Annotated in this window: 48 protein-coding genes (2 of these 48 cut by a window edge); 23 read left to right on the top strand and 25 right to left on the bottom strand. The window is 60.5% G+C overall.

The window, feature by feature from the left end:
• The 3 genes from lptF to ACJ8QF_RS10750 all read left to right on the top strand — a co-directional run.
• Window positions 1-1,044, top strand: the 3' portion of a protein-coding gene (gene lptF / locus ACJ8QF_RS10760; RefSeq protein ID WP_131164934.1) for an LPS export ABC transporter permease LptF. The gene continues 27 nt to the left of window position 1, outside the view; the window shows 1,044 of its 1,071 coding nt (coding positions 28-1,071); the start codon falls outside the window, past its left edge; it ends in the stop codon at window positions 1,042-1,044.
• Entirely contained in the window at window positions 1,041-2,120 is a 1,080-nt protein-coding gene (lptG, locus tag ACJ8QF_RS10755; protein WP_131164935.1) for an LPS export ABC transporter permease LptG, read from the top strand. Before lptF ends, lptG begins: the two co-directional genes overlap by 4 nt.
• A 102-nt stretch (window positions 2,121-2,222) precedes the next feature.
• The gene (locus tag ACJ8QF_RS10750; RefSeq protein WP_131164936.1) at window positions 2,223-2,972 is read left to right on the top strand and encodes a glycosyltransferase family 2 protein; all 750 of its coding nucleotides are present in this window, start codon (window positions 2,223-2,225) and stop codon (window positions 2,970-2,972) included.
• Between the two features lie 67 nt (window positions 2,973-3,039).
• On the opposite strand, the gene ACJ8QF_RS10745 is transcribed toward ACJ8QF_RS10750, so the two are convergent.
• Complete coding sequence (locus ACJ8QF_RS10745; protein ID WP_131164937.1) at window positions 3,040-4,347, bottom strand: serine hydrolase domain-containing protein; 1,308 nt, start codon at window positions 4,345-4,347, stop codon at window positions 3,040-3,042.
• Window positions 4,348-4,454: 107 nt separating this feature from the next.
• Between ACJ8QF_RS10745 and ACJ8QF_RS10740 the strand changes: the two genes are divergently transcribed.
• Window positions 4,455-5,348, top strand: coding sequence for a LysR family transcriptional regulator (locus ACJ8QF_RS10740; RefSeq protein ID WP_131164938.1), 894 nt, complete (start codon window positions 4,455-4,457; stop codon window positions 5,346-5,348).
• A gap of 288 nt (window positions 5,349-5,636) precedes the next feature.
• Here ACJ8QF_RS10740 and ACJ8QF_RS10735 read toward each other — a convergent pair whose 3' ends face one another.
• Window positions 5,637-9,479 (bottom strand): hypothetical protein, encoded by a 3,843-nt coding sequence (locus ACJ8QF_RS10735; protein WP_131164939.1) that lies wholly within the window; start codon window positions 9,477-9,479, stop codon window positions 5,637-5,639.
• Window positions 9,480-9,855: 376 nt separating this feature from the next.
• Here ACJ8QF_RS10735 and ACJ8QF_RS10730 point away from each other — a divergent pair, with 376 nt between their 5' ends.
• Window positions 9,856-10,860: a LacI family DNA-binding transcriptional regulator gene (locus tag ACJ8QF_RS10730; RefSeq protein WP_004935582.1), complete on the top strand. Its 1,005-nt coding sequence runs from the start codon at window positions 9,856-9,858 to the stop codon at window positions 10,858-10,860.
• Window positions 10,861-10,866: 6 nt separating this feature from the next.
• Here ACJ8QF_RS10730 and araD read toward each other — a convergent pair whose 3' ends face one another.
• The 8 genes from araD to ACJ8QF_RS10690 all read right to left on the bottom strand — a co-directional run bounded on the left by araD (window position 10,867) and on the right by ACJ8QF_RS10690 (window position 19,794).
• On the bottom strand, window positions 10,867-11,559 hold the full coding sequence (gene araD / locus ACJ8QF_RS10725) for an L-ribulose-5-phosphate 4-epimerase (RefSeq protein WP_033632583.1): 693 nt from the start codon (window positions 11,557-11,559) through the stop codon (window positions 10,867-10,869).
• The gene (locus ACJ8QF_RS10720) at window positions 11,553-12,422 is read right to left on the bottom strand and encodes an L-ribulose-5-phosphate 3-epimerase (protein ID WP_442537509.1); all 870 of its coding nucleotides are present in this window, start codon (window positions 12,420-12,422) and stop codon (window positions 11,553-11,555) included. The genes araD and ACJ8QF_RS10720 overlap by 7 nt, the downstream gene beginning before the upstream one ends.
• A complete protein-coding gene (locus ACJ8QF_RS10715; protein ID WP_004935590.1) occupies window positions 12,409-13,896 on the bottom strand; it encodes an FGGY-family carbohydrate kinase in 1,488 nt (495 codons plus the stop codon). Before ACJ8QF_RS10715 ends, ACJ8QF_RS10720 begins: the two co-directional genes overlap by 14 nt.
• Before the next feature lie 8 nt (window positions 13,897-13,904).
• The gene (locus ACJ8QF_RS10710) at window positions 13,905-14,894 is read right to left on the bottom strand and encodes an ABC transporter permease (protein WP_015378500.1); all 990 of its coding nucleotides are present in this window, start codon (window positions 14,892-14,894) and stop codon (window positions 13,905-13,907) included.
• Entirely contained in the window at window positions 14,891-16,381 is a 1,491-nt protein-coding gene (locus ACJ8QF_RS10705; protein WP_085058782.1) for a sugar ABC transporter ATP-binding protein, read from the bottom strand. Before ACJ8QF_RS10705 ends, ACJ8QF_RS10710 begins: the two co-directional genes overlap by 4 nt.
• A gap of 53 nt (window positions 16,382-16,434) precedes the next feature.
• Window positions 16,435-17,352, bottom strand: coding sequence for an ABC transporter substrate-binding protein (locus ACJ8QF_RS10700; RefSeq protein ID WP_015378502.1), 918 nt, complete (start codon window positions 17,350-17,352; stop codon window positions 16,435-16,437).
• A 136-nt stretch (window positions 17,353-17,488) separates the two neighbouring features.
• On the bottom strand, window positions 17,489-18,556 hold the full coding sequence (locus tag ACJ8QF_RS10695; RefSeq protein WP_049189181.1) for a zinc-binding dehydrogenase: 1,068 nt from the start codon (window positions 18,554-18,556) through the stop codon (window positions 17,489-17,491).
• Window positions 18,557-18,840: 284 nt separating this feature from the next.
• Window positions 18,841-19,794, bottom strand: a complete 954-nt coding sequence (locus ACJ8QF_RS10690; protein WP_442537508.1) for a LysR family transcriptional regulator — start codon at window positions 19,792-19,794, stop codon at window positions 18,841-18,843.
• Between the two features lie 139 nt (window positions 19,795-19,933).
• On the opposite strand from ACJ8QF_RS10690, the gene ACJ8QF_RS10685 reads away from it, so the two are divergent.
• Together ACJ8QF_RS10685 and ACJ8QF_RS10680 are read left to right on the top strand one after the other, a co-directional pair.
• On the top strand, window positions 19,934-21,115 hold the full coding sequence (locus ACJ8QF_RS10685; protein ID WP_442537507.1) for a M20 aminoacylase family protein: 1,182 nt from the start codon (window positions 19,934-19,936) through the stop codon (window positions 21,113-21,115).
• Between the two features lie 22 nt (window positions 21,116-21,137).
• On the top strand, window positions 21,138-21,926 hold the full coding sequence (locus ACJ8QF_RS10680) for an ABC transporter substrate-binding protein (protein ID WP_021505905.1): 789 nt from the start codon (window positions 21,138-21,140) through the stop codon (window positions 21,924-21,926).
• Between the two features lie 158 nt (window positions 21,927-22,084).
• Here ACJ8QF_RS10680 and tmaR read toward each other — a convergent pair whose 3' ends face one another.
• The 3 genes from tmaR to ACJ8QF_RS10665 all read right to left on the bottom strand — a co-directional run bounded on the left by tmaR (window position 22,085) and on the right by ACJ8QF_RS10665 (window position 24,492).
• Window positions 22,085-22,402 carry a PTS system regulator TmaR gene (gene tmaR, locus ACJ8QF_RS10675; protein WP_004935612.1) on the bottom strand — a complete coding sequence of 106 codons (318 nt, stop codon included), beginning with the start codon at window positions 22,400-22,402 and terminating at the stop codon, window positions 22,085-22,087.
• A 160-nt stretch (window positions 22,403-22,562) separates the two neighbouring features.
• Window positions 22,563-23,630, bottom strand: a complete 1,068-nt coding sequence (locus tag ACJ8QF_RS10670) for an FUSC family protein (protein WP_442537506.1) — start codon at window positions 23,628-23,630, stop codon at window positions 22,563-22,565.
• 94 nt (window positions 23,631-23,724) lie between these two features.
• A complete protein-coding gene (locus ACJ8QF_RS10665; protein ID WP_442537505.1) occupies window positions 23,725-24,492 on the bottom strand; it encodes an N-acetylmuramoyl-L-alanine amidase in 768 nt (255 codons plus the stop codon).
• A gap of 176 nt (window positions 24,493-24,668) precedes the next feature.
• Between ACJ8QF_RS10665 and ACJ8QF_RS10660 the strand changes: the two genes are divergently transcribed.
• Window positions 24,669-25,415 carry a S24 family peptidase gene (locus ACJ8QF_RS10660; RefSeq protein WP_004935623.1) on the top strand — a complete coding sequence of 249 codons (747 nt, stop codon included), beginning with the start codon at window positions 24,669-24,671 and terminating at the stop codon, window positions 25,413-25,415.
• A 36-nt stretch (window positions 25,416-25,451) separates the two neighbouring features.
• On the opposite strand, the gene ACJ8QF_RS10655 is transcribed toward ACJ8QF_RS10660, so the two are convergent.
• Window positions 25,452-26,561: an SDR family oxidoreductase gene (locus ACJ8QF_RS10655; RefSeq protein ID WP_004935629.1), complete on the bottom strand. Its 1,110-nt coding sequence runs from the start codon at window positions 26,559-26,561 to the stop codon at window positions 25,452-25,454.
• A 258-nt stretch (window positions 26,562-26,819) separates the two neighbouring features.
• Between ACJ8QF_RS10655 and ACJ8QF_RS10650 the strand changes: the two genes are divergently transcribed.
• The 3 genes from ACJ8QF_RS10650 (at window position 26,820) to sbcB (ending at window position 28,787) form a co-directional block, all read left to right on the top strand.
• Complete coding sequence (locus tag ACJ8QF_RS10650; RefSeq protein WP_004935633.1) at window positions 26,820-27,026, top strand: hypothetical protein; 207 nt, start codon at window positions 26,820-26,822, stop codon at window positions 27,024-27,026.
• Window positions 27,027-27,080: 54 nt separating this feature from the next.
• The gene (locus ACJ8QF_RS10645) at window positions 27,081-27,269 is read left to right on the top strand and encodes a DNA polymerase III subunit theta (protein WP_004935635.1); all 189 of its coding nucleotides are present in this window, start codon (window positions 27,081-27,083) and stop codon (window positions 27,267-27,269) included.
• 90 nt (window positions 27,270-27,359) lie between these two features.
• Window positions 27,360-28,787 (top strand): exodeoxyribonuclease I, encoded by a 1,428-nt coding sequence (gene sbcB / locus ACJ8QF_RS10640; RefSeq protein WP_004935640.1) that lies wholly within the window; start codon window positions 27,360-27,362, stop codon window positions 28,785-28,787.
• A gap of 71 nt (window positions 28,788-28,858) precedes the next feature.
• Here sbcB and ACJ8QF_RS10635 read toward each other — a convergent pair whose 3' ends face one another.
• Together ACJ8QF_RS10635 and ACJ8QF_RS10630 are read right to left on the bottom strand one after the other, a co-directional pair.
• Window positions 28,859-30,226: an APC family permease gene (locus ACJ8QF_RS10635; RefSeq protein WP_004935642.1), complete on the bottom strand. Its 1,368-nt coding sequence runs from the start codon at window positions 30,224-30,226 to the stop codon at window positions 28,859-28,861.
• A gap of 535 nt (window positions 30,227-30,761) precedes the next feature.
• On the bottom strand, window positions 30,762-32,180 hold the full coding sequence (locus ACJ8QF_RS10630; protein ID WP_031300715.1) for a glutamine synthetase family protein: 1,419 nt from the start codon (window positions 32,178-32,180) through the stop codon (window positions 30,762-30,764).
• A gap of 395 nt (window positions 32,181-32,575) precedes the next feature.
• On the opposite strand from ACJ8QF_RS10630, the gene puuR reads away from it, so the two are divergent.
• The 5 genes from puuR to ACJ8QF_RS10605 all read left to right on the top strand — a co-directional run bounded on the left by puuR (window position 32,576) and on the right by ACJ8QF_RS10605 (window position 39,028).
• The gene (gene puuR / locus ACJ8QF_RS10625; protein WP_004935648.1) at window positions 32,576-33,133 is read left to right on the top strand and encodes an HTH-type transcriptional regulator PuuR; all 558 of its coding nucleotides are present in this window, start codon (window positions 32,576-32,578) and stop codon (window positions 33,131-33,133) included.
• Between the two features lie 157 nt (window positions 33,134-33,290).
• Window positions 33,291-34,802: a sugar ABC transporter ATP-binding protein gene (locus ACJ8QF_RS10620; protein WP_004935652.1), complete on the top strand. Its 1,512-nt coding sequence runs from the start codon at window positions 33,291-33,293 to the stop codon at window positions 34,800-34,802.
• On the top strand, window positions 34,799-35,794 hold the full coding sequence (locus ACJ8QF_RS10615; RefSeq protein ID WP_004935654.1) for an ABC transporter permease: 996 nt from the start codon (window positions 34,799-34,801) through the stop codon (window positions 35,792-35,794). The genes ACJ8QF_RS10620 and ACJ8QF_RS10615 overlap by 4 nt, the downstream gene beginning before the upstream one ends.
• A 242-nt stretch (window positions 35,795-36,036) precedes the next feature.
• Window positions 36,037-38,025 carry a ligand-gated channel protein gene (locus ACJ8QF_RS10610; RefSeq protein WP_004935657.1) on the top strand — a complete coding sequence of 663 codons (1,989 nt, stop codon included), beginning with the start codon at window positions 36,037-36,039 and terminating at the stop codon, window positions 38,023-38,025.
• 55 nt (window positions 38,026-38,080) lie between these two features.
• Window positions 38,081-39,028, top strand: a complete 948-nt coding sequence (locus ACJ8QF_RS10605; protein WP_004935660.1) for a siderophore ABC transporter substrate-binding protein — start codon at window positions 38,081-38,083, stop codon at window positions 39,026-39,028.
• A 33-nt stretch (window positions 39,029-39,061) separates the two neighbouring features.
• Here the strand turns inward: ACJ8QF_RS10605 and ACJ8QF_RS10600 are convergent, their stop codons facing one another.
• A complete protein-coding gene (locus tag ACJ8QF_RS10600; RefSeq protein ID WP_004935663.1) occupies window positions 39,062-39,850 on the bottom strand; it encodes an ABC transporter ATP-binding protein in 789 nt (262 codons plus the stop codon).
• Window positions 39,847-40,929: a FecCD family ABC transporter permease gene (locus tag ACJ8QF_RS10595; RefSeq protein ID WP_004935667.1), complete on the bottom strand. Its 1,083-nt coding sequence runs from the start codon at window positions 40,927-40,929 to the stop codon at window positions 39,847-39,849. Before ACJ8QF_RS10595 ends, ACJ8QF_RS10600 begins: the two co-directional genes overlap by 4 nt.
• Before the next feature lie 364 nt (window positions 40,930-41,293).
• Between ACJ8QF_RS10595 and ACJ8QF_RS10590 the strand changes: the two genes are divergently transcribed.
• The gene (locus tag ACJ8QF_RS10590) at window positions 41,294-42,394 is read left to right on the top strand and encodes a GGDEF domain-containing protein (RefSeq protein WP_004935670.1); all 1,101 of its coding nucleotides are present in this window, start codon (window positions 41,294-41,296) and stop codon (window positions 42,392-42,394) included.
• 46 nt (window positions 42,395-42,440) lie between these two features.
• Here ACJ8QF_RS10590 and ACJ8QF_RS10585 read toward each other — a convergent pair whose 3' ends face one another.
• The 3 genes from ACJ8QF_RS10585 to ACJ8QF_RS10575 all read right to left on the bottom strand — a co-directional run bounded on the left by ACJ8QF_RS10585 (window position 42,441) and on the right by ACJ8QF_RS10575 (window position 45,303).
• Complete coding sequence (locus tag ACJ8QF_RS10585; RefSeq protein WP_015378517.1) at window positions 42,441-43,919, bottom strand: amino acid permease; 1,479 nt, start codon at window positions 43,917-43,919, stop codon at window positions 42,441-42,443.
• Window positions 43,920-44,140: 221 nt separating this feature from the next.
• Window positions 44,141-45,007 carry a DNA-binding transcriptional regulator YeiE gene (gene yieE, locus ACJ8QF_RS10580; RefSeq protein WP_015378518.1) on the bottom strand — a complete coding sequence of 289 codons (867 nt, stop codon included), beginning with the start codon at window positions 45,005-45,007 and terminating at the stop codon, window positions 44,141-44,143.
• 98 nt (window positions 45,008-45,105) lie between these two features.
• Window positions 45,106-45,303, bottom strand: coding sequence for a hypothetical protein (locus tag ACJ8QF_RS10575; protein ID WP_004935692.1), 198 nt, complete (start codon window positions 45,301-45,303; stop codon window positions 45,106-45,108).
• A 191-nt stretch (window positions 45,304-45,494) separates the two neighbouring features.
• Between ACJ8QF_RS10575 and ACJ8QF_RS10570 the strand changes: the two genes are divergently transcribed.
• Together ACJ8QF_RS10570 and nfo are read left to right on the top strand one after the other, a co-directional pair.
• On the top strand, window positions 45,495-46,568 hold the full coding sequence (locus ACJ8QF_RS10570; protein ID WP_075685460.1) for a YeiH family putative sulfate export transporter: 1,074 nt from the start codon (window positions 45,495-45,497) through the stop codon (window positions 46,566-46,568).
• Between the two features lie 100 nt (window positions 46,569-46,668).
• On the top strand, window positions 46,669-47,508 hold the full coding sequence (nfo, locus tag ACJ8QF_RS10565; RefSeq protein ID WP_033632566.1) for a deoxyribonuclease IV: 840 nt from the start codon (window positions 46,669-46,671) through the stop codon (window positions 47,506-47,508).
• 60 nt (window positions 47,509-47,568) lie between these two features.
• On the opposite strand, the gene fruA is transcribed toward nfo, so the two are convergent.
• From fruA to fruB, 3 genes are read right to left on the bottom strand one after another with little or no spacing between them, the layout of a single operon-like run.
• Window positions 47,569-49,251, bottom strand: coding sequence for a PTS fructose transporter subunit IIBC (gene fruA / locus ACJ8QF_RS10560; protein ID WP_442518299.1), 1,683 nt, complete (start codon window positions 49,249-49,251; stop codon window positions 47,569-47,571).
• Between the two features lie 11 nt (window positions 49,252-49,262).
• Window positions 49,263-50,204, bottom strand: coding sequence for a 1-phosphofructokinase (gene fruK, locus ACJ8QF_RS10555; protein WP_004935702.1), 942 nt, complete (start codon window positions 50,202-50,204; stop codon window positions 49,263-49,265).
• Complete coding sequence (gene fruB / locus ACJ8QF_RS10550) at window positions 50,201-51,334, bottom strand: fused PTS fructose transporter subunit IIA/HPr protein (protein ID WP_004935705.1); 1,134 nt, start codon at window positions 51,332-51,334, stop codon at window positions 50,201-50,203. The genes fruK and fruB overlap by 4 nt, the downstream gene beginning before the upstream one ends.
• A 247-nt stretch (window positions 51,335-51,581) precedes the next feature.
• Between fruB and ACJ8QF_RS10545 the strand changes: the two genes are divergently transcribed.
• The 3 genes from ACJ8QF_RS10545 (at window position 51,582) to torA (ending at window position 55,885) form a co-directional block, all read left to right on the top strand.
• Complete coding sequence (locus ACJ8QF_RS10545; RefSeq protein WP_442537504.1) at window positions 51,582-52,004, top strand: nucleotide triphosphate diphosphatase NUDT15; 423 nt, start codon at window positions 51,582-51,584, stop codon at window positions 52,002-52,004.
• Between the two features lie 233 nt (window positions 52,005-52,237).
• Window positions 52,238-53,398, top strand: coding sequence for a NapC/NirT family cytochrome c (locus tag ACJ8QF_RS10540; protein ID WP_031300724.1), 1,161 nt, complete (start codon window positions 52,238-52,240; stop codon window positions 53,396-53,398).
• Between the two features lie 12 nt (window positions 53,399-53,410).
• Window positions 53,411-55,885: a trimethylamine-N-oxide reductase TorA gene (torA, locus tag ACJ8QF_RS10535; protein WP_154871036.1), complete on the top strand. Its 2,475-nt coding sequence runs from the start codon at window positions 53,411-53,413 to the stop codon at window positions 55,883-55,885.
• A 237-nt stretch (window positions 55,886-56,122) separates the two neighbouring features.
• Here the strand turns inward: torA and ACJ8QF_RS10530 are convergent, their stop codons facing one another.
• The gene (locus ACJ8QF_RS10530; RefSeq protein WP_015378527.1) at window positions 56,123-56,377 is read right to left on the bottom strand and encodes a YkgJ family cysteine cluster protein; all 255 of its coding nucleotides are present in this window, start codon (window positions 56,375-56,377) and stop codon (window positions 56,123-56,125) included.
• 238 nt (window positions 56,378-56,615) lie between these two features.
• Here ACJ8QF_RS10530 and ACJ8QF_RS10525 point away from each other — a divergent pair, with 238 nt between their 5' ends.
• Window positions 56,616-57,671 carry the 5' portion of a DUF4236 domain-containing protein gene (locus ACJ8QF_RS10525; protein WP_154871035.1) on the top strand. Its footprint extends 36 nt past the window's final position, so the window shows 1,056 of its 1,092 coding nt (coding positions 1-1,056); its start codon is at window positions 56,616-56,618; its stop codon lies beyond the right edge, outside the window.

The following is a 57,671-nucleotide window of genomic DNA, read 5'->3' as shown; positions in this document are numbered from 1 at the left end:
GTTGAGATCCGCCGCCTGGTGATGATGATCGCCGGGTTTCTGATCTTCATGTTCGCCAGCTACTCCGCTCAGCGCTACCTGACCGACGCCGCCAACGGCACGCTGGCGCTGCGGGTGGTGGCCGACGTGGTTTTCTATAAGTCGCTGATCGCGCTGGAGATGATATTGCCCGTCGCGCTGTATGTCTCGGTGGCGGTCGCGCTGAGCCAGATGTACAGCGATGCGGAGATCACCGCCATGCTGGCCGCCGGCGCCAGCCCGCTGCGGCTGTACAAGGCGGTGCTGATACTCGCCGTGCCGCTGGCGATAGCGGTCACGCTGCTGTCGCTGTATGGCAGACCCTGGGCGTACGCCAATATTTATCAGCTGCAGCAACAGTCGCAATCGGTGCTGGACGTGAGCCACCTGCAGGCCGACAAATTCAACGTCAGCGGCAACGGCCGCATGATCCTCGCCAGTCACGTCGACAAAACGGCCAACCACCTGACGGACGCCCTGATTTATGTACGCGGCGGCCATCACACCAACCTGTACCGTGCGCAGTCGGTGGAGGTGCTCGACGCCTCCCCCGCCAGCCCCGCCGTGCGGCTGAAAACCGGCACCGCCTATGTGCTGGATCGTGAGGGCGCCGACGACAACGGGCAGAATTACGACAACTTTGACATCGCGCTCAAACCGTTCGTGCCCAGCGCCGAGAGCCGGCACAAATCGGCCTCGCCGGCGGAACTGGCGCGCTCCGCAGATCCGGGCGACGCCGCCGAACTGCAATGGCGCGAGAGCCGCGGGCTGACCACCGTGCTGATGGTGCTGCTGGCGATCCCCTTTAGCCGCATCAAGCCGCGGCAGGGGCGCTACGCCGCGCTGCTGCCCCTCACGGTTCTGTTTACCGTGATTTTCTATGGCGGCAACATTTGTCGCACGCTGGTGGCCAACGGCTCTCTGCCGACGATCCCCGGCGTTTGGCTGGTGCCGATAGCGATGGCTGTCGGTATCGCCCTGCTGCTGGCGCGCGACCTCTCCCTGCTGCGGAAACCCTCCCGATGACCCTTTTTAGCCGCTATCTGATCCGCAACGTGTTCATCGGCTTCGCCGCCGCGACCGGGCTGCTCATCCCGCTGTTCACCACCTTTACGCTGATCAACGAGCTGGAGGACGTGACCCCGGGCGGCTACCGCTGGCAGCAGGCGCTGCTGGTGACCGTGATGACCCTGCCGCGCAGCCTGGTCGATCTGGGGCCGTTTATCGCGCTGCTCGGCGGCATCGTCGGGCTGGGGCAGCTCTCCAAAAGCCTGGAGCTGACGGCGATCCGTTCCGCCGGGATGTCGATATTCCGCATCGCGTTGGTGATGCTCGCCGCCGGGCTGCTGATGAACCTCTCGCTCGGCGCCCTCGATGAATGGGCCGCCTCGCCGCTGCAGCAACGCGCGCTGCAAATGAAGAATAACGCCCTGGCGCAGTCGAATAATAACGACGTTACCGTTAACCCGCTGTGGGCGCGGCGCGGCAACGAGTTTGTGACAGTGAAGACCGTCGATGAGAACGACCAGCCCCACGGCATTGAGATCTTCCGTTATCAAGCCAACCGCGCGCTGGAGTCTTACATTTACGCCGACAGCGCCAGCACCGCCGCCGACGGCAGCTGGCTGCTGCACAACGTGATGCAGAAAAGCTGGCAAGGCAGAAAGGAGACGATTGCGCGACAAGACAGCCTGCTCTGGCGCTCACTGTTCGCCGTGCCGAGCCTGAAAGAGCTAACCCTGCCGGCGGGCAGTTTCTCGCTCCAACAGCTGGATCGCTATATCGATTACCTGCAAGGCTCGGGGCAACCCAGCACCGAATACCGCCTGGCGCTGTGGAAAAAACTCGGCCAGCCCCTGCTGGTGCTGGCGATGATTTTGCTGGCCATCCCGTTTACCTTCACCGCCCCGCGCGCCCCCGGCATGGGCAGCCGGCTAGCGCTTGGCGTCATCATCGGGCTGCTGACCTACATCGCTTACCAGATCGTTCTCAATCTGGGGTTGCTGTTCGCCCTCAACGCGCCCTTCACCGCCCTCGCCCCGCCGCTTTTGCTCCTGGCGTTGGCGCTGGTGCTGGTTTATCGGTTTGACCGGCGGGGTTAAGCATTTTCTGAGGTTGATAAGGGATAAGAAGAGAATCGCAATTTCCATTCCAGAGAAAACATCACGCACTCACCTGCTCGCGATTTTTAAGGATGTTAGTTAATGGCAAAGATAGCTGTTTGTATACTGACTTTTAACTCCTCTCGTTTATTACACGAGGTGCTTTCTCCACTCATGGGCATTGCGGATGAGTGGATTGTGGTGGACTCCGGCAGTACGGATAAAACGCTGTCTATTTGCCAAAGCTTTGGAATAAGCCCTATTTATCATCGTTTCGAGACTCACGGACGGCAAATGAACTTTGCGATTTCTCAAGCTCATCATGACTGGGTGTTGTGCCTGGACAGCGACGAAATCCTTGATGCCGAAACCATAGCGTCCATTTTAAAATTCAAAGCGCAGGAAAACCCACCGCCACAGCAAGCCTTTAGAATCAAAAGGTATTGGTTTGTTCTCGGACAGCCAGTCAGAACGATTTATCCCATCTCCTCACCGGACTACCCCGTTCGGCTGTTCAATAGAACGCAGGTCAGGTTCAATGATGCTCCGGTAGATGATGCCGCTGAAGGCTATATTCACACGTCGGTCATTCCCGGCAATGTTAAGCACGATACCTTTTACTCTCTCCATGAAATATTCAACAAGCTCAATAGCTATACGACAAGGGTAGTAAAATACAGAAACATTAGGCCCTCGATATTTCGTGGCATCGTTAGCGCGATCGGCGCATTTTTTAAATGGTACATACTGAGCGGGGCATGGAAGGAAGGCAAAGTCGGCGCCGTCACTGGCTTTTATGCCGTGGCCTACAGTTTCCTGAAGTATTTTAAATCCTGGTATGGCAAAGATTGATAATGTTAAGGACAGAAACAGGGGCTGAATGGCAACCGCCATCCAGCCCCTGCTTACCCAGCCGACGTTAACGTAATTCCTTCGCTATCGCGCTAAACATCAGCGACGCCTCCAGCGGTTGCGCGCTGAAAGAAGGCTCCGCCTGCGGCCAGGTAGACCACTGGACAATCACCAGATTCTCCGCCTGATTGACCATGATCATCTGGCCGAAGATCCCCAGCGCCCACAGAGAATGTTTCAGGGAAGCCTGCGGAGCGGGTTCTACGTTGGTCGCATTCGCCGGCACTTCGTTGTTCCACCATTGGTAGCCGTAAATGCCCTTGGGGTGCGCCGCCGACACCGAGCCCGCCGCCCGCGTCCAGTTGGCCGACTGGGCTACCCAATCTTCCGGCAAGATCTGTTTGCCGTTCGGCAACGTTCCGTTATGCAGAATGAATTCGCCGAAGCGCCCCCAGTCTTCCAGCGTGGCGTTAAAGCCGTGCGCGCCCACGTCGTGCTGGCCTTTGGCATAAGCATGCCACACGCCATCGCTGGCCATGCCGTACGGCTGCCAGATGCTTTGCTCAAGATAGGCCGCCAGCGGCATGCCGGTGGCGCGCTCCAGTACGTCGCCCAGCAGCCACGCGCCGCCGGAGGAGTAAGACCAGTTCTGCCCGGCCGGGTGTGCGCGGCGTAAGCCGGCCACCAGCTTGCGCACGCAGGCGTAGGTACCGGGCTTGGCTTCACACTCTGTCAGCTGCGCGAAGTTCGATTTCGGGTTGGTGTAATCCTCATTCCACGCCACGCCGGAGGTATGGGTGATCAGCTGCCTGAGGGTCACACCGTCCCACGCGGTGCCTTTCAGATCGGGTTCGTATTGCGTGATGAGATCGTCGAGCGAGTGGATTTTGCCCTGTTTAATCGCCACGCCAACCAGCGTGGCAACCACGGATTTGCCCACCGAGCGCGACGTCCACAGGGTAGCGTCGGTATTACCCTGCCCCAGATATTTCCAGGCGATTTTGCCGTCTTTCAATACCAGCATGCCGCTGACGTTCTGGCGCTGCAGGTAATCCTGCAGGTGGTAGGTTTTGCCATTCACCCGATAGCTGGCGTCCGTTAACGGTTTAGCGGCAGCCGCCAGCGGCGCGGCGTTGCCGTGATGAAACACATCCCCGGCATAGTTGCGGTAGTCGTTACGAAAACCGATCACCCGGTCGCTCTGGCTCCAGGTGAGCATCTTGTGCGTGTCCGGCAGTTGCGCATCGAAAGGCGCGGGACAGGCGCTGAGTTCGGTGCCCGCACAGGCGGCCAGGGCGGCGGGCGCCAACAGGCCGCTGCAGAGACTGATGACAACGCCCGCCAGCAGGCTGCGGTTAAACACTTTGTTTTTCATATTTTTTCTCGCTTAGCTCAGGAAGGCGTTCAGCTTAAAAAAACGCGGCCTATAATAAAAAACGCCTGATGGGGGAAAATCCCCCGCAAAAACGACGGGAGAGCCGCGTGCCGAGCCTGATTTATTCCTTTGCCCAACTTGAAGCCTTCACCGCCGTGGCCGAGCACGGCAGCCTGGCGAAAGCCGCGCTCAAGCTGGGCAAAGACCGCACGACGCTGCGCGATTTGATTGATTTTCTCGAGGATGGCTTGGGCTATGCGCTGTTCCTGCGCGAGGGGCGCAGCCTGCACCTGACGCCGGAAGGCGAACAGCTGCAGCGCCAGGCGCACCTGCTGATGCGCCAGGTGAAAGCGTTTGAGGCGTTTGCCAAAGACGTGCCGAAGAGCGCGGCGCAGGAAATCTCGCTGGTCTACGATCCCTTCACGCCCCGTGCATTGCTGCAAGCGCTGATTGCCGCCATGACCCAACGCAACACGCGCCTGAGCCTGATTAACGCCTCGCGCGACGAAGCGGAAAGCCTGCTGGCAAGCGGCCAGGCCGATCTGGGCATCTGCCAGGCGCGCCATCGCAGCGTGGGCGACGCCATGGAGTGGCGCGCTTTAGGGGCGATAGAGATGGATTTCTACGCCGCCGAAACGCTTTTCCCCGGCGCGGAACAGCCGCTTTCGCTGCTGGAGCTCTCGCTCACGCCGCAGGTGATCATGCACCCGGATTCTGACGAACCGGTGGCGCGCCGTCTGCAAATTTCCGGGCATACCATATTTACCAACGAGCTGGAGATGCTGCGCGCCCTGCTCGAACAGGGCTGCGGCTGGGGATTCCTGCCGACGCATATGCATGCGGAACAGTGGAAAAACGTCAACACGCTGCGCACCGAAGTGGGCAGCCAGGGGATCAGCCAAACCATGGTGACCATCTGGAAGCCGGGCAATGACCGGCGAACGCTGATTGATGAGACGCTGGGGTTGTTGCCGGGGTTGTGGCGGGGAGTTGGGGGGTGAAAAGTCGCGGCTAGATTAGCGGTGTTGTTATCGGTAGTCGAGCGTAGGGTTCATCATCTGCGTTGTTTTTTCGATCATTCTTTGGCGTGGATTGCTGTTTTCACCCAATGAGCCCCTCACCGCCGTCGCTCCTACGCTGCTGGCGCTGGTTTGTTGCTTTGATTGGCGGTATTAGAGAGGCTGCTTTGAGCGAAAAGCGGACGTTATGCCTGCAATTGAGATGCGTGAAAATACTAGTGTCAAAGTGCCTTGAAGATCGGTGGCGATTCAGATCATTGCGGGTAACCATCACTCAAACCGCTGCTCACTTTCACGATCTTTCTGCTGTTCTCGAATTCTTTGACGCTCAATCATAGGTATCAATCTCTCATGTATCTTTTTTGCAGCCTTTGAAATGTCATCCCGCTCGTGTGCAATGAGTTCACCGAAACCGTCAGTCCGGGACTGTAATATGTTTGCAAGACTGCCACTCCAACTTGACGGACTAGTTAATTCAGCAAAAGACTCAAGAACCACTGAAGGTTCAGGTGCAGCCTCCAGGAATTTGATGGCGTTCTCGCGCAAAGTAGTCCTGCTTGTGTCAGTACTACTTGACCAGAGTTCTAACCCCTGCGGCACATATGCCCATACCTTGGTATTCTCATTCCTGAAGCACCAGTCAATCACGATTTCTATGCCAACACCAGAAAGCAGTGGAGTATCCGAAATGCCGCCACGCATGAAGAACAACCGCATACATATTTGATCTTCAGAATCAGCAAAGAGACGAGAGAGAAACTCTACGGGTATGAGTGTCACCGTTGTCTGAATAGTTTTATGGTAATCATTCATGTAACCATAATGTTTATCGATCGCTGAGAAGACTGCGTCCAGCCAGTTTTCTGTCAGCCCATCATGACTGTCAAACTGCAATGCCGCCGCTACGACAGATGCCATAAAGCCATCAACGAAACCGCCCCGATCATCAGTCTCTTTCTGTAAAACCTGAATTGCTGCCCTGAGACCGATTTGACGGAGTTCCGGGCCAAGTATGTCCTCTGTCGCTTTGTTGTCATGTAACCTCATCCCTAGCCCATTCAAAATCACCTCAGCGCCGTTTTCTATGGCTAAAAGTCGTTCTGCCAGTTCAAGCACTCGGTTTAATGGCAAATGCAGGTATTTTTTTTGCCAAAGAATGGCGTCAAACATAACTATACGAGTATCAGGTTTATTCAGAACCGACATACATCGATAGAGGTCGGTTTCTGTAAAATCTCGCTGGGGATGCAAATTAACCAGAACTCGGCAGAGTGAAGGATGCACAGCACAGTGATCCAGAAATTCATGGGCTAGCACTTCCTTACTACGATCCACGCCTTCGATAAAGCCTTGAAACACAGAAAAATCTTTATTTTCAGTAGAGTTCTGTTCCAGTTCTTTTATAAGTAATTGCCAGACTTCATGGGGATTCGCGGTTCCCTCAGCGAGCCCCTTCCCGAATGCGCTCCGGTAAGGCATCCATTCAGAAGAGAACAGATTGGGTCTCAGGTCAGAAAGACAAAGTATTGAAGTGGCAAACTCACGCCCCAGTTGCTCTGCTCTGGCCATCAGTCGCTCTTCTGCTTCAGTGTATCGTTCCTGGTCACTGCGGTTAAATTCGTCATCAAGCACCCAGTTATAGTGGCCTTTACTCAGGACATAAAGCCGGATAGCGGAAAGCAAATCATTCGGTCTGAGCTCCCTTTCCAGAGCATCAAGAGTTTCAAGCAGCACGGACGATACCTGAGGCTCCTTCCGCATAAAGTACAGTTTTGTCCGAATCGCCTTCCAGCCCTCTCCCCAGGGAAGACGGGCATGCAATGTACGTGCGGCATCAACGAGGACGGAGCCCATCCTCTTATCACGCCACAGGCCACTGAGTGCATTTGCCAGAATTGTCCGCGCAGCGTTGGCAAGATGCATATCATCGGCGCTCCCGACGCGAACGGCAATCTCGATGAACGAGCATCTCCACGCCATCAACGCGTTATAGTCTGGTTCTGCCCCGTAATCCCTCGGGCGGGCACCAAACTCATATATACCCGAACTTGTCCACGTCGAACCGCTAAGTCCGGCAGAAAGCATTTTCAGCCCCAGAGTGCGACGCTGTGATAAACCTGAAGTAAGACACTCCTCCAGAAGCGCAATTCGCTGCTCCAGAGAGGCATGTGTACCTGACAGATAGGGCTGACAGAACAATGTGAGTCTGTCTCGCGCATTCTCCTGACGAGTCTTATCTATTTCATGATCCGCTATTTGCAGCAGAAGGCTGGCGCAACGGTTGAAGTATGAAGGTTCCCAGGCCAGTGCCTGCAAAAGGTTGAGGATGGTACTCCAGCGGGGATCGTAATGTCTTTCCCGGCCTTTAAAGTCTGCGGCCCTGAGGACCTCGTCAATCCGGTTAAGCAGAACGTCAGGCACCACCGGTGCTATGTACTCCAACATACGAGCCGGCAAGTCCTCTAATGCCAGCAGGTTACCCAGCATGGCTTCCGGCTGGAGCCATGCAGCCGCAATCTCCTTTGCCACCGGATGATCGTGTAAAAGGCCCAGCCGGTGAGCAAATGACATAAGGAGGCGCTCCCGTCCCGGCACTTCAAAGGTAGACCTGAGAAACGCAACCGGAAAGCTATTCAGCGCGGAGGCTGCCAGTTTGTTCGCTATAGCATGGGGTAAGATGGCTCGCCAGTGCGATCTGGCCTGAAGAATGCGGCGATCGGTCAGCTTCTTGAGCGTACGGTACAGCTGGTTATGTGAATAGCCCGCGAGCGTGCCAAGAATCTCCAGTTCACTGTCGCCTGTTTCAGAAAAGTCACTCGAAAACGAGTATACCAGCGAAAGTATCTCAGCCTGCTCCCGTAATCCCTCATCTCGCTCATGACGTTGTTCAAAAAGTCTGTCGAAGAGTTGTGCATCGGACAGAACGGCCAACGACTCCCCCTCATCCACTCTCTCAGCGATAGCCAGCGAGACTCTGGCATTTCCGTCAGCGAACTGCGCGATTCGACGGGCGTTCAACTGTCCGATACCGGGGAAGCGCCGCAGCAGAAGTTTTTCCGCCACTTCCGGTCCTACCGCCTCGATGTGGATCACCTCCGTGGTCTGAGGTTTGTCCTCCCGAATATCATACTCAACGGTAATTAGCTTGATCCTACCCCCCACCGAGGTAACTCTCGCCGCGAGGGCAGCATGCAGTTCAGACGGGCAGTTATCAAGAACCATAATTGCGCTGCGCTGGTCAGCGATGAGGCGTTCCAGCATGGCTGCAGCAGAAGGGATCGGATCGTCACCGGTATCGGCATAAACCGCCAGGGTGCGGTCCAGGGCATCGGCTCCTACGGATTCATCAAACAAGGCCTGAACAATCCTCGTTTTACCGACGCCCGATAAACCAGTAATACGCACGGCTTTACGAGTGGTCAGGATAAGCTGGCGTATCGGCCCGATGGCATCCTTAATACTCAGGGGATGACCTTTTTCTGACGGAGTTGAGATCGTGATGCCGGACGCGGTTATCAGGGTATCTTCCGCCCCATCTGGAGGGCAACTCCATGATCCATATGGTTGCCAGCCGGAATATCCCCGCCCCAGTATTCTGTTTACCCACAGCATTACTGACGGATGCTGTCGTATCCACTGAGCCAACTTTGCGCGATCATAGAAAGCCAGATGAAGAGTTGGGTGAGACGGAGTATGCCTGACGGCCTCATACATCGCCTTGACGCGTTCGGCAAGCATAGTGGGGGAACAGTCCTCATCCAGACTGACAATGATATAGCTTCCCCCCTTTGTGGCCTGGCCGGATATCATGGGAGAAAGGACGCCAGAGGGAGCCATCTCTCGCAGAATATCTGCCCTGCGCATCCTATGTTTTTTGGCCTGGAAGACGGTATCCGGTCGCTCAATATACCCGGAGTTGAGCTCTTCGACCGGCACCTGCACGTGGACATCAATTCCACCATCAGGTGTGTTGATCGATCCCGACCAGCGCACCCACGCCGGGCTATGACCGCAGGCCGCCACTTCGGCTTCAGCAAGGCGAGCAATTAACTCTTCCAAAAGAGTATCTGAGAGTCCGAGTAATTCATCTTTATTGATATCGAAGATCGCCACGGCATAGTCCTGACAGAAAATTGAAATTTTTCACAACTGATGCCCAGAATATTAAGCAATTAGAAACAGATTGTCCTGTGACTAGCTCCCATAGCTCCATACACAAGCAGATTAGCAATGTCCGCTTATGGCACAAAGCGGTTTTCCATGTCCGACGTCGCCCGTAGAAAGCTCCTTACTGAACTATCTTGCGAACAACAATACAATTACATCGAATTATTTAATTCTGAATTAATAAACACATGGCATTATTGATAATCTTTGCATTTTTATTTCCCCCTCCCACAAACAAATCTCATCCCCCATCCCCCCTAGCACCGCCCCCGCCCTTTCCCTACAATAAGGGATCTGTTGAGGCATAACGCAAGGAAAGACGGTGTCGAAAGCCAATCCCAATGCCACTATCGTGGATATCGCCCGCCGCGCCAGGGTGACCAATATCACCGTTTCCCGCGCCTTCAATAAGCCCGAGCTGGTCAAGCCGGAAACCCGCGAGCGCATTCACGCCATCGCCAAAGAGCTGAACTATGTGCCCAACGCGTTCGCGCAGGGGCTGAAAAGCAGCAGCAGCCAGATTATCGGCATCGTTACCAGCAGCATGTACAACCCTTTCTATTCCGGCCTGATCAAGACCGTGTCGCGCATTGCGCGTCAGCAGGGCTATCAGATCATGCTGTTCGACACCGACGGCAGCGAAGAGGCGGAAATGCGCGCCATTCAGGCGCTGTTCGGCTACAAGGCGCGCGGCATCCTGCTGTCGGCGGTGCGCGACGACAAGCGCTACCGCCCCGCCTATCTCGAGCTGGCCGAGGTGTACGGCGTACCGCTGATCCTGATCGACCGCGATCTCTACGATCAGCAGTTGAGCGGCGTGTTCCTCGATAACCGCGAGATCGGCGTGCTGGCCGGGCGTTATCTGGCGGAGCAGCCGGAGCAGAAGCTGCTGATTATCGGCGGCCCGGCGGATTCGGAAATTACGCTAACGCGCACCGCCGGCATCGTCGCGGCCTTGCAGGGCAGCGGCCGTGAGATTCATATCATCAACGGCGACTACGATTTCACCTCACAGGAAAGCGAGGTGCGCGCCTATCTGGCGCAGCCGGAGAACCGCCCGGATTACATCATCGGCCTGAACGGCATCATCACGCTGGGCGCCATCGCCATCTGCCACGAGATGGGGCTTTATCAGCAGGTGAAGTTCTTCTCGATAGACGAGCCGCCGCGCGCCGGCGCTTACGGCCTGCACATTCCGGGGGTGTATCACGATACGCAGAAACTGGGGGAGATCGCCGCGGAGCTGCTGTTCAGCGCCATTAACAGCCCGCGCGGCGAGTTGCCGGTGCGCAGAGAATTCTTCACCGGCTCGCTGTTGAATCGCTGACGGGCGCTATTGCCCGTAGTAGGCGTGTTTGCCGTGCTTGCGCAGGAAATGTTTATCCAATAGCTCCGGCTGCATCGGGGCGATGGCCGGCGCCAGCTGGCGCGTCGCCATCGCCATGATCGCCACCTCTTCCAGCACCACCGCATTGTGCACCGCATCCGCCGCGTCCTTGCCCCAGGCGAACGGGCCGTGGGAATAGACCAATACTCCCGGCACCTGCTGCGGATCGCGCCCCGCCTGATTGAAGGTCTCGATAATCACCTTGCCGGTTTCCCCCTCGTAATCCCCGGCGATTTCCGCCTCGCTCATCGGCCGGGTGCAGGGAATGTCGCCGTAAAAGTAGTCGGCGTGGGTGGTGCCCAGCGCCGGGATCGGCTGCCCGGCCTGCGCCCAGATGGTGGCGTTGCGGCTGTGGGTGTGCACCACGCCGCCGATATCGGCGAAGGCGCGGTACAGCGCCAGGTGGGTGGCGGTGTCGGATGAGGGTTTGCGGTGCCCCTCGCGCACTTTGCCCTCCAGATCCACCACCACCAAATCCTCCAGCGTCATCGCCTCGTAGGCGATGCCCGAAGGCTTGATCACCACCAGCCCGCTCTGGCGGTCGATCGCCGAGACGTTGCCCCAGGTAAAGGTCACCAGCCCGTATGCCGGCAGGCTGAGGTTGGCGGCCAGCACCTGCCGCTTGAGTTCGTTCAGCATGCGATGCCTCCCTCATTCATCTGTTGTTCGATCCAGGCCTTGGCCTGGGCGATGCGTTGCTTATCCCGCCCGTCTTCGCGCGCCCACATCTCCAGCAGGTAGGGGCCACGATAGCCGAGCGCGTTGAGCACGGAAAAGGCGTGGGCGAAGTCCACGCAGCCCTCGCCGAACGGCACGTCGCGGAACTGCCCGGCGCTGCCCGGCCCCACCGCCACGGTGTCTTTGAGGTGTATGGCGGTGATGCTGCCGATGCCCAGCGCCAGCTCGGCGGCGACGTCGTTGCCCCAGGCGCTGAGGTTGCCGAGATCGGGATACACCGTGAACCACGGGCTGTTGACGTGGCGGGCGATGTCGCGCCATTTGCTGATGCTGTTGATGAACGGCGTGTCCATCACCTCCACCGACAGCATCACCTGCGCCCTGGCGGCCTGCGCCGCCGCCCACTGCATGCCCTCGATAAAGCGCTCGCGGCTGTGGCGATCGGCGGGTTCGTAATAGACGTCATAGCCCGCCAGCTGGATGTTGCGGATGCCGAGATCCGTCGCCAGTTCCAGCGCCTTGCTCATCAGCACCCGCGCCCGTTCGCGGGTGGCAGCCTCGGCGCTGCCGAACGGATCGCGCCGGTGCGCCGACAGGCACAGGCTCGGCACCGTCACCCCGCTGTCGAGCCGCGCCTGGATAAACGCCAGCCGCTGGCGGCGATCCCAGTCCAGCCGCTGCTGGCGCGCCGGCTGTTCGTCGATCGACATCTCCACAAATTCAAAGCCCAGCTCGGCGGCGGTGGCCAGCCGCTGCGGCCAGCTCAGTTCGGCGGGCAGCGCCTTTTCATACAGCCCCAGACAGGCGGCGTTAGTCGTTTGCATCAGTCACCTCACTCAAAGCCTGAGCGACCGCCAGATAGCGCGCCTGCTGGGCGCGCAGGCGCCGATGGGCGGCGGTCGCGGGATAATAACAGCGCAGCTTGGGCGGCGCGGCGGCGATCGCTTCGGCGAACCCGGCGTACTCCCCGGCGCCGACGGCGGCGCACAGGGCGGCGGCGCGGCAGCCGCTCTGGCGCGTTTCCACCACCTCAAGCGGCAGGTTGCCGGCGTCGGCGTACATCTGCATCCAGACCTCGGACTGCGTCGGCCCGCCGGTCATGCGCACCCGCTCGATGCGCGGGTTCAGCTGCACCATGCGCTCCTGATGGATCAGGTGCGAGAACACGATGCCCTGGTAGATCGCCTGCACCACGTCCGCCATCTCATGGTGGGCGCTCAGGCCGATCAGCCCGCCCGGCGTGTTGCCGCCGAGGTTGGAGCCGTACAAATACGGCAGGAACAGCAGCCCGCTGGGCTGCTCGCGGCGCTCGGCCACCCAGGCGTTGAACTGGGCGTAGCGCTGCCGGTCGTCGGCGCAGAACTGGCGCAGGAACCAGGCCAGGTTGCCGGCCGAGGTCGGGCTGCCTTCGTGCACGAAATAGCGGCCGTCGATACAGTAGCGCCCCCAGGCGTAGGGGTAATCGGCGGGAATGATGCGCTCGGTCACGCAGGTGGCGATCGACCAGGTGCCCGCCACCGCGCTGAGCGTGCGATCGTCGGCCACGCCGGAGCTGAGCGCCGCGCCCACCACGTCGAACAGGCCGCCGTACACCGCGGTCCCCGTTCGCAGGCCGCACTGCGCCGCCGCAGCGGCCGTCACCCGCCCGGCCAGCTGCGCCGAGCCGATCGTTGGCGCGGTCTTCTCCTGCGCCTCTTCGATGCCGAAGGCCGCCATCAGCGCCGGATCGTAAGCGCCGCTGCGCTGGTTAAACAGGTTGCTGCCGGAGATGTTGGTCACTTCGGCCGCCGCCTCGCCGGTGAGGCGAAAGCGCAGGTAGTCGTGCGCCATCAGGATGCGATCGACGGCGGCGTACTGCGCCGGTTGCCGCTGCTTCAGCCAGCGCAGCAGCAGCGCCGGGTGGCTGGGCCACAGCGGCTGCAGGCTGCGCGGGTAGGTCTGCGCGTCCACGCCGGCGCGGCGCAGCTCAGCCACCGTGGCCGCCGCGCGGTTGTCCGAAGAGAGGATGCCGTTGCCGACCGGTTTGCCGTGGCGGTCGATGGCGTACAGCCCTTTGCCGTGCGCCGAAAAGCTGACGCCGCGCACCTGCCCGGCCTCCAGCCCCGCCGCGTGCAGCGTCTGGCGGATCGCCGCGCAAACGTCATCCCACAGCGCGTCCATATTGCGTTCGCTAAAGCCCGGCTGGGCGGCGATCGCCGCGCCGTCGCGCTCGGCGATCGCCAGCTCTTCGCCGCTTGCCCGGTACAGCCCGGCCTTGATCACCGTGCCGCCGACGTCTATGCCAAGAAAGACTGACATCGCGCCTCCTATTTGCGCCGCACGGAGCTGAGGTAGATGGCGGCCAGGATGATGCCGCCCTTCACCACGTTCTGGATATACGGCGACACGTTCATCAGATTGAGGCCGTTGTTGAGCACCCCGAGCATCATCGCCCCCACCAGCGTGCCGACGATGGCGCCGCGCCCGCCGGAGATCGCCGCCCCGCCCAGCACTACGGCGGCGATGGCGTCCAGCTCGAAGCCTTCGCCGGCGTTGGGCTGCCCGCTCATCAGGCGCGAGGTCAGCACCAGTCCGGCCAGCGCGGCGGTCAGGCCGCTGATCACGTAGACCAGCATCTTGTAGCGCGGCACGCGGATACCGCTCAGGCGCGCCGCCTCTTCGTTGCCGCCCATCGCGTAGACGTAGCGGCCGAACGGCAGCTGGTTGAGCATCAGCCAGGCCAGCAGGTACACGCCGAGCATGATCAGGATCGGCACCTGGATGCCCAGCACCGTGCCGCGGCCGAAGAAGGAGAAGACGTCGGGCAGGCCGGAGATCGGGTAGCCGCCGGTATAGAGCAGCGCCAGGCCGCGGGCGATGCCCATCGACGCCAGGGTGACGATGATCGGCGGCATGCGCAGGTAGGCGATGCAGGCGCCGTTGGCCAGGCCGAACAGCGCGCCGAGCGCCAGCGCGGCCACCATCGCCAGCGGGATCGGCACCGCCGCCAGCATCAGCCCGGCGGCGACCGAGCCGGCCAGCGCCATCACCGGCCCCACCGAGAGATCGATGCCGCCGGTCAGGATGGCGCAGGTCATGCCCACCGCGATGATGGCATTGATAGACACCTGGCGTGCCACGTTGGTCAGGTTGTTGACGCTGAGGAAGCTGTCGTTCAGCAGGCTCATCAGTACGAACAGGACAGCGAAGCCGATAAACGGCAGGACCGCCGGGTGATGCAGCAGTTTTTCCCAGCGCTTGCCGAGGCTGGGGCCGGCGGCGCGGCGCGCCACGGCGGGTTGTTCAATTCCGATCATAAGGCACTCCCGGTCGCGTGAAGCATGATGTGGTTGGATTCGATGTCGTCGCCGGTCAGCTCGGCGACGATGTGGCCGCCGCGAAACACCAGCACGCGGTCGCACACGCCGATGATCTCCGGCAGTTCGGAGGAAATCATGATGATGGAGATGCCCTGCTGGGTCAGTTGCTGCATCAGTTGGTAGATCTCGGCCTTGGCGCCCACGTCGATGCCGCGCGTCGGCTCGTCGAAGATCAGGATGTTGCAGTCGTTGTTGAGCCAGCGGGCGATCACCACCTTCTGCTGGTTGCCGCCGCTCAGGGTGCTGACGGCGGTCTCGGCGTCCGGGGTTTTCACGCCCACGGCGCGGATCAGCCGCTGCACCACGTCGCGATCCTTGCGGGCGCTGACGAAGATCTTGCCGCGCCGGTGGTGTCGGTTGAGGGTGATGTTCTGCGCCACCGAAAACGGCAGCACCAGGCCCTCGGTTTTGCGGCTCTCCGGCAGCAGGCCGATGCCCTGCGCCAGCGCCTGCGCCGGGGAGCGCAGCGCCGCCGGTTGGCCGCCGAGGCTGACGCGTTTGCGGTGGCAGCGGCTGGCGCCGATCAGCGCCGAGACGGTCTCGGTGCGCCCGGAGCCCACCAGCCCGGCGAAACCGAGGATCTCGCCCTTATGCAGCCGAAAACGGTCGGTCGCGCCGTGCTTCTCGCGCTGGATCTCCGCCTCCAGCAGCACCGTCGCGGTATCGACCGGGTGCTGTTTCACCGGGAAGGCGTTCTCGATTTTGCGCCCGACCATCAGCCGCACCAGCTCTTCCACGTTGGTGTCGCCGGTGGCCAGCGTTTCGATGTAGGCGCCGTCGCGCAGCACGGTGATGCGATCGCAGATGGTGAAAATCTCGTCCAGGTGGTGCGAGATAAACACCATGCCGACGCCCAGCAGCCGCAGATCGTTCATCACGCTGAACAGGTGCTCGGCCTCGCCCGGCGTCAGCGTGGCGGTCGGTTCGTCCAGCACCAGCACCCGCGCCTCCAGCGACAGCGCCTTGGCGATCTCAACGAACTGCTGCTGCGCCACGCTCAGCTGCTCCACCGGGCAATCGAGATCGATAGCCACCGTCAGCCGCTTGAAGATCGCCTCGGCCTTGCGCCGCATTGCCCGCCGATCCAGCAGGCCCCAGCGGTTCCTAATCTCCCGGTTGAGGAAGATGTTGTCGATGGCGCTCATGTAGGGAATCAACGAGAATTCCTGAAAAATAATGCCGACCCCAGCCTCGATCGCCTGGCGATAGTTGTTAAAGCGGCGCTGCTCGCCGTCGATAAAAATGTCGCCCTCGTCCGGCTGATGGATGCCGCACATGATTTTCACCAGCGTCGATTTGCCGGCGCCGTTTTCGCCCAGCAGGGCGTGCACCTCGCCCCGTTGAATGGCCAGATCGATGCCGTCCAGCGCCTTCACGCCGGGAAAGCTCTTTTTTATTCGCTTCAGTTCCAGTAAAGGTGTCACCGCATTGCCCTCCGCGCCGAACGCCCCGCCGCAGCGGGGCGAACCTGCCGCTGTTACCAGCTAAAGCCGGCCGCATTGCTGCGGTCGATCAGCTTCACTTTGACCGGCACGGTTTTCGGCACCGTGGCGCCCCAGTAGCGGGCCAGCGCAATGCCGAGCGCGATGCGCAGCTGGTCACGCGGGAACTGCGCCGAGGTGGCGATAAACGGCGAATTCGGCTTGAGGATCTCTTTGATGGCTTCCGGCTGGCCGTCGACGCTCACCAGCTTGACCTTGGCGCCGTTGCTTTCAATCGCCGCCAGGGCGCCGAGCGCGCCGACGTCGTTGACGCTGAAGATGCCCGCCAGATCCGGCGCCGACTGCAGCATGTTTTCGGTGACGGTCAGCGCGGTGTCGCGCTCCTGCTTGCCGTTTTGTTTGGTGACAATCTTGATGTCGGGGTATTTCTTCATCGCCGCTTCAAAGCCGCGCACGCGCTCCAGGATCGGCACCACCGGGATGCCGTCGAGGATCGCCACCTTGCCTTTGCCGCCCAGCGCTTTCGCCAGATACTCGCCCGCCTGGAAGCCGGCGTCGTAGTTTTCCGAGCCGACGAACGAGTCCAGCGGCCCTTCGGCCTGCGCGTCGATCGCCACCACCACCGCGCCGGCCTTATGGGCGGAGATCACCGCCGACTGCACCCCCACCGAATCGGTCGGGTTGATCAGCAGGATATCCACCTTCTTCTGCAGCATGTCCTCCACGTCGCCGATCTGTTTGGCGACGTCATGGCGCGCATCGGCCACGTACACCTTGGCGCCGATATCCGCCGCCGCCTGATCCAGCGCCTGCTTCATGGTGACGAAGTAGTCGTTGTTCATTTCCTGGAACGACATACCGATAGTGATTTGCTTGGCCAGCGCCCCATGGCTGGCCGCCAACATTCCACCGGCGACGATAAAAGGCAGGGTCTTTTTGAATAATGAAAACATAGCCAATTCTCCTGTAGGGAAGCTTCTTGTTGTGGTTATCAGAGCAACAGCATGTCTTTACGTTTGGCCGACCGGCCGGCCCCCCCATTGCGAGCGGGCCGACGGTCGTGACTGCAACAGCGGTACGGCGGGAGGGTCAGGGAACCAGGATCACCTTGATGGAGTCGGTCGAGTCCGCCAGGGCGAAGGCTTCGTCCCAGTCGTTCAATGAATAGCTGTGGGTCACCACGCCGCTTGAGGTCACCAGCCCGCGCTCGAACAGATCGATGGCGATCTCATAGCTGTAGGGCGCCAGGTGCGCGCCGCGAATGTCCAGCTCCTTGCGATCGCCGATGATCGACCAGTCGACGGTGGTTTCCTTGCCGAACACGCTGAACTCCACGAAGCGGCCCAGCTTGCGGATCATCTGCAGCCCCTGGGTGACGCCGATCGGCGCGCCGGTGGCCTCGATGTAGACGTCGCAGCCGTAGCCGCCGGTGAGCGATTTGACGATCTGGTCGGCGTCTTCCTTCAGCGGGTTGATCACCACATCGGCGCCAAATTCCTTCGCCAGCGCCAGTCGCTCGTCGATGGCGTCGATCACGATCAGTTTCTTCGGCGTCTTCAGGCGCGCCACCTGCACCATGCACAGCCCGAGCGGCCCGGCGCCGGCCAGCACCACCACGTCGTCCAGCTGAATGTCGCCGCGCGCCACGGTGTGAATGGCGCAGGCCATCGGCTCGATCAATACCGCGTCTTCATGGCTCAGGCTTTCCGGGATCTTGTGCACGATGGCGTTCTCGGAAAAGCGCATGTATTCCGCCATGCCGCCCTCCGCCACGTCTTTCTGGAAGCCGTAAATGTTATGCGTCTCACACATCCAGTAACTGCCGGATTTGCAGTAACGGCACTCCCAGCACGGCACGATCTGCTCGGCGATCACCCGCTCGCCGAGCTGGTATTTGCCTTCCGCGCCCTCGCCCAGCGCGGCGATGCGGCCGTAGAACTCGTGCCCCGGCACCACCGGCGGTTTGACCCACGGGTTCTCTCCCCAAAACATCTGCGCGCCGTTCTTGCACTTGCAGTCGCCGGCGCAGATGCCGCAGCCTTCCACCTTGATCACCAGCTCGCGCGCCTTCGGCAGCGGCGTGGGCACCTGTTCGAAACGGTAATCCTGCGGGCCGTGGCAAACGACCGCGCGCATTTTTTCCGGCAACTGGCTCATCTATCCCTCCAATATTCTCGTTAAACGCTTGAAAATTATAAATGTTGACGTTGTCATTTTTATCAAACAAAAAACAAACTGAGTTATAAAATTATAAATTTCAACAAATTAACCATTACACATCCCGATAACTAAAAATGACAACGTGAACATAGAGCGACATATAACCAAAGCTGCAAAAATAATTATTTGAGCAAAATCACAGTTCATTAACATTGCGGCTAAAAATGCTACAAATGCGGATCGCGATCCCATTTACGGGATCGCCGATCCGGGCAGATCCGCTAAATCAGCAGGCGCACGCGATCGTAGATCTGGCGATCCTCCGGCCGCGACGATCGCACCTGCTGGCGCAGGGTGCGCACCAGCGTGTCGATAAAAGCATGGGCGGCGGCGCTCAGAATGCTGTTGCGCCGGGTGACGATATTCAGCTGCGCTGGTTGGCAGCTCTCGCGCAGCGCCAGCGGCTGCAAGCGAGAGGCGAATTGCGGCAGCGCGGCGATCGGCCGCGGGCACCAGGTGCACATCTCGGCGGATTCCACCAGCGCCTGCAGCATGCCGAACGAATGCGCCTGGATAATGCGCTGGCGCGGCAGGCGCGCGCCGTGGCGGTGGAACACCTCGTCGAGCAGCGCATCGAAACTTTCCTGGGTATAGCTCATCACCCAATCCTGCTCCAGCAGCTGATGCAACGAGGTGCTGTGCGCCAGCGGGTGGCCGCGCCGCACCATGTACGCCGTTTCATACTCCAGTAGCGGCTCGCAGTGAAACTCCTGCGGCGCCGACGACGCCGGCAGCGGCGTGATGGCGAAATCCATCGTGCCCTCGCGCAGCTGCGACTGGGCGTTGGCCATCAGGCTTTCCGACAGTTCCAGCCGCACCGCCGGCACCTTGCTGCGAAACGCCATCACCGCCGGCGGCAGCACCGTCAGCATCAGCCAGGGAGTGATCGCCGCCTTGACCAGATCCGCCGCACTCCCGCGCAGCGCCGCCATTTCGCCCTGCGCCTGCTCCAACTGGTTCAGCACCAGCCGGGCGTGCGCCAGCAGGGTTTTGCCGTAGGGGGTAAAACCCAGCCCGGTCGGCGTGCGGATCAGCAGCGGCAGCGCCTGTTCTTGCTCCAGTTCGCGCAGTGCGCGGGTCACCGCCGCCTGCGACAGCCCCAGATGCCGCGCCGCCGCGCGAATGCTGCCGCTGTCGGCGCTGGCCACCAGCGCCTGCAGTTGGTGCAGTTTCATGTCCACCTCCTGACAATCATAGGTTGTCAGCATAACCGAACGGCGGCTACCCGGCAAAAACGGAGTTTGCTAGTCTCGATGCCTATCCCTCTGCCCCGTTCCCCGCCCACTGGCCGGGACCCTTTTGCCGGAGACCGTGATGACGCATTCACTGGTACTGCCTGAGATCGCCGCCGTTCATGATGAGATGGTCGCGCTTCGCCGCCACATTCACGCCCACCCGGAGCTGGGCCTCCAGGAGTTTGCGACGTCGGATCTGGTGGCGCAGCGGCTGGAGGAATGGGGTTACCGCGTCACGCGCGGCGTAGGACAAACCGGCGTTGTCGCCACACTGCAGCGCGGGCCGGGAAAATCGCTCGGCATCCGCGCCGACATGGACGCCCTGCCGATTGCCGAAACGACCGGCTTGCCACACGCCAGTACCCATTCCGGGGTGATGCACGCCTGCGGCCACGACGGGCACACCGCCATGCTGCTGGCGGCGGCGCGCTATCTGGCGCGGCAGCCGAACTTTTTCGGCACGCTGCATCTGATCTTTCAGCCGGCGGAAGAAGGCGGCGGCGGCGCCAAAGTGATGATTGAAGACGGCCTGTTTGAGCGCTTCCCCTGCGACGCGGTGTTCGCCATGCACAACGTGCCCGGCTTACCCACCGGCCACCTGGGCTTCGCCTGCGGCCCCTTCATGTGCTCGGCCGATACGGTGCACATCACCCTGCACGGCCACGGCGGCCACGGCGCGGTGCCGCAGAGCACCGTCGATCCGGTGGTGGCCTGCGCGGCGATCGTCATGAGCCTGCAAACCATCGTGGCGCGCAATATCGATCCGCAGGAAACGGCGATCGTCACCGTGGGGGCGATGCAGGCCGGCCAGGCCGCCAACGTGATCCCGGCGACCGCCACCCTGATGCTCAGCGTGCGCGCGCTGACGGCGGCGTTGCGCGCGCGGCTGGAACAGCGCATCACCGAGCTGGTCACGGCGCAGGCCGCCAGCTTCGGCGCCCGCGCGGAGATCGACTATCAGCACGGCTACCCGGTGCTGGTGAACCACCCGGCAGAAACCGAACTGGCGCGCGCGGTAGCGCTGGAATGGGCCGGAGAGAGCCGGGTGATCCCCACGCTGCGGCCGTTCACCGCCAGCGAAGATTTCGCCTTTATGCTGGAGAAGTGCCCGGGCAGCTACATCTCGATCGGCAACGGCCCCGCCACGCCGGGCAATTCCCTGCACAACCCCGGTTATGACTTCAACGACGACAGTCTGTCGTTGGGCGCCACTTACTGGGTCAAATTGGTCGAGCGCTTTTTGGCTCGCCCCGCGGTTTAATCGCCAACACAGAGGAAATGACATGAAAATCATCAAAGGGCTGTTGTTGCTGCTGCCGCTGGCCGCGAGCTTTCCTGCGCTGAGCGGTGAATTCAGCGGCAAAGTGATCAAGCTGGGCATCGATCCCACCTTTCCGCCGCTGGAGTATAAAAATCCGCAGGGCAAGCTGACCGGCTTCGGCGTCGATATCGCCCAGGCGCTGTGTGACCAGATGCAGGCCAAATGCGTGTGGGTGGAAAGCAGCTGGGACGGCATGATCCCCGGCCTGCAGGCGAAGAAGTTCGACGCCATCGCCTCGTCGATGACCATCACGCCGCAGCGCCGGCAGCAGATCGCTTTCTCCAGCAAAGTCTCCAACGCCCCGGCGCGGCTGGTGGCGCATAAAGGCAGCAATCTGCAGCCTACCGCCGCCTCGCTGAAGGGTAAATCGGTCGGCGTGCAGCAAGGTTCCAGCCAGGAGACCTACGCCAACGCGCTGTGGCGGCCGGCCGGCGTCAACGTGGTGGCTTACCAAAGCCAGCAGGAGGTGAACGAAGATCTGGCCAACGGCCGCCTGGATGCGTCGCTGCTGGCCAGCGTCAGCGCCAGCGAATTCTTCAAAACGCCCGGCGGCAAAGACTTCGCCTTTATCGGCGCCGAATTGAGCGACAGCAAGTACTTCGGCGTCGGCGACGGCATCGGGGTGCGCAAAGAGGATACCGCGCTGCTTAACGCCTTCAACGCCGCGCTGCAGGCGATCCGCGCCAACGGCACTTACAAGAAAATCAACGACAAGTATTTCGACTTCGACATGTACGGTGCGGAGCAGTAACACGCGTTCCCCGGCGGTCACCTGCAGATCCTGCAGGATGGGGAGGCGCCTTCGGCCGCCGGGGAACGCCCCAACGGAAACGGCAATGTCGGCAAGAACGGAAAATCAGGCGGGATAAGGATGCGGGCCAGGCAGGACGCCCGGCCCGCTAAAGCGGGTTACTTCACTTCGCCCATCGCCTTCAGCTTTTTGGACAGCTCGCGGCGTTCTTTGGACAGATCGGCATTTTTGATGATGTAGTCATCAACGCGATCTTCGTAGTCGCTGCGCATGTTGGCGATGATGCCCTGAATGTCTTCAATGCTCATGCCGGGCTTGATGTACTCACTCAGGTTGTCGAGCAGCAGCACGCGCTTCTGGTTATCACGAATTTTCTTTTCGTTGTCGACGATCTCGCGTTGCAGTTTGTTTTTGCGGCGGAACATACGCACAAACTCCAGCACGTCCTGGAAACTCGGCTTATTTGCATTATCCATCTTTATACCCTTGCTTTAGTAATACACAGATTCATTTGCTTACGGCCACATGGCACCAAGATACAGGTTTGTGGCGGTCCGGCACAACAGTGATTGGCTTATCTTACCCACTTTGCCCCGGCGGCCAAAACCCAAAGCGCCGCCTTCATGATCTGACCCCTTATTCGCGCCCGGCGGCGGTGCAAACCTGGAGCAAATCCCCCAACTCTTCCAACTGCTGCGCCAGCTCCATACTGAGCCAGACATAGCCGTAAATCGGCGCTTCGCCGTGTTGGCCGACGCTGACTTCCTGCATCAGCGTTTTCAGCTCGCCGGCGATTTCCGCCAGCTGCCCCGCCGCCGCCTGGCGCTGCGCCTGCGGCCCTTCGCGCATCAGCACCGCCAGCGACTCCAGCGAGCTCAGCGTCAGCAACTGGGTGCTGCGCAGCGTGCGGGCGTTCAGCATGATGAAGTGCGTTTCGCGCGAGGCCCAATAGGCATCGGCCATCAGCTCCAGCGTGCACACCAGATTGCGGCTGAGGGTTTGCACCGCTTCGAACACCGCTTTGGGGATGCGGGTTTCCTTGCTGGCGGGCACGATCAGGCTGCGCAGCTTCACCACCTGATTCAACAGATCCTTGAGCTGCGGCTCCAGCCGCGGCCGCTCAATGACGTTCGGCGAAAAATACGCGCCGTAGATACGGGCGGCGGTTTGCAGGCAGTCCGCCATTTGCATGCGCCACAGAATATAGGCGCGCTGTGGGTAGATGCTGGTGAACAGCAGCGCCAGCAGCGAGCCGAAGATCACGTCGCCGCTGCGCCACAGCGCGGTGTGCATGTCACCGGCGCCCGCGCCGCACACCACCGCCAGCGTGATCCCCACCAGCAGCGCCATATACGGCCGTTTGCCGAGTGTCAGGTAACCGCAGACGAACATCACCACGCCGCACCATGCCAGCATCAGCGGCAGCGAATAGAGTTCCAGATACAGGGCGATCAGGCCGGAAGCCGCGCCGAACACCGTACCGGCAATGCGTTGCAGCGCCCGCTGCAGCACGTTGCCCCAAAACGAGATCGGCCCCATCACCACCACCAGGGTGATCAGCGGCCAGGTGCCTTCGGGCACCGCCAGCAGGCGGATCAACAGAAAGGTCAGGATAAACGCCAGCCCGATGCGCACGCCGTGAACGATGCGATAGTGGCGATAGGTCAGCAGTTCAAATGAAGAGATTTTTCGATCGAGGCGCACAGAGCCTCCGATAAACACTAGCCAGGCCGCTATTTTAGCGGAGGAAGCCCGGCAAGGAAAAGGCGAATGAGGCGTCCCCCATTCGCACTCAGGCTCAGGCGGCGTATTTGTCGACCAGCGCGCGCAGAACGGCGGCGGTTTCAACATCCATCACGCCGTCATACTTCTGCGGACGGAAGTGCAGCTGGAACGCACGCACCAGCTGGCGATAGCCTTCTGCGGTGTTCGCCGCCGAGGTGTCGTAGCCATATTGGGCGAACAGTTTCAGTAGCTCAGCCTGCGCCGGCAGACCCTGGCTGCAGTATTCCTGCTGGCGCTGCTGCTTGGTCGCTTCGTCATACCAGGCGCCGACGCCGGCCTGATACAGCTGCTGCCACGGGAACTGCGGGCCCGGATCGCTCTTGCGGCCCGGCGCGATGTCGGAGTGCGCCACCACGTTCACCGGCGAGATGTCCGGATAACGCTGCAGGATGTTCTGCGCCAGCTGGGTGACCGCCTCGATCTGCTGCGGATTGAACGGCGGGAAGGTGATGTTTCCACCGTCGCCGCTCGCCAGGTTGACGATCTCGATGCCGATCGAGGTGTCGTTGATATTGCTGCGGGTGCCCCACTGGCTGGTGCCGGCATGCCAGGCGCGCTCGTTCTCGTCCACCAGGTTGAAAATGCGCACGCCGCTGAAGCCGGCGACCTGATAGGTGGCATCGGTCGGATCCGGCACCAGATAGTGCGCGCTGACCGATTTTCCGGTCAACGACGTCACCGAGTCGGCGAAGTTTTGCGCCGTGTAGTGCAGCACCAGAAAGCGCACGCGGTGGCCGAAGCTGGCGACCGATCGGTAGCTATTGTAATCAATCTTGTACATCGTAAAGTCCCTCTCTCGTTTGATTTCACTGAGCGGCCTCTCATCATGACAGGCCGCTCCGCACAGGTGAACCTTTGGCTCACCCTTTTTGTTTTAGCTAATTGCTAAATCATGCGCAAGCGTTTTTTAGCAAAACCGTTATTTACCTTTTTGCTAAAGAGTGCGATCATCAAACGATGGAAACTAAAGAAATCAGGCGCAACAATCTGCGCGAATTAATGGCCCGCTACGCCCGGCAAGGCGTCAACCAGAATGAGTTCGCCACGCTGGTTGAGTCTTCCGCGCCGACGCTGAGCCAAATCATCGGGGAGAAATCCTCCCGCAATCTTGGCGACAATCTGGCCAGGCGGATCGAGGCCAGGCTGAATTTGCCCAAGGGCTGGTTCGACGTGTTTCATGAAAAGCAGCTGGTGCGCCCGTTTGACAACGTGGCGGCGGAGTCGGACTTCCAGCCCGCCCGTTTGAAACCGGTGGTATGGGAAGATACCGAACAAGACAAGGAAGAGTTTGTGGAGATCCCGCTGCTGGATATCGATTTTTCCGCCGGCGACGGCTGCTACGAAATCGTCGATCGCGAGGAGTTTTCGCTGATCTTCCGCCGTTACTATCTGCACAAGATGGGGGTGGCGGTCAACGCCGCGCGCATTATCCGCATCTCCGGCTCCAGCATGGAACCGCGTCTGCAGGACGGCGACGTGGTCGGCATCAACACCGACGATACGCGCATCCGCGAGGGCAAGACCTACGCCATCCGCCACGGCAATTTGCTGCGGGTGAAGGTGCTGATCGAACAGCCGGACGGCGGCGTCGTCATCCGCTCCCTCAACCGGGAAGAGTACCAGGACGAGCATCTCAGCTATCAGCAGCGCAAGGAGCAACTGGTGGTGCTCGGCCGCGTCTTCTGGTCGTCTTCGTCCTGGTAACGGACGATAACCTCGGGCGCCCGTTGCGCCCGGCGGTTATTTGAAGTCCACCACCATCTGCTGCTGGATAGACAGCCCGCGCGTCGACTGCACGCAGCCGGCGATGTAGTCGGTGAAACGCGGCGGTTTCGGCATGCCCAGCTTGAGGATCTTCTCGTTGCTGAAACGCACGTTGAGCATGGCGAACGATCCGTACAGGCGCATCGCCTTCAGCATCAGCCGCTCGTTGCACGGGCCGAAAATGTCTTTCAGCTGGCGGCGCATTTTCACCAGCGCGTCATAGGTCACCTGCGCATACTCATCGCCCACCGGCGCTTTTTCCAGGGCTGCCGCCATGGCGTTGTCAATTTCGGCAAAGCTGACGCTGCTCTCCTCACCGGCGGAGATGTGATAAACGTCGTTCTCCAGCGTTTCGCTGTTCATCAGCATCACCAGCGCATCCGCGCAGTAGTCCGCCGGGATCACGTCGATATTGTCCTGCAGCGAGCACATGAACTTGCGCAGCATCAGCGCCATGCCAAACACCCAGAAAATGCTGCTGGAAGGCTGGCAACCCAGGCGGGTGTGCCCCACCACGATCGACGGACGAGCGATGGTCAACGGCATTTGCGGGCAGCGCTGGCGCATCAGCTGTTCGATGGTGGATTTGGAACGGGTATATTCCACCAGGTGTTCGGCGTCTTCCTCAAACTCGCCGCTCTCCGCCACCAGCGAACCCGGCTCCGGCGAACAGGACATGGCGGTGCCGACGTGCAGGAAACGTTTTAATCCCGGTACCTGCGCCATTCTTTCGGCAAAGGCCAGAGTGCCTTCTACGTTTACCTTCCAAATGAGCGGGTTATTACCAAATGAAGCAACGGCCGCGCAGTTAATAACGTGCGTAACATTGTTAATACGCGCGTCAGTTAAAAAGTCGGCCGGCTCGGAAAGGTCGCCCAATAATATATTTTCAATCGTAATTTTAGACAGCAGATTCGCATCGATATTAAACTTTTCCATATTCGCGCGAATACGGGCCAGCCCTTGCTGCGCATCGTCTGCACGCACCAGCAAAAGATAATTAACAGACTGATTTTCAATCAATAATTTTTCAAGAACCGCACCACCAAGAAAGCCGGTAGCGCCGGTCAACAGTAGCGTTTTCATCATTGTCACCCACATTGGCATTGAATGTGGTTGATTGTATCCGCGGATATTTAAACAAATATTAAATAGAATTACGGCGCCCTTAAACACTTTTCTTAATATTATCTTAAGGAATCTTTTGAAACATCCATCATGGGTTTAGTAACAAAAGAACCGCGTAGATTCCATGATTAATCTCCGCCGTTTAAATACTATTGATGTAGTGCCTGATTTAATTTAACGGTCAATGTTATTTCTCTTCTCGTCCGTGGAGGACTTATGACCTATAACCAAAAAATCTGGTTGGGGGTTTTGCTGCTGTGCACCCTGTTTTGGGTGGCGGTGATAAGCGGCGCCTGTTCGCTGTATAATCGGGCAGATCGCCTCAATGCGCACCAGGCGCAGAGCGAGTTCGCCGCCCGCCACAGTCTGCCCCCCTGCCCGCAGCAAAGCGTTCAGGCCTCCGCCGCCCCCCGGAATGGGTAGGGACAAGACCGGCTAACGATCCTATTATACCCTAAGATTAACAGGGAGATAACGATGGCTCGAAAGCTGGATAGCTTACCGCAGGCGCAACGCGAGAAAATAGAAACCGATTTGCTGGCCATCAGCGTGATCTACAACGAGCGCTACGGCATCGCCTCGACCCAGACGGAAACGGAACAACAGATCCCCGATCACCTGCTCCCCTACTTTCATCAGCGGCTGGATTACTATCGCCGTGCGTAATTGCGCGCATTTCGCTAACCGCCGCTTGGCATCGCTCCCCACGCCGTTACAATAGAGGCATATTGTATCCGCCACTGAAGAGACGCGATTTTGAGCAGCAAGGCAACGGCCACATTTTATATTCACGATTACGAGACCTTCGGCAAGAGCCCGTCGCTGGACCGCCCGGCGCAGTTCGCCGGCGTGCGCACCGATATGGATTTCAACATTATCGAAGAGCCGCTGGTCATCTACTGCGCCCCGGCCGACGATTACCTGCCGGAACCCGAGGCGGTGATGATCACCGGCATCACGCCACAGGTGGCGCGCGCCAAAGGCGTTAACGAGGCCGAGTTCACCCGCCAAATCCATCAGGCCTTCAGCGTGGCCGGCACCTGCATTCTCGGTTACAACAACATCCGCTTCGATGACGAAGTGAGCCGCAATATCTTCTATCGCAACTTCTACGATCCCTACGCCTACAGCTGGCAAAACGGCAACTCGCGTTGGGATTTGCTGGATGTGATGCGCGCCTGCTACGCCCTGCGCCCGGACGGCATCGTCTGGCCGGAAAACGAAGACGGTTTCCCCAGCTTCCGCCTCGAACACCTCACGCGCGCCAACGGCGTCGAACACACGCAGGCTCACGACGCGATGTCAGACGTATACGCCACCATCGCCATGGCCAAGCTGGTTAAGCAGGCGCAGCCGCGGCTGTTCGATTTCCTGCTGCAACACCGCAACAAGCACAAACTGAACGCCCTGATCGACGTCGCCGAAATGACGCCGCTGGTGCACGTCTCCGGCATGTTCGGCGCGGCGCGCGGCAACACCAGCTGGGTGTCGCCGCTGGCCTGGCACCCGGAGAACAAAAACGCGGTGATCATGTGCGATCTCGCCGGCGACATGACGCCGCTGCTGACGCTGAGCGCTGAGCAGCTGCGTGAACGGCTGTACACCCGCCGCGACGATCTGGCGCCGGATCAGGCGCCGGTGCCGATCAAGCTGGTGCACATCAACAAATGCCCGGTGCTGGCGCCGGCCAAAACCCTGCTGCCGGAGAACGCCGAGCGGCTGGGCATCGATCGCCAGGCGTGCCTGCAAAATCTGCAGCTGCTGAAACAGCACCCGGAAGTACGCGAGAAAGTGGTGGCACTGTTCGCCGAAGCCGAGCCGTTCAAAGGTTCCGAGGACGTCGACGCCCGCTTGTACGACGGTTTCTTCAGCGACGCCGACAAGGCGGCGATGAGGATTATCCAGCAGACCAAGCCGCAGAACCTGCCGGCGCTGGATCTGGCCTTCAGCGACGGCCGCATGAAAGAGCTGCTGTTCCGCTTCCGCGCGCGCAACTATCCGAATACGCTGGACGACGCCGAGCAGCGCCGCTGGCTGCAACACCGCCAGGAAGCGCTGAGCGCGGAGCGCGTGCAGAGTTACCTGCTGCAGCTCGAATCGCTGTATAACCTGCACGAAGGCGACAAAGAGAAAACCGCCCTGCTGAAAGCGCTGTTCGATTACGGCAAAGAGTTGGTGGGATAAAACCCGCAGCAAGCAGAAAAGGAAAAGGCCGCGAAAGCGGCCTTTTTTGTGGCTGAGGAGACGGCTCGCGCTTAGGCGGCGTCTTCGCTCGCTTGCGGCACCGGCAGACGGAAGCTGCGGGTGACAAAGGCCAGGTAGATCAGACCGATGGCCGCCCAAACCAGGCCCAGCGTCATCGAGCTGGCTTCCAGGTTGATCCACAGCGCGCCGACGGTCAGTGCGCCCATCACCGGCAGGATCAGGTAGTTGAACGTGTCCTTCACGGTGCGGTTCATCTTGTCGCGAATATAGAACTGCGAGATCACCGACAGGTTGACGAAGGTGAAGGCCACCAGCGCACCGAAGTTGATCAGCGCGGTCGCGGTCACCAGGTCAAACGACACCGCGGACAGCGCGATGGCGCCAACCAGCAGTACGTTCAGCGCCGGGGTACGCCACTTCGGATGCACATAGCCGAAGAAGCGAGTCGGGAACACGCCGTCGCGGCCCATCACGTACATCAGACGCGAAACGCCCGCGTGCGCCGCCATGCCTGACGCCAATACCGTCACGCAGGAGAACACCAGGATCACCGACTGGAAGAACTTGCCCGCCACGTACAGCATGATTTCAGGCTGCGACGCGTCAGGATCCTTGAAGCGCGAGATGTCCGGGAAGTACAGCTGCACGAAGTAAGACACCACGATAAAGATGATGCCGCCGATCAGCGCCGTCAGGAAGATGGCTTTCGGGATCACTTTCTCTGCGTCTTTGGTTTCTTCGGACAGCGAGCTGATGCCGTCGAAGCCCAGGAACGAGAAGCACAGGATGGTCGCGCCGGTAATCATCGGCACCACGTGAGCGTTATCGGACCAGAACGGGCGGCTGCTGACCAGCGTACCGGCGCCTTCGCCGTGGTAAACGCCGTTGATCACCAGACCCAGGAACACGATCATGATCGCCACCTGCACCACCACGATGATGGAGTTCAGGTTGGCCACCAGCTTGATGCCGCGCAGGTTGAAAATCGTCATCAACCCGACCAGCACCGCCACGAAGATCCAGGACGGGACGCCCGGGAAGATCGCTTCCAGGTAAATCTTGGCCAGCAAAATGTTGATCATCGGCATGAACAGGTAGTCCAGCAGCGATGACCAGCCCACCATAAAGCCGACGTGCGGGCTGATGGCTTTCTGGGCGTAAGTGTAGGCGGAACCGGCGGAAGGGAACTTCTTCACCAGCTTGCCGTAGCTCAGGGCGGTAAACAGGATCGCCAGCAGAGCGAAGGCGTACGCGGTCGCGACGTGACCATCGGTCAGGCCGGATACGATGCCGAAGGTATCGAAGATGGTCATTGGCTGCAGATAAGCCAGACCCATCATCACTACCGGAACTAATGTCAGGGTTTTACGCAGCTGAGTGCGCTGAGCCGGAGCGGCGTTAAGGGTGTTATCGGACATTGTTCAGCCCCCCCTTACCTTGAGCCTTGCGGATGGCGGACACGCCAAGACTTAAGGTTGCGGGGAAACTTCGCAACGAGCGACTTAATTCTAAAAGAAGGGGATTGTAAGCTGGATAACGGGTCGAGGTAACCTCGGCTGCTCCATAGTCGCTGCGGCCACAGCGGAAACCGGCGGGCACCGGCGCTAAAGTGAAAAATTGCCCCATCTTTCTAATCCTCATGAGTCACGACCATAAAGTTTTGTTTGATCGTGCACGAAACTATTTATCTATCCGGATCGGTGTCCGGCCTCGCTTGGTGTATGAAACGCTACGTTGGTAAAACTTAATGCAAAAAAAATAACCGACGCTTTCAAAACGTCGGCTATCTGCATTTGAGATATTTTGCACCAGAATGCCTCCGGATGACAAGATCCGGAAGCCCTCAAATACAAATTCTTTTTGTCGATCGAACGGAAAACCAGCCCGGCAGGCGAATTAATCCGCTACCGGCAGGCCGGTCGCCCGCACATACTTCTTACTTTATACGCCCATTCAGGCATTTTTCAACATCCAGTCGATCTCGGTTTCCGTCACCCGCCGTTCAAACTGCAGCAATTCGTCGGTCTTGCAGGCGTGATAAACCTGGGTGAAACGCTCGCCCAGATAGTGGGTCAACGCGTGCTGATGTTCAAACTCGTACAGCGCATCGCTCTGGCGGATCGGCAGCGGCAGCCCCTCTTGCTCCAGCCCGTTGCCGGTCACCGGCTCAGGCAACGGCAGCGCGTTGTCCAACCCGTACAACATGCCGGCCAGGATCGCCGCCATCACCAGATAGGGGTTGGCGTCGGCGCCGGCCACGCGGTACTCCACCCGATGATTCTCCGGTTCGCCGCAGGGAATGCGCAGCGCCACGGTGCGATTGTTGTGGCCCCAGGCGGCCTGGATCGGCACATACATCCCCGGCTGGAAACGCCGATAGGCATTGACGTTCGGCGCCAGCAGCGCCATCGACGCCGGCATCAGGGTGATCATCCCCGCCAGCGCCTGTTTCAGCAACGGTGAATCCTCGCCTTCGCCGTCGGCAAACAGGTTGTTGCCCGCCCCGTCCTGCATGCTGACATGCACATGCATGCCGCTGCCGGCGTAATCCTCATAGGGTTTGGCCATAAAGGTGGCGTGCATACCGTGGTTCTCGGCCACCAGCCGCACCAACCGTTTCAGCGCCAGCGCGTGGTCGCAGGCCAGCAAGATGTCGTCGGAATGGCGCAGGTTGACCTCGAACTGCCCCGGCGACGCCTCCGCCACCGCGCCGTCCGCCGGCAGCCCCTGCAGCTTCGCCAACGCGTCGATATCGTTCAGCACCTCGGCGAAATGGTTCAGGTTATCGACGGAGTACACCTGGCTTTGGGTATTGCGCTCCTGAGTGCCGGGCGCACACGGCGGCTGCAAATCGCCTTCTGCGTCGCGCTGCCTGTCGATGAGATAAAACTCCAGCTCTACCGCTGCCACCGGGAACAAGCCGCGCTGTCGCAGCGCCTGCCACACGCGGTTCAGCACATTACGGGGTTCAACGTCAAAGGGAGTGCCATCTTCATCCAGCATGGTCAGCAACACCTGGCCGATATGCTCCGGATCGGCGGCCGACGGCGTCAGCGAACCGGGCACCGGCAGGCAAATGCGATCCGGCTCGCCGAGCTCCTGCCCAAGACCGGTCTCCTCCACCACGTTGCCGAGGATGTCCATGGCGAACACCGACGCGGGGAAGTAGCTGCCTTTTTCCAGTTTTTTCAACCCTGAGACGGGTATGCGTTTGCCGCGGAAGGAACCATTGAGATCGGTGAGAAGGATATCGACATACTGCGTGGCGGGATGGCGTTCCAAATAATGAGCAACCTCATTTTGGAACGCGCTACTTCGCCTCTCTTCATGATGCTGTGCAAAATGTTCAACTGCTGCGCTATTGGTTTGCATACGTCACCCGCCATTATGCTCTTAAGGCGCGTTAGCGCCCGTCCGCCGTTCGATTCAACACATGATTGGATTTCTCGCCAGGTCGCGCCGCTGCCGGGCGCTCAAAATAACATCCACAATATGAAACATAGTATTAACAGAATGGGTTTGCAAATGTTACAATCCTGTTTGATTATTCACCACCGGCTGCTAAATTGATAAAATATTGACCGAAAAGGCCTTGCTGCCATTTTTACGTCAACTATTTCGTCCAACGCACCGAGAGTGAACATGGGCAATATATTTTCCAAACCTGCCCTAACTATCGATATCATGCAGCATCGTTATCGCCCAGACAGGCGCCCGATAACGATATTCATGTCTGCCTGTCGCCCCTACCAGAAGGAAGTACCGCTATGAGCGAAGCCAGCTTGGCACCGGGCAAACGCCTGTCACAGATCCGTCAGCAATTGGGTTTGTCGCAGCGCCGGGTCGCCGAACTGTCCGGGTTAACCCACAGTGCGATCAGCACCATCGAACAGGACAAGGTCAGCCCGGCCATCAGCACGCTGCAAAAGCTGCTGAAGGTGTATGGCCTGTCGCTGTCTGAATTCTTTGCCGAACCGGAGGCCGTCGACGAACCGCGCGTGGTGATCGACGCCGAGGATCTGATTGAGATCGGCAGCCAGGGGGTGTCGATGAAGCTGGTGCACAACGGCAGCCCAACGCGCAACCTGGCGATGATGCTGGAAACCTACCAGCCCGGCACCACCACCGGCGAAAAGATCAAGCATCAGGGCGAAGAGATCGGCACCCTGCTGGAAGGCGAGATCGTGCTGACCATCAACGGCCAGAGCTATTGCCTGAGCGCCGGTCAGAGTTACGCCATCAACACCGGCATTCCGCACAGCTTCAGCAATACGTCGGCTCGCGTTTGCCGCATCGTCAGCGCACACACCCCTACCACCTTCTGACCACTTCTCGCACCGGCGCAGCCTGACGCGGGTTGCGCCCCTGCTCACCCACGCTTTTTTCATCGCCGTTATGCCATTTTGTTGGTTGCCAACGGCGCAATCTGTGTTACAACAGAGCAAAACAGCCATCTAAACATCTAAACGGCCTTAACACCCTATGTCAACCGCAACGCCTTCACGCCTCGAGATGCGCAATATCTCGATCGCCTTCGCCGGCTTCAACGCGCTACAGGACGTGGACTTCACGCTGCAGGGCGGATCAATCCATGCGCTGGTCGGCGCCAACGGCGCGGGCAAGTCGACGCTGATGGCGATCCTCTCCGGCGCCCACGATCATTATCGCGGCGAGATCCTGATCGACGGCCAGCCGGTGGCGATCCACTCCCCGTTGCAGGCGCGCCGTCACGGTATTCACGTGGTGCAGCAAGAGGTCGACGTCGCGCTGATCCCCACGCTGTCGGTAGCGGAAAACATCATGCTGGACTGGCTGAACGAGCCGGGCCACTGGCTGAACTGGGCGGAGCTGCACCGCCGCGCCGCGCAGCTGCTGCAGCAATGGGCGCTGCCGCTCAACCCGCGCAGACGCCTGGCGGACTGCACGCTGGCGGAAAAACAGCAGGTGCTGCTGGCGCGCGCGCTGTCGCACCGCTGCCGTTTTCTGGTGCTCGACGAGCCGACCGCGCCGCTCGATCGCGCCGAGAGCGAGCGCCTGTTTAACGTGGTGCGCCGCCTGCAATCCGAAGGCATCGGCATCGTGTTTATTTCCCACCGCATCCACGAACTGAGCGACATTTGCGATCGGCTGACGGTGCTGCGCGACGGCCGGCGCGTCAGCGAAGACGCCATGCGCGGGCTGAGCGGCGAACAGATCGTCGAGAAGATGCTCGGCCATCGGCTGGACGACATTTTCCCGCCGCCGCGCCCGCCACACCCTGAGCGAACGCTGCTGCAGGTGCAGGGCTTGCACGATCGCCATAAGCTGCGCGACGTTTCGCTGCGGCTGCATGAGGGCGAGATCCTCGGCATCGCCGGGCTGGCCGGGGCGGGCAAAACCGAACTGTGCAAGGCATTGTTCGGCGCCAGCGCCGTGCAGCTCGAGCGCGGCGAACTGCGCGGGCAGCCCTGGGTGCCACGCGCGCCGCACCTGTCGGTCGAACAAGGATTGGCGCTGGTGCCGGAAGAACGCCGCAAAGAAGGTATTTTCATCGACGAGGCGATCCCGATGAACCTGAGCGTCAGCGCCGACGACAGCTTCTCGCGCTGGAGCCTGTTCAGCCGGCGGCAAGAGCTGCGCTGGGCGCGCGAGATCATGCAGCGTCTGAATATTCGCGCCTCCGGCCCGCAACAGCGGCTGGCGCGCCTGTCAGGCGGCAATCAACAAAAAGTGGCGATCGGCAAATGGCTGCGCGGCGACGCCGAGGTGCTGATCTTCGATGAGCCGACCAAGGGCGTGGACATCAAGGCCAAACAGGAGCTGTTCAGCCTGATCGACGGCCTGGCCCGCGCCGGCAAAGGCGTGATTTACGCCTCCGGCGAGTTCGCCGAGCTGATTGGCCTGTGCGATCGCATCTGCGTGCTGTGGGACGGCCGCATCGTGGCGGAATTGAACGCCGCCGACATCGACGAAGAAACCTTATTGCTCTATTCCACCGGAGGAACCCCTGCGTGAGTAAAGAATTTGCCTTGCGGCCTGCGCTGCCCTGGCGCCAACAGCTGTTTGATTTCCTCTACAAGTGGGGCATGCTGCTGACCGTGGCGGCGCTGATCGCCCTGTTTGGCCTGGCGTCGGACAACTTTCTCGATGCCAACAACATCATCAATATCCTGCGTTCGATCGCCATCGTGACGGTGATCGCCATCGGCGTCTCCATCTCGCTGTCGGTCGGCGGTTTCGATCTGTCGGTCGGCTCGACCGCCTCGCTGGCCAACGCGCTGGTGATTTCGCTGTTCGTCTGGCACGGGTTCGGCACCACCGGCGCCATCGTGGTGACGCTGCTGCTGTGCACGCTGGTCGGCCTGTTCAACGCCCTGCTGATCGTGGTATTCAGAATTCCCGATATGCTGGCGACGCTGGCCAGCCTGTTCGTGATCCAGGGCGTGGCGATGACTTACAGCTACGGCGGTTCCATCACCCAAAACATGGTGCTGCCGAATGGCGACATGGCGGAAGGCCCGATCCCGGAAGTGTTTGCCGCTCTCGGTCAGGTGCCGGTGATCGTGCTGATCATGCTGGCGGTCACCGTGGCGGTGCAGCTGTTCCTGTCGTTGACCAAGCACGGCCGCCGCATGTACGCCATCGGCGGCAACCCCGAGGCTGCGCGTCTGTCGGGCATCCGCACCGTGCGTTACAGGGTTGCCGCTTACGTCATTTCCTCCTGGCTGGCGGCGCTTGGCGGCATCTTACTGGCGTCACGTATTGGCTCTTCGCAGGTCAATGCCGGCGGCGGTTATCTGATGGACGCGGTGGCGGCGGCCTATATCGGCTTCTCGCTGGCCGGCGCCGGTAAACCCAATGCGCTCGGCACCCTGATCGGCGCGGTGATCCTCGGCGTGCTGCAAAACGGCCTGGTGATGCTGTCGGTGCCCTACTACGCCATGGACATTATCAAAGGCCTGGTGCTGGCGTTGGCGCTGGCCATCACCTACATCCAGAAACGCTGATCCCCCGGCGCACGCCCGCTGCGCCGCTTTTCCCTTTAATTCATCCGGTTACCCTTTTCCGTCAGCATAACAAGCATACAAATGATATGAATTATCATTAGCGTTTACATTAAGAAAAAAATCCTTACAATACCCTCACGCAACGCTGACGAAGCGAAGTATTTCTCAGCGAACGATGAATAATTTCATTAGAAATTCAATTGGTTAATTACTTTCACTTCAATCCAGGAAAGGTTTACCTCATGGAAACGCCACGTTACAGCAAGCTCGCCGCTCTGGTGATCGCCTCACTCAGCGCCACCGCCGCACTGGCCGCGCCGCAGGACGACACCCAGGACACCATGGTCGTCACCGCCTCCGGCTTTCAGCAAAAAATTCAGGACTCTGCCGCTTCCATCTCGGTGATCCCGCGCCAGCAGATCGAAGATAAAGCCTATCGCGACGTGACCGATGCACTGAAAGACGTACCGGGCGTAGTGGTCACCGGCGGCGCCAGCAGCAGCGACATCAGCATTCGCGGCATGTCTTCCAAGTACACGCTGATCCTGGTGGACGGCAAGCGCGTCGACACCCGCGGCACCCGGCCGAACAGCGATAACGCCGGCATCGAACAGGGCTGGCTGCCGCCGATGGAAGCCATCGAACGTATCGAAGTGGTGCGCGGGCCGATGTCTTCGCTGTACGGTTCCGACGCCATGGGCGGCGTGATCAACGTCATCACCCGCAAAACCTCGCGCACCGAGTGGAAAGGCTCGCTGCACGGCGACGCCACCCTTCAGGAAAACCGCGATTCCGGCGATCTGTTCCAGACCAACGCCTACGCCTCCGGCCCGCTGGTTGAAGGCCTGCTCGGCCTGCGGGTCAACGGCCTGCTGTCGCGCCGCGCGGAAGATAAAATCACCAACGGTTACAACGAGCAGCGCATGCGCAGCGGCACCGCGGTGTTCACCCTGACCCCGGACGAGAAAAACGAATTCGACTTTGAAATCGGCCGCTCGCTGCAGGATCGCAACAGCACGCCGGGCAAATCGGTGGTAGCGGAACGCTGCAGCAAAGGCAAATGCACGCCGACATCGCGCAGCGAAAGCCTGTATACGCGCACCAACTACGCGCTGACCCACAACGGCTATTACGACTTCGGCAACTCCACCAGCTACGTTCAGCGGGAAGAGACCAACAACCCGGGCCGCAAAATGAAGATGTACAACACCATCTTCAACACCCAGAACCAGTTCGAGCTGGGTTCACACATGCTGAACCTCGGCGGTCAGTATCGCTATGAAAAACTGAGCGACAGCGGCAACCAGCTTGAATCGGCACAAGGTCTCAGCAAGCTGACGCGCTGGAGCTGGGCGCTGTTCGCCGAAGATGAGTGGGCATTGACCAACGACTTCAGTCTGACGACCGGCATCCGCATGGATCAGGACGAAAACTTCGGCAGCCACTGGACGCCGCGCATGTACGGGGTCTGGCACCTGACCGAACAGTGGACGCTGAAAGGCGGCGTCTCCGCCGGCTACAAATCGCCGGATCTGCGCCAATCCTCCGCCAACTGGGGCCAGGTCACCGGCGGCGGCGTGCGTAAAGGCATCATCGTCGGCAACCCGGATCTGCAGCCGGAGAAGAGCCTGAGCGAAGAGATCGGCCTGATGTGGGATAGCCTGAAAGGCGTCAACGCCGGGGTGACCGTCTTCAACACCGACTTCAAGAACAAGATCACCGAAGTGCGCCGCTGCGAAGACACGCCGGACTGTAAGATCGGCAATGACGTCTACGACTTTATCAGCGATCGCGTCAACGTCGACAAAGCCAATATGCGCGGCGTAGAAGCCACCTTCGGCTGGCAGATCAACAAAGACTGGAAGTGGAACACCAACTACACCTACACCTCTTCCGAGCAGAAGAGCGGCGAGTTCCAGGGCAAGGCGCTCAACCAGATGCCGAAGCACATGGTTAACACCGTGCTGGATTGGCGCGCCACGCAGGACCTCAGCCTGTGGTCGCGCGTTAATTTCCGCAGCAAAACGTCTGAGTATCTGAGCCGTACCTCGATGGCCAAGAGCACCCCGTCCTACACCTTCGTCGATGCGGGCCTGAGCTACCAGGCGGCGAAAAACCTGCAGCTGACCGGCGGGGTCTACAACATCCTCGACAAGACCGTGGATTACGATCACTACAACACCACGCTGGACGGCCGCCGTTACACCGTCGGCATGACCTACAACTTCTGATGCCCCCGGGCGCGCGCTGCGCGCCCTTTTCATTCCATCACCGTGAGGAAGCCCCATGAAATTACGCCGCTCCCCCCTGATGATCGCCCTGCTGACCGCGATGGCGCTGGCGGGTTGCCACAGCAAAACCGACGCGCCGGCGGCCCCGGCCACCGTCAACGTCCAGCACCTGAACGGCAGCACCGAGGTGAAGAAGCACCCGCAGCGCATCGTGGTGCTGGATTACGCCTCGCTGGAAACGCTGCAGCTGCTGGGCGTCGAGCCGCTGGCGCTGCCCGGCAACCGTAAGAACTTGCCGGATAGCCTGAAGCGCTATCAGGACGACAAATACCTCAATGCCGGCACCCTGTTCGAGCCGGATATGGCCGTGCTGCGCGCCGCCAAACCGGATCTGATCCTGATCGCCGGCCGGGCGTCCAAAGCCTATGACGAGCTGAACACGCTGGCGCCGACGCTGAATATGTCCGTCGATCAGCAGGATCAGTTGGGCAGCCTGAAACAGCGCACGCTGCAGCTGGGTGAGCTGTTCGATAAGCAGCAACAGGCGCAGGCGGCGATCGATAAGCTGGATGCGCAGATCGCGGCGGTCAAACCGCAGGCCGCCCAGGCCGGACGCGGGCTGGTGGTGCTGTTCTCCGGCGGCAAGATCAGCGCTTACGCCCCCAAGAGCCGTTTCAGCTTCGTCTATGACGCCCTCGGCTTCGCGTCCGCGTTGCAGTCCGATGAAAAAGACGTGCGCGGCAATAAGCTGACGCCTGAGCAGGTGGCCAAACTGAATCCGGACTGGCTGTTCGTCATCGACAGAGACGCCGCAACCGGGCGGCCGAATGCGGTGGCACCGCAGAAAATCCTCACCGGCACCGCGCTGAAGAAAACCACGGCGGTGAAAAAAGGCCAGGTGGTTTACCTGCCGGCGGCCGAGGTTTATCTGTCCGGCGGCATCGTCACCGCTCAGCACGTCGTCGAACGCGTGAGCGAGGCGCTAACCCACGCTGCGCGATAAAAAAAGCCCGGCGATGCCGGGCTTTTTCCTGGATTAAATCGTCGGCTGGTTTACCAGGCCGTCTATCAGCACCTGCGGCGTGCCCTGCGAACAGCGCTCGATGCGCCCGCGCACGCCGTAGACCCGCGCCAGGCTCTGCGGCGTTATCACCTGATCCGGCGCGCCGTCGGCGATCAGATCGCCATCCTGCAGCATCAGCACGTGGTCGCCGTGACGCAGCGCGATGTTGATGTCATGCACCACCACCACCGTCACGATATTGCGCTTGCGGGTTTCACGGCGCACCAAATCCATCACGTGGAACTGATAGTTGAGATCGAGCGCGCTCAGCGGCTCATCCAGCAGCAGCAGCGACGGCTGACGGATCAGCGACTGCGCCAACCCCACCAGCTGTTTCTGGCCGCCGGACAGCTGATCGAGGTAGCTCAGCGCCAGGTGGGCGATGCCCAGCTGTTCCAGCAAAGCCATCACTTCCGCTTCGCTGCCGGCGTTGCTGCGGCCGCCCGAGGCGCGCTGCGCCACGATGATCGACTCCAGCACGTGCAGATGCACCCCGGCGGGCAGCGACTGCGGCAGGTACACCACTTTCTCCGCCCGACGGGCGAACGGCATCTGCATCAGATCGCCGTCGTCCAGCCACAGCTTGCCCTGCGCCGGGTTCAGCCCGGCCAGCGAGCGCAGCAGCGTCGATTTGCCGCTGCCGTTCGGCCCCAGCAGCACGGTGATTTGCCCGCGCGGCAGCATCGGCACCGAGAGATTGTCGATCACCTGACGCTTCGGGTAGCCCGCCGAGAAGTTTTCTATCCGTAAACCCTGGCTCATACGTTCCCCCGATGGCGCAGAATAATGCTCAGGAAGAACGGCACCCCGACCAGCGAGGTGACGATGCCCACCGGAATGATCACGCCGGGCACCAGGTTTTTCGACGCCACCGAGGCCATCGACAGCACCAGCGCGCCAATCAGCGCGCTGGCCGGCAGGTAGAAACGGTGATCTTCGCCGAAGATCATGCGGGCGATATGCGGCGCCACCAGGCCGATAAAGCCGATCGGCCCGACAAAGGCCACCGCCAGCGCCGAGAGCATGCTGATGCGCAGCAGCGTGGTCAGCCGCAGACGGCGCACGTCGATGCCGAAGCTCACCGCCCGGTCTTCCCCCAGACGCAGCGCGGTCAGTTTCCACGAGCTCATCATCGACAGCGGCAGCAGCACGGCGAACACGCCGAACAGAATACCCAGCTTGTCCCACGAGGCGCGCGCCAGGCTGCCCATGGTCCAGAACACCAGCCCCTGCAGCGTGTCCTCGCTGGCGATGAACTGCATCATCGAGACCAGTGCGTTGAAGGTAAACACCAGCGCGATGCCGAACAGCACCACGCCGGAGGTGGCGACCCGCGTCCAGCGCGTGATGCCGTCGAGCATCAGCGCGGCGAACAGCGCGAAGATAAAAGCGTTGGCGGAGATGAACCACTGATCGGGAATGCCCGGAATGCCGATGCCGAGCACGATCGCCAGCGCGGCGCCAAAGGCCGCGGCGGAAGACACGCCGAGAGTAAAGGGACTGGCCAGCGGGTTATTCAGGATGGTCTGCATTTCCGCCCCGGCCAGGCCGAGCGCAAAGCCCACCACCACCGCCATCAACGCATAGGGCAAGCGGATGTCCCAGACGATCACCCGCGTGCCGGCATCGGCCGCGGCGGGATCAAGCAGCGTTTGCCATAAGGACGACAACGACAGGCCGGACGGACCCATGGTGAAATCCAGCAGCAGCGAGCCCAGGATCGCCAATGCCAATACGCCCATCATCAACAGGCGATGGCGAAGAATATGCTGATAACGCCCCATCACGCCGGCGTTGGGTTGCCCCTTGGCGTCAGTCATGGGATCGGTGGATACGCTCATTCGTTAAGATACCTGTTACAACCATCATGACAGCGGCGCGAAGGCGTCCGCCGTAAACCGGAAAGCGCGCGGCGACCGCCTGCGCGCAGCCGCCCACAATAAAGCAAACGATAATACTTATCAATCATATCAATAGCTGAAAACAGCGTTGTCGAAATGTAATAATTTGTTTTTTCTCGCCATTTTTCAAACCACCACGCTTTCCCCCGCCAACGGCCAGTAGGTTAATTATTCTGAAAATTCTTCCTGATCCGACCAGACTCTGACAAATAACGGCAAAACCACATAGAATCCAAAACCACAGCACCGCGCGTGCAAAAAACTTTCAGGCCGCCGCAAGAGCGGCCTTATTGACGAGGCTGTAATGAGAAGTCCATCTCCGGCGGTAACGCCCAAACGCCCGGCGCTGCTGAACTGGCTGTTGCACAGCCCGCTGCACGCCGATGACGAACCGTTTCAACGCCAGCTGCGTCTCACGCTGACGCCCTCTCCTCTCACCCCCTGGCTGAATGCCGTGGGGCCGGCCGCGCTGTTGGTGGGGTACGCCTGGCTGAACCAACCGCTGGTCGGTATCGGCCTGCTGCTGCTGTTGCTGCTGTTGACCGCCGGGCGTGCCAGGTTGGCGCAAAGGCGCCAACCCGCCTGGCCGAACGCCATGCTGGTGACGGTGTTGTTGTGGGCGCTGCTGGTTGGCGCCAGCGCCGCGCTGGCGATGCTGTCGGGCCGCTTCGTGCTGATCCTGTTCGCCGGCCTGACCATCACCGCCCTAGCCTGCTGGTTGATGCAGCGCCATGCCGCCGCGCCGCGCTTCGCGCTGCTTGAGGTGATCGCGCTGACGCTGCCCTACCTGCTGGCGGCGCCGCTGTCGCGCGTGCAAAATCTGTTTGTCATGGCGGATCTCGCGCCGCTGTGGCTGGTGCTGGCCCATGGCATGATCGCGCGCTACCACCGCCAGTTGGTGCAGCACGTCACGCTGAACTGGGAGAAGCAGCAGGCATCGCACCGCGATCGCCTGACCGGCTTTCTCAACCGCGCAGGCGGCGAGGTGGTGATGCGCAGCATCTGCCGCCCCGCAACGGCGCAGCCGATCTCCCACCTGTTCATTCTCGAATTCGGCCCGCTGGCGGCACTCTACCAAAGTCACGGCGTCCAGATCGGCGACGACGTGCTGCGCACCGTCGGCGAGCGCCTCAAGACGCTGATCCGCCCGAGCGACTACGTCTGCCGCTATACCGGCGGTCTGTTTCTGATTCTGGTGCACGATCTGCCCTACGGCGCGGAAAGCGAGTTTCTGGCGCGCATTGTGCCGCCGCTGGAGGCGCCCTACGATTTTGGCGCGTTCGGCGAGGTGAACATGCGGCTTAACGCCGGCATTTTGGCGCTGACGCAGAATTACGCGACGGTAGAGAGTTTGATGAGCTCGGCGCAGCAGGCGCTGGCGGAAGCCAAAGGCGGGAAAAAGTAAAAACAAAACGCGGCGGGAGCCCCCGCCGCGCGTCACTCACCGAAGATTACTTCACGTCCATCTTCGGGAATTCCATTTCGCTGTACTTCACGACACGGGTGCCTTGCGACAGCTTGTAACCGAACCAGATCAGCAGGAACAGCGGAATGCCGATGTAGGTCGCGGTCACGCCGTACCAATCAATCTTGTCTTGCAGGAAGGCCTGGTAGTTCTGCCCCAGGGTAATGATCAGGCACAGCACGAAGGCGAAGATCGGCCCCAGCGGGAAGAACCCGGAACGGTACGGCAAGTCGTTGAGATCGTGCCCCTGCAGCATGTAACCGCGACGGAAACGGTAGTGGCTGATGGCGATGCCCAACCAGGCGATGAAGCCGGTCATGCCCGAGGTATTCAGCAGCCACAGGTAAACCGACTGGTTGCCGAACATCGAGGTCAGGAAGCACAACCCGGCCACCACGCAGGTCGCGTACAGCGCGTTGCGCGGCACGCCGCCTTTCGATAGCTTGGCGAAGATGCGCGGCGCTTTGCCTTCCGATGCCAGGGTGTACAACATGCGGGTCGATGCGTACATGCCCGAGTTACCGGCGGACAACACCGCCGTCAGGATCACCGCGTTCATCACCGCCGCCGCCGACAGCAGGCCGGCATGCTGGAACACCAGGGTGAACGGGCTGACGCTGATGTCTTTCACGTCATTGCGCAGCAGGCTCGGATCGGTATACGGAATGATCAGGCTGATGATCAGGATGGCGAAGATATAGAACAGCAGGATACGCCAGAACACCTGACGCACCGCGCGCGGAATATTTTTACCCGGGTTTTCCGATTCGCCGGCCGCGATGCCGATAAGTTCAGTGCCCTGGAACGAGAAGCCGACGATCATGGCCACGCCGATCATCGCCGAGAAGCCGCCGGCGAACGGCGCATCTCCAATGGTCCAGTTCTGCCAGCCGGCATGCTCGCCGCCTTTCAGAATGCCGACAATCATCAGCACGCCGACGGCGATGAAAATAATCACGGTGCTGACCTTGATCAGCGCGAACCAGTATTCCGCCTCGCCGAACCCTTTCACCGAAATGTAGTTCAGCAGGAACATCAGGCCGAGGAATAGCGCGCTCCAGATCCAGCCGGGCGTGTCCGGGAACCAGTAGCTCATCACCAATTGCGAAGCCACCAGGTCAACGGCGATGGTCACCGCCCAGTTGTACCAGTAGTTCCAGCCCAGTGCGAAGCCGAAGCCTTCTTCCACGTATTTGGCGCCGTAGGTGGAGAATGAACCGGAGACCGGCATAAAGGCCGCCAGTTCGCCCAGACTGGTCATCAGGAAGTACACCATCAAACCGATCAGAGCGTAAGACAGCAGCGCCCCACCGGGACCTGCCTGAGAAACCGTGGCGCCCGAGGCGACGAACAGGCCGGTGCCGATGGAGCCGCCGATGGCGATCATGGTCAAATGCCGGGCTTTCAGCTCGCGGCGCAATCCGGGAGCTTGCTGCCCCGATGTTTTTATATCCTGCTGAGCCATTCGTTCCCTATCTATCTGCTCTTCGAAAAATGAGGGCGGATTGTAACAAATACCCGCCGGTGAACTAGCAACATTGCACCGATATAAGATAGCTTCATAATTCAGAGGCAATTATTAGCCGCGCCCCTTATGGCCTTACTTACTCTCATTAATGTGAGCGCGCGCAGGTTTTTATGCTTTCTTTGGCCTGCGCGGCGATAGAAGACGTGACGCGCTGTCGATCACAGCACGCAATAGCTGAGAAAACGCTGCAACGCGTTGGAAATGTGCTTTTGCCGATGGCGGATCAGGTACAGCGTGCGCCGCAGCGGCGGCAGCGGCACCGGCAGTTCCACCAACGCGCCGCTGGCCAACTGTTCCGCCACCACCCGCCGGGACAGGCAGCTGATGCCGATACCGTGCCGCACCGCATGCTTGATCGCCTCCGAGTTGCCGAGCTCCATCACCAGCTGGAAGTGCGGCAGGTGCGCCAACAGCAGATGATCCAGCACCTCGCGAGTGCCCGAACCGCGCTCACGCAGGATCCAAGGCGCATTCGCCAGCGCCTCCAGCGTCGGCGGTTGACGGGTCAGCGGGTTATCCGGCGCAGCGAACACCACCAGCTCGTCCTCCAGCCACGGCTGCGTCACCAGCTCCGGCATATGGCAAGGCCCTTCGATCAGCCCCAGATCGACGCGAAAATCCGCTACCGCCACGATCACATCCTGGCTGTTGCCGACGTTCAGCTCCAGCGGCGTGGCCGGAAAGTCCCGGCGGTAACGGGCGATCATCTCCGGCAGCATATAGTTGCCGATGGTGCTGCTGGCGGCGATGCGCAGCGCCCCGCCATCATGACGAAACAGCTGCTCGATCTCCCCCGCCTGCTCCAGCAGCGCCAGCGCCTTGGGGTACAGCAAGCGGCCGTGTTCGTTGATCACCAGCCGTTTGCCGACGCGATCGAACAGCTGCACGCCCAGCTGCCCCTCCAGATCCGCCAGCGCCGCGCTGACCGCCGACTGCGACAGCGCCAGCACCACCGAGGCCTGAGTGGTCGAACCGCTTTTCAGCACTTCGGTGAAAACTTCCAGTTGACGCAACGTGATATGCATAGCCGTCCCGGTATTGAAAGAAGGTTCTGCCAGAGAACCCCAACATGGTGATGTGGGCAGCCCGGCCAGGCTACCCTGTTTGCGGCCAGATCGGCGCGCTATTTGCCCAACGCGACCAGCTGCGCCGCCGCGGCCAGCACCGGCTCTCGCGGCGTGCCGGCTTCGTCCCGCAGTATCAATTGCAGCATCGCCACGAGATGCTCGCGGTCGATCGTCTTGTTTTCTTCAATCAACCGCCGCACCGCGCGGCCCACTTCCTGATCTACCTGCTCTCTGCGTTGATCGTCGGTATCCATCGCCTGCTCCTGTTAGTTGGAAAGTTACGGCGGCTCGCCGCTCCTCCACACCCTAGCCGCAATGCGGCGTTATGCCAATGCCTGATCCCATACCACTTATTCAGATAGGTTATAAATATATAATCAATTTCTCTTTTATTCAGCCCAAACGTACTCTTAGCAGCAAGAAACAGACTGAAGGACTGACTTTTATGGCGACTGATACCACTCACACCTATCCCGAGCGACGCTTTCCGCTGTTTGGCCTGCCGCGGCTGGTGCCGGGGCTGGCACTGACCGGCGCGCTCACCGCGCTGGCCGTCTGGGCCGGCGATATTCCCTGGGTGGCGGAGCTGGGGCTGGGGGCGCTGACGCTGGCGATCCTGCTCGGTATTCTGGTGGGCAACACGCTGTACCCCCACTGGCAAACCGTTTGTCACAGCGGCGTACAGCTGGCCAAACAGCGTCTGCTGCGTCTGGGCATTATCCTTTACGGCTTCCGGCTGACCTTTCAGCAGATCGCCGACGTCGGCGCCAGCGGCATCATCATCGACGCGCTGACCCTGATCACCACCTTCCTGCTGGCCTGCTGGCTCGGCAAGAAAGTGTTCGGCATCGACAGCCAAACCGCGATACTGATCGGCGCCGGCAGCAGCATTTGCGGCGCGGCGGCAGTGATGGCCACCGAGCCGGTGCTGAAGGCCGACTCCAGCAAAGTGGCGGTAGCGGTCTCGACCGTGGTGGTGTTCGGCACCCTGGCGATCTTCGCCTACCCGTGGCTGTATCAGTTGAATGAACACTTCCAGTGGCTGCCGTTCAGCCAGGAAACCTTCGGCATCTACGCCGGCTCCACCATTCACGAAGTGGCTCAGGTGGTCGCCGCCGGGCACGCCATCGGCCCTGACGCCGAAAACGCGGCGGTGATCGCCAAGATGATCCGCGTGATGATGCTGGCACCGTTCCTGCTGCTGCTGTCGGGCTACATCAGCCGCGGCAGCGCAGGCAAGGCGGAAAAATCCGCCATCACCATTCCGTGGTTCGCCGTGCTGTTTATCGTCGTCGCCGGGCTGAACTCCTTCAACCTGCTGCCGGCCACGCTGGTGCGCCATCTGATCACCGCCGACACCTGGATGCTGGCAATGGCGATGGCGGCGCTGGGGTTGACCACCCACATCAGCGCCGTGCGCCAGGCCGGGGTGAAACCGATTCTGCTGGCCACGCTGCTGTTCGTCTGGCTGCTGGTCGGCGGCGGCGCGATAAATCAGCTGGTGCAACACTGGTTCTAATCTCCCCTTCTGCGGCCCGCTTCGGCGGGCCGCCGCTTTTCACCATTCAATCCGCCCGCCATCAATGCCATAATGTCACCGATAACACAGGAGAATGAAGATGAAGTTTGTCGGTGCACATGTCAGCGCGTCAGGCGGCGTGGATCAAGCAGTTATCCGCGCGCACGAATTGGAGGCGACCGCGTTCGCCCTGTTCACCAAAAATCAGCGTCAATGGAAGGCCGCGCCGCTGGCCGCCGACGTGATCGATAAGTTCAAGAGCGCCTGCGCCCAGTACGGCTTCGGGCCGGGGCAGATCCTGCCGCACGACAGTTACCTGATCAACCTCGGGCATCCGGTGGCCGAGGCGTTGGAAAAATCGCGCGAAGCGTTTATCGACGAGCTGCAGCGCTGCGAACAGTTGGGGCTGACGCTGTTGAACTTCCACCCCGGCAGCCACCTGCTGCAAATCGATGAAGATAAATGCCTGGCGCGCATCGCCGAATCGATCAACATCGCGCTGGACAAAACCGCCGGTGTGACGGCCGTGATCGAAAACACCGCCGGCCAGGGCAGCAATCTGGGCTTCAAATTCGAACACCTGGCGGCGATCATCGACGGCGTGGAAGACAAAAGCCGCGTCGGCGTCTGCATCGACACCTGCCACGCCTTCGCCGCCGGGTACGATCTGCGCACCGAAGAGACCTGCGAACACACCTTCAAACAGCTCGGTGACATCGTCGGTTTCAACTACCTGCGCGGCATGCACCTGAACGACGCCAAGAGCGAGTTCAACAGCCGCGTCGACCGCCACCACAGCCTGGGGGAAGGCAACATCGGCAAAACGGTGTTCAGCTACATCATGCGCGATCCGCGTTTCGACAATATCCCGCTGATTCTGGAAACGGTAAACCCGGATATCTGGGCGGAAGAGATCGCCTGGCTGAAGGCGCAGCAGTAACGCGGCGCCCAAACGACAAAACCGGAGCCTGGGCTCCGGTTTTTTATGGCTGGTTCGCCGTTACGCCACGCTGGCCGCCGGTACTTCAGCACGTTTCAGCAGGGCATAAGCCACCCCGGCCAACAGCGTGCCGGCGGCGATCGCCACCAGATACAGCAGCACCGGCGAAATCGCGCCCGGGATCAGCAGCACGAACAGCCCGCCGTGCGGCGCCATCAGCTTGGCGCCGAAGGCCATCGACAGCGCGCCGGTCAGCGCCCCGCCGGCGATGCAGCACGGCAGCACGCGCATCGGGTCACGGGCGGCGAACGGAATCGCCCCTTCGGTGATGAAGCACAGCCCCAGCACCAACGCCGCCTTGCCGCCTTCCTGTTCGGATTTCGGGAACTTGCGGCGCGCCAGCAGCGTCGCCAGACCCATCGCCAGCGGTGGCACCATACCGGCGGCCATGATGGCTGCCATCGGCGCATACACCGAGGAGCTGAGCAGCGCCACGCCGAAGGCGTAGGCCGCTTTGTTCACCGGCCCCCCCATGTCGGTGCACATCATGCCACCGAGGATCGCCCCCAGCAGCACGGCGTTGGCGGTGCCCAGAGACTGCAGCCAATGGGTCAGGCCTTCCATGATTTTCGCCACCGGCGTGCCGACCACGTAAATCATGATAAGGCCGGTGATCAGGCTGGCCACCAGCGGAATGATCAAGATAGGCTTCAGCGCTTCCATACTCTGCGGCAGACGCAGCTTGCTGCTGATCGCCCTGGCGACGTAACCCGCCAGGAAACCGGCGATGATGCCGCCGAGGAACCCGGCGCCGGTGCTCACCGCCAGCATGCCGCCGATCAGGCCCGGCGTCAGGCCCGGACGATCCGCGATGGAAAAGGCGATGAAACCGGCCAATACCGGCACCATCAGCGCGAAGGCGGAGCCGCCGCCGATCTGCATCAGCGCCGCCGCCAGGGTGCCCTTGACCTCAAACGCCTTGATGCCGAATACGAACGACAGCGCGATGCACAACCCGCCCGCCACCACCATCGGCAGCATGTAGGACACGCCGGTCAGCAGGTGACGATACGGGCCGTTGCCCTCTTTCTTTTTCGCCGCCGGCGCCGCGTTGCCGCGCTGCTGCGGCTGGAACACTTCCGCCTCGGCCTGCGCCTTGTCCAGTTCCTGGGCGGTTTTCTTCAGCGCCAGGCCGGTCGAGGTGCGGTACATCGGTTTGCCGGCAAACTTGTCCAGATCCACTTCGATGTCCGCCGCGACGATCACCAGATCCGCCGCCGCCACTTCTTCCGGAGTGATAGCGTTGCCGGCGCCGACGGAGCCGCGCGTTTCCACTTTCACCCACCAGCCGCGTTTCTTGGCTTCGCTTTCAATGGCTTCGGCCGCCATAAAGGTGTGCGCCACGCCGGTTGGGCAAGCGGTGATCGCCACGATGCGTTTTTGTCCATCGGCTTTCACCGCAGCCGCCTGCGGCGCCTGATAGGTTTCAGCTTCGGCCTTGGCACGCGCCAGAAACGCGTCCGGTTCCCGCACCGCCTGTTCTACCTCGCCCACATACACCAATTTGCCGTTCAGCCCGGCGTCAGCAGGAGCAGCCTGCCCCGCCACCGCCACCAGTTCGGCGTCCTGCAGTGACTCGACCAGCGTCAGGCCAGTTTTGGCCGCGGCGGCCTCCAGCATGCGTTTCGCCAGGTGGCCACGGGCCTGTCCCAGCGAACTGTCTACCATCAGCAGCGTTTTCATTCTGCCTCCTGCTATTGATTGAAAGGTTTCAGATCGACGCGCGCCATCATCGCGGCCAACTGGGGACGATCGGTCACGCCGACGTTGCTCTGGCTGACCGCCAGCGCCGCTACCGCCGTGGCCAGACGCAGAGTGTGTTCGCTGGATTCGCGCATCAGCAGGCCATAAATCAGGCCGCCGACCATCGAATCGCCGGCGCCCACGGTGCTGACCACCTCACAGGACGGCGGTTTGGCGATCCAGGCACCGGACGCGTTAACCCACAGCGCGCCTTCCGCACCGAGGGAGATCACCACGTGGGCGATGCCCTGCTCGCGCAGCGCATGCGCGGCCTCAACCACGTCCGCCAGCGCCGGCAGCGGGCGACCGGCCCAGATTTCCAGCTCGCGGCGGTTCGGCTTCACCAGCCACGGCGAGGCCTTCAACCCGGCGACCAGCGCTTCGCGGCTGCTGTCGAAAATGATGCACGGGCACTTGGCGCGCAGCTGGGTCATCCAGTCGGTAAAGGCGTCGGGATCGACACCGGCCGGCAGGCTGCCGCTCACCGCCACCATGTCGAACTGGCCCAGCCAGCTCAGCGAGTCGCTGACGAAGCGATCCCAGTCCTGCGGCGTCACTTCGAAACCGGAGAAGTTGAAGTCGGTGACTTCGCCGTCTTTTTCCGTCAGCTTGACGTTGATGCGGGTACGGCCCGGCACCACCTGAAAGCGGTTGGCGATCCCCAGATCGCTGAACAGCAGCTGGAAACCGTCCTGATTGTCTTTGCCCAGGAAGCCGCCGACGGTGACGTCGATGCCCAAATCCTTCAACACCTTGGCGACGTTGATGCCCTTACCGGCGGCGTGCAGGCCGGCGGTTTTTACCCGGTTGACTTCCCCGCGTTCGATCTGCGGGCAGAAACCCACCAGATCGTACGCCGGGTTCAAGGTGATCGTTGCTACTCTTCTGCTCATGCTGCGCCCTCGCCCAGTCCTTCATTAATCGCTTCGCCAATCGCCTTCAGCGCGGCTTCAGCATCTTCTCCATTGGCGGTAAAGCGCAGGTGATGCCCTTTCTTCACGCCCAGCGCCACCACCTTCATCAGGCTGCGCCCGTTGGCCGGCTTGCCGCTGCCGTCCAGGTTGGTGACGGTGATGTCACTGTTGAAACTTTTGATCACGTTGACCAGCGCCGTGCCCGGCCGCGCGTGCAGACCGTGCTCGTTGCGGATCACGAACTCGGCGCTCAGCACGCTGCTCTCCTCAGCCACTTCGCTGGTCAGCAGCGCCAGCACGCCGGCGGCATCCGCCTTCAGCAAGCGTTCAGCTTTATTGGCCAGCAGCAGATCGCTGAGGTAGTTGAGCACCGCCAGCGGCTGCGCGTCGGCGACCGACACCGTCAGCAGCAGCGCCACCGGCTCGCCGTCTTCCACGAAAGCCTGCGCCGGGCGGCTGACGGTGGCCGCGCTGGCCAGGTTGCCTTCGACGCTGTCGCTCAGCCAGATGCCCTGCCCCAGGTTCAGCGGCTTGCGGGTGATGACATCACTGACGAACTGCGCGTTGACCGCGCCGGCCTTTTGCAGCCGGCCGGCGTTCAGCGCCTGCAGCGTCATCAGGCTGTCGGCGGCGACGTCGAGCGCAATCAGCGAGACGTCGAACTGGAATTCGGCGCTCTGCTGCTCACCCATCAGCAGGCTGCGCAGCTCTTCCGCAGAGGTGGTTTGCGCCAGCCGCTCCGCCACGCTGTCATCGCTCAGCACGTGGGTGAGCTGACGCAGCAGCGCCAAATGCTCGTCGGAGCGGGCGGCGATGCCGATCGCCACATAGGCGGTCTGGCCTTCGCCCCACGCAATGCCCTGCGGGAACTGGAACACCTGCACGCCGGTTTTCAACACCAGATCGCGGGTATCGGTGGTGCCGTGCGGAATGGCGATGCCGTTACCCAGATAGGTGGACGTCTGCAGTTCGCGCTGCAGCATGCCGTCCACGTAACCGGCGCTAACGCAGCCGGCTTCGGTCAGGGCGGCGGCCACCAGGCGGATGGCCTCTTGCTTACCGTCGGCAACGGCGCCCAGATGAATGTCTTGCGGTGACAACTGGAACATGATTCTCCTCTCCTGCTGAATTGAATCGTTTCAGCCTCATTGAGAAAAAGGAGCGTTATCCGTTCGCCACAAGCGGCCGGACAACGCTGAAACGTTTCAAGGAGTGTGTGAGCAGCACAAGGCGAAAGCAAGCTTTCTCCCTTTCGCCATTGCAGATTTTTGAGCTTACGCACACTTTTGCCGGCGTATTGGCCAGCGCCGGGGCAAAATGACATACTGTGCTGAAACCTTGCTGACGGAGAAAAGCATGAACGTAGTGACGGGCGTCGGGGTGATCATCGTCAACCCTCAAGGCGAGATTTTGTTGGGCAAACGCTGCGGTTCCCACGCGCCCTTTTGGTCGATCCCCGGTGGGCATCTGGATGCCGGTGAAACCTTCGAGCAGTGCGCCCAGCGCGAAATCGCCGAAGAGACCGGGTTGCTCATCGACCCGCCGCGCTTTGTTGGCGTCAGCAACAATCTGCAAACCTGGAGCGCCGAAGGCAAACACACGGTGTCAATCTGCCTGCAGGTGGATCACCCCGGCGGCAACGCCGAGCTGAGAGAGCCCGAGAAATGCGCCGAATGGCGCTGGTGCGCGCCTGAAGCCCTGCCGGAACCCCATTTCGAAGCCAGCCGCACCGCCATCCGCCTGTGGCTGAGCGGCCTGGCCTATTTGCCCACGGCCTGACCCATCGCGAGCGCGTGCTGCGCTCGCTTCCCCTGCCGCAGCGCTCTATCGTTATATAAATTATAATATAACGCTATTTTTTGCGATATACGCCATTTTTTTGACTACGGATAACCCCATGGGGTTAACCCTCTTCTATCATTACCCCTGCAATCGACGTGGCATTCTGACCTCCGGTCGGCGGCCTTTTGGCAAGATTTTATTTTAAATTCATAATTATAAGCGGGTTTACCATGAGCAAAAAACTGACTGGCTTTGAAAAAAAGCGTCGGTGGGGATGGCTATGGCTTTTGCTGCTGGGGATTATCCTCGGCGCAGCGCTGTTGGCCGGGACCGCCACCGTCTTCCATAAAACCAGCGATACCGCCTTCTGCGTTTCCTGCCACACCATGCAACAGCCGCTGGCCGAATATCAGGGCAGCGTCCACTTCCAGAACACCAAGGGCATCCGCGCCGAGTGCGCCGACTGCCACGTGCCGCACCAGCCGATCGACTACCTGTGGACCAAGATCCGCGCGGTAAAAGACATCTACGGCGAGATGGTCGGCACCATCGATACGCCGGAGAAATACGAAGCGCACAAGCTGGCGATGGCACAGTCGGTCTGGAAGACGCTGAAAGAGAACGACTCGGCCACCTGCCGCTCCTGCCACAGCTACGACGCCATGGACATCACCGCCCAGCGCCCTGAGGCGCGCCTGCAGCACCCGGTGGCGATCAAACAGGGCGAAACCTGCATCGATTGCCACAAGGGCGTGGCGCATATTCTGCCGGACATGAGCGGCGAAACCCAGGCCGGCGCCGCCGAGCTGGCGAAGGCCGCGGCGCTGACCGCACCGGACGCCACCACCCTTTACACCATCGCCACCGAACCGTTCTTCCTCGGCGCAGACGACAGTCATAACGCCGGCAACCTGATGCCGTCCACCGAAGTGCAGGTGGTCAAGCAGGATGGCGACAAGGTGCTGGCCACCGTGAGCGGCTGGCAGCAGGACGGCGTCAGCGAAGTGTTCTACGCCGCGCAGGGCAAGCGCATCCTCAGCGTGCTGCTGGGTGAGGATGCGCGCCAACAGCTGAAGACCGCGTCGACTCAGACCGATGCGGAAACCGGCCTGGTCTGGCATCAGGTTTCTTTGCAGGTGTGGCTGCCGCGCAAGCAGCTGATCGACGATCAGCAAAAAATCTGGCGCTACGCCGCGGACATGATGTCGGCCAACTGCACCGGCTGCCACGGGCTGACCGCGCTCGATCGCTTCAACGCCAACCAATGGATCGGCGTCATCAAAGGCATGGCGCCACGCACCTCGCTGACGCAGGAACAGCTGCGCGTGCTGACGCAATACGTACAAAAACACGCCAGCGACATGCCACCTGCCGCACCGGCCAAGCTTTAAGGGAGAAGCGCAATGAGCAACCAACAACCGTTAACCATGAGCCGCCGCCGCTTCCTGACCGGTGCCGCCGCGCTGACCGCTGCCCCGCTGCTGGCGGGCTTATGGCCCAAAGCGGCGCTGGCGCAGGCCATCAGCGAAGCGCTGCCGCAGTTCATCGTCTTGCGTCAGGCGCAGAAAGGCATTCTGACCGGCGCCCACTGGGGCGCGTTTGAGGCCATCGTGCAGGACGGCAAGATGGTCGGCGTGCAGCCGGTGCAGGACGATCCGTATCCCAATGAGCTGATCACCATGGCGCCTTATCAGGTGCACGCCGAGAACCGCATCAAATATCCGATGGTGCGCAAAAGCTGGCTGGAAGGCGGCCCCGGCAGCCGCACCGAACTGCGCGGCCGCGACGAGTGGGTGCGCGTCAGCTGGGACAAAGCGACCGAGCTGGTGTGCAATGAGATCGTTCGCCTGCAGAAAGATCACGGGCCGCAGTCGATCTACGCCGGTTCCTATGGCTGGAAAAGCGTCGGCATGCTGCACAACAGCCGCACGCTGCTGCAGCGTCTGATGAACCTGACCGGCGGCTTCCTCGGCTACGCCGGCGACTACTCCACCGGCGCGGCGCAGGTGATCATGTCGCACGTGGTCGGCTCGATGGAGGTCTACGAACAGCAGACCGCCTGGCCGAACGTGATCGAGAACAGCGAGCTGGTGATCCTGTGGGGCTGCAACCCGATGGTCACGCTGAAAAACAGCTGGAACGTGCCGGATCACGTCGGCCAGACCGGCTTCGAGGCGCTGAAGAAGAAAGGCACCCGGGTGATCAGCATCGATCCGGTGCACAACGACAGCGCCAAGTTCGTCAATGCGCAGTGGATTGCCCCGCGCCCTTATACCGACGGCGCCATGCTGATCGGCATCGCCCACACGTTGCTGACCGAGAAGCTGCATAACCCGGACTTCCTGAAAACCTATACCGTCGGCTTCGACAAGTTCCAGGCCTACCTGCTGGGCGAGAGCGACGGCGTGGCGAAAACCGCCGAATGGGCGGCCGACATCAGCGGCGTCGATGCCGATACGCTGCGCGGACTGGCGCGCGAGATGGCGAAAAATCGCACCATGATCATGGGCGGCTGGGGCATTCAGCGCCAGCACCACGGCGAACAGCAGCACTGGCTGCTGGTGACGGTGGCGGCGATGCTCGGCCAGATCGGCCTGCCGGGCGGCGGCTTCGGCTTCAGCTATCACTATTCGTCCGGCGGCAGCCCGACCGCCAAGGGCGGTATCATCGCCGGCATCTCCGCCGGCAACGCGCCGAAGAACTCGCCGGCGCCGATCCCGGTGGCGCGCATCGCCGAATGCCTGAGCAACCCGGGCAAAACCATCGACTTCAACGGTGCCAAGGTCACTTACCCCGAGGTGAAAATGGTGTATGTGGCGGGCGGCAACACCTTCCACCAGCATCAGGACACCAATAACCTGGTCAAAGCCTGGCAGCGGCCGGACACCATCGTGGTCAACGAGCCTTACTGGACCGCCACCGCCAAGCATGCCGATATCGTGCTGCCGGCCACCACCAGCTACGAGCGCAACGATCTGGAAATGGGCGGCGACTATTCGCAGCTCTACGTGTTCCCGATGCATCAATGCGTGCCGCCGCAGCACGAGTCGCGCAGCGACTTCGACATCTTCTCGGCGATGGCGGCCAGGCTGGGCGTGCAGGAAGCCTTCACCGAGGGCAAGGATGAAACCCAGTGGCTGAAAGGCATGTACGACGACATGAAGAACCAGGCGCGCGCCGCGCGGGTGGCGCTGCCGCCGTTCGACATGTTCTGGCAATCCAACAACTACGTGCGCTTCCCGGTGCCGGAGGCCAATAAGCAGTGGGTGCGCTTCGCCGACTATCGCGACAACCCGCTGCTGAACCCGCTGGGCACGCCGTCGGGCAAGATCGAGATCTACTCCGACGCCATCGCCAAAATGCATTACGAGGATTGCCCCGGTATTCCGACCTGGATGCCGCCGCACGAGTGGTATCGCGGGCCGGAAGCGGCCAAGTATCCGCTGTCGCTCAATACCGCGCACCCGACCAACCGGCTGCACTCCCAGCTCGATAACACGCCGCTGCGCGAGAAATACGCGGTAGCGGATCGTGAAGCGATCCTGATCCACCCGCAGGACGCGCAGCCGCGCGGCATCAGCGGCGGCGATCTGGTGCGGGCGTTTAACGATCGCGGTCAGATCCTGGTGGGCGCGGTGGTCAGCGAAGACGTGCGGCCCGGCGTGGTGCGCATCAGCGAAGGCGCCTGGTTCGATCCGGCCGATCCGGCGCAGCCCGGCTCGCTGTGCAAGAACGGCAACGTCAACTGCCTGACCTTCGACATCGGCTCTTCCAGCCTGGCGCAGGGCAACTGCGGGCAGATGGCGCAGCTGCAGATCGAGAAGTATCAGGGGCCGGTATTGAAAAATACCGCACACGCGGTGCCGCAAGGCGCCTGATCCCACGGTAAACAGAGGGCACAACGCGTAATGCCGGTCAGTTAAGCCTGACCGGCATTTTTTTATCCAGTCTCTGTACGCGCCGTGCAAAAGGAATAGCCTTAAATATCCGGTATTTCTCTGCGACCGCTATGAACGGCATCTGGAGAGACAGCCACTACGCCGGTCCCCCACACCATTCGGGGCGGCTGCGATGGCGGCAGGCGCGACGCTGTGTCTGTGGAGGCTGAGGGCAGCTTAGGGCGCGGTGTCTGCTTCCAGTCTGGCGAGGTAGATCAGCGCCTGATCGCGGTGATCGTGGCACATGTCGCGGCTCGGCTGCAGGCTGCCGCACACCTTCGGCCGCAGCGGCGAATGAAACAGGCCGCAGCGCAGCCGTTCATCCAGATGAATGCAGCGAGTATTGGCGGGCTTGCCGTTCGGCATGCCGGGGATCGGGCTGGATATTGACGGCGCGATACAGCAGGCGCCGCAGTCGCTGCGACAGTCCATTTAGCCTTCTGTTCAAACTTTAGCTCAATCGTCAACAATAACAGAAAGACACTTCCACAGACAGATCACTGTTTAGAGACAACTAAATCAAAATGGAAAATCCCAACTAATCAATTGAAAAATATAAAAATATACAGCACTACCTTTAAGACATCTAGCCTCATCATTTTTCTGATGTAGAATTTGTTAGGATTTTCGTTGACCCACATTCTCATGCTACCTATTACATGGAGTTACTATGGGCTTTTACGTTAGGAAAAGCATTCGCGTTGGACCGATAAGATTCAACCTATCCAAATCTGGAGTCGGCGCATCTATTGGCATAAAAGGGCTGAGATTAGGTACTGGTCCAAGAGGAAATTACATCCATGTCGGTGCTGGCGGAGTCTATTATCGTGCTTCGCTTTCACCAAGTATGATCCCACAGAGCGGTAAAAAGGTTCAACGTGTACCTAATGAATCCCCAGCAAAACATGACAATACACATGCACCTCTTGAGGAAATCGAGTCATCCCATATTTCGGAAATCGTTGATTCCAGTTCCCGAGAACTACTGGATGAGTTGAATAAGAAACGTAAGAAGTTTCAAATATGGCCCTTCGCCATTTTCCTTTCGATTGCGATATTACTCTACGGTTTTTCAGAGGCATGGCCTGAGTGGTGCCTGGCTATAGGATTTATCGTAGGAGGAGCAGTCTCTGTTTTTGCTTACATGTACGATCAGCTTAGAAAGACCACTGTTCTTTTTTATGACTTTGATGACCAAATGATGACATGTTACCAGCAACTTCATGACAGTGGAGCCAAACTCGCAAGTTGCTCAAAGGTATGGCATGTAGAAGCATCTGGAGCCGTTTATGACCCTAAATATCATGCCGGAGCAGGTAACCTACTACGTAGAAAAGCCACCTCTATCAGCAAAGCAAAGCCCCCCTTTGTTAAAACGAATATTGAGACGATTGCTATCAAAGTCGGTCGTCAAACATTACATTTCTTTCCAGATAGAGTATTGGTTTTTGATCCTGATGGTGTCGGCGCTGTTGGTTATAACCAGCTGTTCGTTAACGTTGGTGATAGTCGATTCATTGAAAGCGAAGGCGTACCAGGAGATGCCATAGTCGTTGGCAGAACGTGGAAGTATGTGAACAAGTCTGGAGGCCCAGACAGAAGATTTAAAGACAATTTAGAACTTCCGATATGTCTGTATGAAAACCTTTCGTTTACAAGTCATTCTGGACTAAATGAGTTATTACAACTATCTAAAACTGGCTATGGAGAAAGCTTTTCACATTCA

This window comes from Serratia sp. CY81684 (assembly GCF_052166595.1).
GTDB classification, from domain to species: domain Bacteria; phylum Pseudomonadota; class Gammaproteobacteria; order Enterobacterales; family Enterobacteriaceae; genus Serratia; species Serratia nematodiphila.
The sequence above is the reverse complement of the archived record's forward strand: the minus strand, read 5'-3'. Positions and strand labels throughout refer to the sequence as shown.

Bases quoted from the DNA above. Each gene is read 5' to 3' on its own strand.
- lptG (WP_131164935.1), top strand. From the start codon at position 1,041: ATGACCCTTTTTAGCCGCTATCTGATCCGCAACGTGTTCATCGGCTTC.
- ACJ8QF_RS10750 (WP_131164936.1), top strand. From the start codon at position 2,223: ATGGCAAAGATAGCTGTTTGTATACTGACTTTTAACTCCTCTCGTTTA.
- ACJ8QF_RS10745 (WP_131164937.1), bottom strand. From the start codon at position 4,347: ATGAAAAACAAAGTGTTTAACCGCAGCCTGCTGGCGGGCGTTGTCATC.
- araD (WP_033632583.1), bottom strand. From the start codon at position 11,559: ATGCTGAACGAACTCAAGCGGCAGGTGCTGGCCGCCAACCTCAGCCTG.
- ACJ8QF_RS10720 (WP_442537509.1), bottom strand. From the start codon at position 12,422: ATGCAAACGACTAACGCCGCCTGTCTGGGGCTGTATGAAAAGGCGCTG.
- ACJ8QF_RS10715 (WP_004935590.1), bottom strand. From the start codon at position 13,896: ATGTCAGTCTTTCTTGGCATAGACGTCGGCGGCACGGTGATCAAGGCC.
- ACJ8QF_RS10710 (WP_015378500.1), bottom strand. From the start codon at position 14,894: ATGATCGGAATTGAACAACCCGCCGTGGCGCGCCGCGCCGCCGGCCCC.
- ACJ8QF_RS10700 (WP_015378502.1), bottom strand. From the start codon at position 17,352: ATGTTTTCATTATTCAAAAAGACCCTGCCTTTTATCGTCGCCGGTGGA.
- ACJ8QF_RS10695 (WP_049189181.1), bottom strand. From the start codon at position 18,556: ATGAGCCAGTTGCCGGAAAAAATGCGCGCGGTCGTTTGCCACGGCCCG.
- ACJ8QF_RS10690 (WP_442537508.1), bottom strand. From the start codon at position 19,794: ATGAAACTGCACCAACTGCAGGCGCTGGTGGCCAGCGCCGACAGCGGC.
- ACJ8QF_RS10685 (WP_442537507.1), top strand. From the start codon at position 19,934: ATGACGCATTCACTGGTACTGCCTGAGATCGCCGCCGTTCATGATGAG.
- ACJ8QF_RS10680 (WP_021505905.1), top strand. From the start codon at position 21,138: ATGAAAATCATCAAAGGGCTGTTGTTGCTGCTGCCGCTGGCCGCGAGC.
- tmaR (WP_004935612.1), bottom strand. From the start codon at position 22,402: ATGGATAATGCAAATAAGCCGAGTTTCCAGGACGTGCTGGAGTTTGTG.
- ACJ8QF_RS10665 (WP_442537505.1), bottom strand. From the start codon at position 24,492: ATGTACAAGATTGATTACAATAGCTACCGATCGGTCGCCAGCTTCGGC.
- ACJ8QF_RS10660 (WP_004935623.1), top strand. From the start codon at position 24,669: ATGGAAACTAAAGAAATCAGGCGCAACAATCTGCGCGAATTAATGGCC.
- ACJ8QF_RS10655 (WP_004935629.1), bottom strand. From the start codon at position 26,561: ATGAAAACGCTACTGTTGACCGGCGCTACCGGCTTTCTTGGTGGTGCG.
- ACJ8QF_RS10650 (WP_004935633.1), top strand. From the start codon at position 26,820: ATGACCTATAACCAAAAAATCTGGTTGGGGGTTTTGCTGCTGTGCACC.
- ACJ8QF_RS10645 (WP_004935635.1), top strand. From the start codon at position 27,081: ATGGCTCGAAAGCTGGATAGCTTACCGCAGGCGCAACGCGAGAAAATA.
- ACJ8QF_RS10635 (WP_004935642.1), bottom strand. From the start codon at position 30,226: ATGTCCGATAACACCCTTAACGCCGCTCCGGCTCAGCGCACTCAGCTG.
- ACJ8QF_RS10630 (WP_031300715.1), bottom strand. From the start codon at position 32,180: ATGCAAACCAATAGCGCAGCAGTTGAACATTTTGCACAGCATCATGAA.
- puuR (WP_004935648.1), top strand. From the start codon at position 32,576: ATGAGCGAAGCCAGCTTGGCACCGGGCAAACGCCTGTCACAGATCCGT.
- ACJ8QF_RS10620 (WP_004935652.1), top strand. From the start codon at position 33,291: ATGTCAACCGCAACGCCTTCACGCCTCGAGATGCGCAATATCTCGATC.
- ACJ8QF_RS10610 (WP_004935657.1), top strand. From the start codon at position 36,037: ATGGAAACGCCACGTTACAGCAAGCTCGCCGCTCTGGTGATCGCCTCA.
- ACJ8QF_RS10605 (WP_004935660.1), top strand. From the start codon at position 38,081: ATGAAATTACGCCGCTCCCCCCTGATGATCGCCCTGCTGACCGCGATG.
- ACJ8QF_RS10600 (WP_004935663.1), bottom strand. From the start codon at position 39,850: ATGAGCCAGGGTTTACGGATAGAAAACTTCTCGGCGGGCTACCCGAAG.
- ACJ8QF_RS10595 (WP_004935667.1), bottom strand. From the start codon at position 40,929: ATGAGCGTATCCACCGATCCCATGACTGACGCCAAGGGGCAACCCAAC.
- ACJ8QF_RS10590 (WP_004935670.1), top strand. From the start codon at position 41,294: ATGAGAAGTCCATCTCCGGCGGTAACGCCCAAACGCCCGGCGCTGCTG.
- ACJ8QF_RS10585 (WP_015378517.1), bottom strand. From the start codon at position 43,919: ATGGCTCAGCAGGATATAAAAACATCGGGGCAGCAAGCTCCCGGATTG.
- yieE (WP_015378518.1), bottom strand. From the start codon at position 45,007: ATGCATATCACGTTGCGTCAACTGGAAGTTTTCACCGAAGTGCTGAAA.
- ACJ8QF_RS10575 (WP_004935692.1), bottom strand. From the start codon at position 45,303: ATGGATACCGACGATCAACGCAGAGAGCAGGTAGATCAGGAAGTGGGC.
- ACJ8QF_RS10570 (WP_075685460.1), top strand. From the start codon at position 45,495: ATGGCGACTGATACCACTCACACCTATCCCGAGCGACGCTTTCCGCTG.
- nfo (WP_033632566.1), top strand. From the start codon at position 46,669: ATGAAGTTTGTCGGTGCACATGTCAGCGCGTCAGGCGGCGTGGATCAA.
- fruA (WP_442518299.1), bottom strand. From the start codon at position 49,251: ATGAAAACGCTGCTGATGGTAGACAGTTCGCTGGGACAGGCCCGTGGC.
- fruK (WP_004935702.1), bottom strand. From the start codon at position 50,204: ATGAGCAGAAGAGTAGCAACGATCACCTTGAACCCGGCGTACGATCTG.
- fruB (WP_004935705.1), bottom strand. From the start codon at position 51,334: ATGTTCCAGTTGTCACCGCAAGACATTCATCTGGGCGCCGTTGCCGAC.
- ACJ8QF_RS10545 (WP_442537504.1), top strand. From the start codon at position 51,582: ATGAACGTAGTGACGGGCGTCGGGGTGATCATCGTCAACCCTCAAGGC.
- ACJ8QF_RS10540 (WP_031300724.1), top strand. From the start codon at position 52,238: ATGAGCAAAAAACTGACTGGCTTTGAAAAAAAGCGTCGGTGGGGATGG.
- torA (WP_154871036.1), top strand. From the start codon at position 53,411: ATGAGCAACCAACAACCGTTAACCATGAGCCGCCGCCGCTTCCTGACC.
- ACJ8QF_RS10530 (WP_015378527.1), bottom strand. From the start codon at position 56,377: ATGGACTGTCGCAGCGACTGCGGCGCCTGCTGTATCGCGCCGTCAATA.